We start from the raw sequence: 57671 nt of genomic DNA on the forward strand, positions 1-57671 counted from the left end.
CTGGCGGAGAAGGAGGGATTCGAACCCTCGATACGCTTTCACGTATGCCTGATTTCGAGTCAGGTACATTCAACCAGCTCTGCCACTTCTCCGTTCTTCGCAGCAATAGAATGGCTGGGTAGGGCGCTAGTCTACACCTGGCTGCCTCGCGGATTCAAGTGCTGGTTCAGTTCAAAGGCAAGTCGATTTGAACTACTAGCCCTGATGCCGGCGCTTGTTTATTGGTTAACGTCATATTGCCGCCATGTTTTTCTATGATCATGCGCGCAATGGATAAGCCTAAACCGGTGCCGCCAGTATGTCTGGAACGTGAATCTTCCAGCCTTCTGAAAGGTTCCAGCACATTATCTAACTCTTGTTCCGGAATGCCTGGGCCATCGTCCGAAATAACACACAGTACGCGTGACTCTTTCACCTGGATAGTGAGCGTTGGCGATTGGGCATAGTTGATGGCATTGCTCAGCAGGTTGTTCAGGCAGCGCGTAAGCAGGTGTGCCGAGCCCATGATGGTGATGGCTTGGTCTGGCAGGGTTTTGTGGATTGTATGCCCGGCTTCTTCAAAGTTATCGCATACCGCAGTGGCGAGTGCGGCGAGGTCCACTCGGTTTTTATCGATGTTTTCGCTGCATAGCCGCGCAAAATCGAGACCTTCCCGCACCATTTCCTGGGTCGCCGTCAGGTCATTGACCAGGCTTTGCTTGAGTTCAGGGTCTTTGACTTTCTCCAGGCGCAAGCGTAAACGGGTTAATGGTGTTTGCAGGTCATGCGCGATCGCGCCAAGGATAAAGCCACGTTCTTGCACATGCTTTAGGATACTCCGCTGCATTTCATTAAAGGCTTTGGCGGCATGACGCACTTCAGTCGAGCCCTGGTTTTCCGGTAAAGGCGGGTTTTCAATATTGCGCGCCAGTTGCAAGGCTGCGTTCGCCAGCTTGCGTAAAGGCTGCGTTGCGACAGAGGCGACTACCCAGATAATGCTGATCAGTCCCAACAGTGCCAATACAATCGCCAATGGGTTACGCTCAGGCGGATGCCCGGGAGGCGGCCTGTGGCCGCCATAGCGCAACTGGATTAATACCGGTGTGTGGTCTTGCAAATGCGTGTAGACCGCGAGGCAATAACCTTGCAGATGTGGCGGCGTTGGGCCGAAGTCTGGCGGAGGCGGCGCAGGCGGGCGGTTTCGTGAGCTACAGCGAGTCTGTGGGGTGATGCTGATGAAGTCCGCGATTTCCGGCACTAACAAAGCATGCAGGTTTTCCAACTCTGCAGGCAGCGCAGGCGCATCTTTGGGTGGTGTTGCGCCCAGCTTTAAGCTGCTGCCCATGCGTTTAAATACATCCTGGATCTGCGAGCGTTTTTCGGCGTCGGTAATTTCCAGGATGCGGATCATGCTTTCAATGCGATCAAAGGCAAACTGGTCGCGCAGGCGTGATTCGTTCACGCGTGAATCGCGTTGCCCAAGCATGCTGACCACGGTCGCTGTCAACAGGATACCAATGACGGTGATCAGGAAGATTCTGACTGACATGGCACCTAACAGTTTTTTTAACATACCCTCAGGCCTCTTATTTCAGGTAGCGCACATCGGCAGTGAGCAAATAACCTTCATTACGAAGTGTTTTGATCACGGTAGGATTTTTGCTATCCACTTCTATTTTTTGCCGGATCCTGCTGATCTGTAAGTCGATAGACCGATCGAATGGGCCTGCTTCGCGGCCATGCATTTCTTCCATTAATTGATCGCGGCTCAGCGGGCGGTTAGCGTGTAGCAGCATAAAGCGCAAAAACTTGAATTCTGCATTCGATAGTGCAATGCTGGTGTTGAATCTATCAATCAGCGTGCGGTTCTGGATATCCAGCGTCCATTCATTAAAAGCAATCTGGCGCAAGATGCCGTTATCGAGTTCTTCACTCTGTTTGCCTGCATTTTCTGCGACCATACGGCTACGTCTTATTACGCTGCGTATGCGTGAAAGCAATTCCAACGGTTCAAACGGTTTGGCAACGTAATCATCTGCACCCGTTTCCAGTCCCATGATGGTATCCAATGAACTGCTGCGGGCGGTGAGCATGATGATGGGGATGCTATGGTATTTAGGTGACTCACGCAGTTCACGGCACAACTCTATGCCATTGCGCTGCGGCATATTGATATCGAGGATGATGACATCTGGCACTTTTTGTTGCAGCACCTGCCACATTTGCGCATGATTGGCGGCTTGGTACGTGCTTAGCTGATTTTCCTGTAGAAAGTCGCAAAGCAGGTCGCGGATCGCGTCGTCATCATCTACCACCAGCACATGGATATCGTGGTTAGCTTCTGTCATCACTGGTTGTCTCTATAAGTTGAAGTCATTATTTGAGCATAAAACCGGCCATCAAGGCCGGTTTATATACATCACTTACGATTATGACTGTGGCTTGTCGTGGTGTGGTTTACCGTGAGGATGGTGATCGCCACGGTGAGGATGCGGGAACGCATTCTCATCAAACACTTTCTTCTGTGCGTCATTCAATTGTGCATAGAAAGTACGGATCGCTTTTGAGCGTTCAGCCTGGCGGGCATCACGTTCTTTATCCATAGCTTCCATTTTATCCAGGCGCTGAACTGTGTTCAATGTATCCAGGCCAGCTACATCAGGGCGTTCACCTTTGTCTTTAGGCTTGATTTGCGCCTGATAGTTATTCCAGGCATTCTCCTGCGCCGCGGTCAGTTGCAGCACGGTGTGCAATCTTTCCTGGTGCTTTTCAAAATGTTCTACACGGTGCTCCTGCCAATTCGTTTTGTCGAATTTACCTTTTCCGCAGGTAGGGCCATGGTCTGCAAAGGCAGTCACGGATATCAAAGCCAGGGTACTTGCGATAACCAATTGTTTTAATTTCATGATGTATCCTTTTCAATCATCATTGCGAAATTGCAATGTTGACATTAAAACACCCGAATGTATCGGGTGTTTGTCAGGAGCGGAGGGCTATGTATCGGAATGTATCGCAAGGCAATGCTTAAGAAGAGTGAGCGACAAGGTATGAGGAATGAGGAGCGCAGAGCCTGGACAACTGACGCAAGTATTGCGGCGCAGGCTAACCGTAAACCGTGTTAAGCGCAGCGGCCATAATCAATGCACATGATCACATGAGGACCGCGCAACGAAGTTGGTCGCTCGTACAGCCACTGATAACGTCATTCCCTTATGCGATGCCTTGGCTGGCAAGGTAGTCCTCATAATTACCGGTAAAGTCGACAATGCCATCCGCCTTGATTTCAATAATACGGGTAGCGATCGAACTGACGAATTCACGGTCATGGCTGACAAAGAACAGGGTACCTTTGTATTTATCCAGCGCGGTGTTCAGCGCTTCGATCGATTCCATATCCATATGGTTGGTGGGTTCATCCATCAGCAGCACATTGGTTTTTGCCAGCATCAGCTTGCCATATAACATGCGGCCTTTTTCACCACCGGACAGCACTTTGACTGACTTCTTGGTCGCTTCGGTCGGGAACAGCAAACGGCCCAGCATACTGCGCACCGTGTTGTCATCGTCACCTTGCTGGCGCTGTGCTGTCATCCATTCAAACAGGTCTTCACCTTTTTCGAACTCGTATTCATGGTCTTGCGCAAAATAACCGAGGTTGGCTTTTTCTGCCCATTTCACTTCACCGTGCTTAGGTTGCAAATCGCCAGCCAGGCAACGCAAGAAGGTGGTTTTACCGATGCCGTTCTCGCCAATAATGGCGACTTTCTCACCGGCTTCAAACATCATTTCAACGCCGTTGAATAAGGGTTTATCAAAGCCGTGGCTGAGTTTTTTCAGTTCTACCGCGTTGCGGTGCAGTTTTTCGCGCTCGTCATATTCAAAGCGGATAAACGGGTACTGGCGGCTGGAAGGCTTGAATTCCTCCACCTTGATTTTGTCGATCTGCTTGGCGCGGCTGGTCGCCTGTTTGGCTTTGGAGGCGTTGGCCGAGAAGCGGCGTACAAAGTCCTGCAAGTCAGCGATTTGCTGTTTGGCCTTGGCATTGTCTTTGGCCTGCTGGTTACGCGCGGCAATGCTGGCTTCCATATAGTCGTCATAGTTGCCAGGGTAAGAGGTGATCTTGCCGTAATCCATGTCACAGGTGTGCGTGCAGACCTGGTTCAGGAAGTGCCTGTCATGCGAAATAATGACCATGGTGCAGTCACGATTGTTGACGATATCTTCCAGCCAACGGATGGTGTTGATATCCAGGTTGTTGGTCGGTTCATCCAGCAGTAATACGTCCGGATTGGCAAATAGAGCCTGTACCAGCAGAACACGTAATTTCCAGCCTGGTGCAACGGCGCTCATTGGGCCGGTGTGCTGCTCGATAGGAATGCCTACGCCCAGCAACAATTCACCAGCACGTGCTTCAGCCGTGTAGCCGTCATACTCTGCAAACTCGCCTTCCAGTTCAGCGGCGCGCATGTAGTCATCTTCGGTGGCTTCGAGGTTGGCGTAGATCGCATCGCGCTCTTGCATGGCTTTCCACATTTGCTCGTGGCCCATCATGACTACATCCAGCACGCGCTGGTCTTCATAGGCGAACTGGTCCTGTTTCAGGAAGGCCATGCGCTCATTCGGGTCGAGGCTGATATTGCCACTGGAAGGTTCCAGGACGCCCGCCAGGATCTTCATAAAAGTGGATTTACCGCAACCGTTGGCGCCAATCAGGCCATAGCGGTTACCGTCACCGAATTTAACGGAAACGTTTTCAAACAGTGGCTTGGAACCAAACTGCATGGTGATATTGTTTGCAACTAACATGCAAGAACTCTCAAAAAATAGTTAATTAAATCGGTAATCAGGGCTGCGCGCTTGATTTAAAACGCACAAGATTATTCAAAACGGTTGTAAATCACGACTTCATCCATAGGTAATTGCCCACTGCGAGGCTTGGCAGCTTCCAGTGGTTTGCCAACCACGACGAACATCACTGGCACATGGTCTGCAGGCAGGTTGATCAGTTTGCCAACCGCGTCAAAGTCAAAGCCATCCATAGGGCAAGTGTCATAGCCCATTTCCTTGGCAGCCAGCATCAAGGTCATGGCTGCCATACCGCCGGAGCGCATGCCTTCATCCCGCTCCGCCTGAGCATGATCGGTGTAATAGTCATGAATAGCTTTGACCAGGTAGTCACTGGCCTGCTTGGGCGCATTCACCCAATAGCGTGCCGGGTCTTTTTCCCATGCTTTGAGATCAGCGGTCAATACGATCAGTAACGAGGCATCTGTGACTTGCGCCTGGTTCCAGCTCGCAGCGCGAATCTGGTGACGCAGCACCGGGTCAGTCACTACGACAAATCGCCAATGCTGGATATTAAAAGCGGTCGGTGAGAGCATGGCCAGCGACATCAGTTGCGCAATCTCAGCCTCTGTCATGCGGTGGCTGGGATCGTAACTTTTAACGGAGCGCCGTTCGTTTATGGCTTGTGAAACTTTCATGTGGTGTTCAATACTCAATATTTAAAATGTCTAATTGCAAAGCACCAGCCGGACGTTGCCAGGTGGTGCTGTCGCCAACTTTACGTCCCAGGAGTGCTTTAGCCAGCGGGGAGGCATAGCTGACTTTTTGCCGGGCGATATCGGCTTCGTCTTCACCTACAATCTTGAACTGCGACTGCATGCCTTCTTCATCTTCAACGGTCACCGTGGCGCCAAACAAGACAGTATGTCGAGGCTGTAGCGCTGGGTCTACCAGCTGGGCAGATTCCAGCCGGGCGAATAAATAACGTAAATCACGGTCAATCTCGGCCAGTTTTTGCTGCGCGTTTGGGTCTTCCTTGCGCGTTGCGTATTGCTGACGCTGGCTTTCCAGTGTTTTCACAGCGTGCTGTAATTGCTGCAGGCCATCCGGTGTCACGTAATTGGTATGCGGGCTGACCGGCCGCTCTGGCAGGTCGGTACCCGCTAATTCGAGATCATCTTCTTTAACGAATCCGCGACTCATGCAGTTAGTTGATGCCAGCTAGAAATAATTCAACCCCAGCGCAGCGCGCACCTCACTCATAGTCTGCGCCGCGACTTCGCGTGCTTGTTCGGTGCCTTCGCGTAATAATTGCAGAATATAGCCTTTGTCACCAGCTAGTTCGGTCCGGCGTGTACGGATAGGTTCCAGCATCTCCTGCAAGACTGCTTCCAGGCGTTTTTTAACGATGCTATCAGCCAGGCCGCCGCGTGTGTAATGCGCTTTGAGCTCCGCCACTGCTGCTTTATCGGTATCGAAAGCATCCAGGTAGGTGAATGCAATATTACCTTCGACATGACCAGGATCTTCGATTTTCAGATGTAACGGATCGGTATAGACCTTTTTAACGGCTTTACTGATTTCGTCGGCAGTCGCGCCCAGGTTAATCACATTGCCCAGGGATTTACTCATTTTGGCTTTGCCATCAATACCTGGCAAACGGCCCAGTTCCGGCACCAGGGCTTTAGTTTCCACCAGGATTTCCTGTTTGGTGCTCACGTTTTTATAAGTACGGTTAAAACGGCGCACGATCTCGTTGGTTTGCTCAATCATGGGTATCTGGTCTTCACCCACAGGCACCAGTGTCGCTTTGAACGCAGTAATGTCTGCCGCCTGGCTCACCGGATAGGTGAGGAAACCGGCGGGAATATCGCGCTCAAAGTCGCGCAGGCGGATCTCTTCTTTCACGGTCGGGTTTCTTTCCAGGCGTGCGACGGTGACCAGGTTCAGGTAGTAAAACGCCAGTTCAGTCAGTTCAGGTACTTGCGACTGGATGAAAATGGTCGATAGCTTGGGATCAATGCCGACCGCCAGATAATCCAGCGCGACTTCGACCACATTGCGATGCACTTTATCAATATCATCCATATTGTCGGTCAGCGCCTGCGCGTCGGCGAGCATCACATATTGTTTGTATTCGTGCTGGTATTTCACGCGGTTGCGCAAACTGCCGACAAAATGCCCCAGGTGTAACGGGCCGGTTGGGCGGTCGCCAGTGAGGATAATCGGTTTTGTGCTCATCGTCTTGTTCTCTGTTTAATGTGAGATCGAATCAATAGGGAAATTTATTCCCATTCAATGGTTGCCGGAGGTTTGCCGGAAATGTCGTAAACCACGCGGTTAATGCCACGCACTTCGTTAATAATCCGGTTGGAAACTTTACCCAGCAGGCTATAAGGCAATTCTGCCCAGTGGGCGGTCATGAAATCGCTGGTCACGACGGCGCGCAATGCCACCACATAATCATAAGTACGGCCATCACCCATCACACCAACCGATTTTACCGGCAGGAACACGGTAAATGCCTGGCTGGTCAGGTCATACCAGGATTTGCCGGATGTTTCGTCTATGGTGTTGCGTAATTCTTCAATGAAAATGGCATCGGCACGTTGCAGCAGCAAGGCATATTCGCTTTTCACTTCACCGAGGATACGTACCCCAAGGCCAGGGCCAGGGAAAGGGTGGCGATAAACCATATCGCGCGGCAAGCCCAAGGCGACACCCAGTTCACGCACTTCGTCCTTGAAAAGGTCTCGCAAAGGTTCCAGCAGTTTTAAACCTAATTGTTCCGGCAAACCGCCTACGTTATGGTGGCTCTTGATAGTGACGGCTTTTTTCGATTTCGCGCCGCCGGATTCAATCACATCTGGATAGATAGTACCTTGTGCCAGGAAAGTAGCACCTTTGTGTCCGGCGCCACTGGCCTTGAGTTTGGCTGCCTCGGCTTTAAACACTTCTACAAACTCGCCACCGATAATCTTGCGTTTGGCTTCCGGGTCGCTGACACCAGCCAGCTTGCCCATGAATTGCTCGCTGGCATCAACACGGATGACGTTGGCATGTAAACGACCGGCAAACATTTCCATGACCATATCGCCTTCATTCAGGCGTAACAGGCCGTGGTCAACAAATACACAGGTGAGCTGGTCGCCAATCGCGCGATGGATCAAAGCCGCAGCGACTGACGAGTCGACACCGCCGGACAATCCTAAAATGACTTCTTCATCACCGACCTGTGCCTTGATGCTGGCAACCGCTTCGGCAATGTAGTCGCCCATGATCCAGTCCGGTTTCGCGCCACAGATATCGAGCACAAAACGCTCAAGCATGGCCTGGCCCTGCTTGGTGTGGGTCACTTCGGGGTGGAATTGCACCGCGTAAAACTTGCGGTCTTCGTCAGCCATCGCGGCAATCGGTGTCGTTTCGTTGCTGGCGATCACTTTAAAGCCACCGGGTAATGCCGTGACTTTGTCGCCATGGCTCATCCACACATCAATCAGGCCATGGCCTTCATTATTGGTCGCATCCTGGATATCGCGGAACAGGGCAGAGTGGCCGCGCGCACGTACCTGCGCATAACCAAACTCACGCTTGTGACCAGCTTCCACCTTGCCACCCAGTTGTTGCGCCATGGTTTGCATGCCGTAGCAGATACCGAGTACGGGTATTCCGAGTTCAAAGGCGGCTTGTGGCGCTTTATCCGTTTCTTCTTCATAGACGCTGGCGTGGCTGCCACTTAAAATGATGCCATCAGCACCAAAGTTGCGGACAAATTCGTCCGACACATCACAGGGGTGAATTTCACAATAGACGTGGGCTTCGCGGACACGGCGGGCAATCAGCTGCGTCACTTGCGAACCGAAATCAAGAATCAGAATTTTTGAGTGCATAAATTTTCAGGTCACTAGAATGAACAAAAGCGCAGCGGTAAAAACTGCTGCGCTTTTGCGTTAAAACAAGCGTTAGTCAATACGATAGTTCGGTGCTTCTTTGGTGATTTGCACATCGTGTACATGCGACTCATGCATGCCGGCACTGGTGATTTGTACAAATTCGGCCTTACTGCGCATCTCTTCAATGGTGGAACATCCTACATAACCCATGGAAGCACGCAAGCCGCCCATTAACTGGTGTACAACAGCGACAACAGTCCCTTTGTATGGTACACGGCCCTCAATGCCTTCAGGCACCAGTTTGTCAGCATTTGCAGTATTGTCCTGGAAGTAACGGTCAGATGAACCTTTTTGCATGGCGCCAATGGAGCCCATGCCACGGTAAGATTTGTATGAGCGGCCCTGATATAACTCGACTTCGCCAGGGGCTTCTTCAGTGCCTGCAAACATGCCACCTAGCATCACGCTGTTAGCGCCCGCTGCGATTGCTTTTGAAATATCACCGGAGAAGCGGATGCCGCCATCGGCAATAAATGGCACACCGGATTTTTCCAGTGCCTTAGCTACATTGCTGATGGCCGTGATTTGCGGCACACCGACACCAGCCACGATGCGGGTAGTACAGATAGAGCCAGGGCCAATACCTACTTTGACACAATCTGCGCCGTGATCAACTAAAGCCAAGGCTGCATCGGCAGTGGCAATATTGCCACCAATAACCTGCAGGTTTGGATAACGGGTTTTTGCCCATTTGACGCGATCCAGCACGCCTTGTGAATGGCCATGTGCAGTATCTACAACGATGGCATCAACACCTGCTTCAACCAGTGCAGCAATGCGGTCATCAGTGCCGTCGCCGACACCGACCGCCGCGCCTACCAGCAAACGGCCTTTTTCATCCTTGCATGCGAGTGGGTGGTCAGAAGACTTTTGAATGTCTTTCACCGTGATCAGGCCTTTAAGCTCAAACTGCTCGCCAATCACCAACAAACGTTCCAGGCGATGCTTGTGCAGCAACCCCATGATCTCTTCACGGCTGGCACCTTCTCGCACAGTCACCAGGCGATCTTGCGGCGTCATGACGTTGCTGACCGCCTGGTCGAGATTGGTTTCAAAGCGCAGGTCGCGGTTGGTCACAATGCCAACCACTTTGCCATCTTGTAATACTGGTAAGCCGGAAATCTTGTGGTGCTTGGTCAGTTCCATGACCTCACGAACTGACATGGCCGGGTGAATCGTCACCGGGTCGATCACGACGCCGGATTCAAAGCGTTTAACGCGGGAGACGCGTGAAGCCTGCATCTCTATTGACATGTTTTTATGAATAATACCCATGCCGCCCAGCTGTGCCAATGCAATCGCCATGCGGGCTTCCGTCACGGTATCCATGGCGGCAGAAAGTAGCGGAATGTTAAGTGTGATGTTTTTTGTAAGTTTTGTACGCAGGCTTACATCGCGGGGCATCACAGTAGAATGGGCTGGAACGAGTAAAACATCGTCAAAGGTTAGAGCTTGTTGCAACAAACGCATGTGGAATCCTTATCTCCAAAATATAATTATACCGATTTCGTTTTGCCTTGACAAAGCGTTTTGCATTTTTGGCCCGGAAATCAAGGGTGTCTGGCATGGTTTATGCATAGCCATTTCGAATGGCAAGGATAAGTAGCGACTGGTGAGGCGGGAATTAAAAGTGAAATTTATGGAAGTGATGCGGAATATTGTATTGATAGCCTGCTTGTTGCATGTCCCCGCGCACGCGGAGATTTACAAGTGGCGCGATGCCAAAGGAGTCGTCAATTATTCCGATATGCCGCCGCCTGCAGGTAAGGAAGGCGCGCAAAAAATCAAAGCGGCTACCGTCACTAGTGAGTACCCGTTAACCCGCGCAGATGCTTATAAAGAGGATGCGCCGGCGGCAGATGCTGATCAACGTGCCACAGAGGGAAAAGGCAAGCAAAAGACACAAATGTCCGACGAAGCCGCGGCTGTCGCTAAAGCTGCAGAAACACGTATGAAAGCGCAAAACTGTGCTGCAGCAAGGTCGAATTATCGCAATTATGCGGTAGGTGGGCGCATGCAAACCGTGAATGAAGTTGGCGAAAAAGAGTATTTAAGCGATGAGCAAATTCGTGAAAACCTGGCACGGGCGCAGTTCGAAATTGACGAAAATTGTCCAGTTGAATAAGGATGTTTTCTAAAGCATCATTATTTTAGACGTTTTTGCTGACCACTTTTGGCAGCAAGGTCTCTATTTGTAGCGCTTTCTTTTTGTCACTGCTCTTAAGCGCCTTGCCTGTTTAGGGTCGGCAATCAAGGGGCGATAAACCTCTACGCGATCCAAAGGTTGCAATACGGCATCGAAGCTAACTACCTTGCCAAATACACCTATCCTGCAATTTTTCAATGATAGTTCTGGGTAATCCCGCAGAAGTCCCGAGTACTGAATGGCTTCTAGTGCAGTTGTCCCCGCTTTAACTTCAATGGAGATGATTACCTGTTGCTGTGGTAGCGCGTAAGCGACTTCCACGGTTATCAGTTCAGAAATCTTTTCGGACATGCTTATTATTTAGAATAAAGCTTGTTTGCCTGCTTCACAAAGCTATCGACAAAAGTGTTGGCTATGTGGCTGAAAACCGGTGCAATAATCCGTTCGATCAGGCCGTTGGCGAATACATATTCCAGCTTGAATTCGATCTTGCAGGCATCTTCACGCAGGGCAATAAAGTGCCAGTGGCCGGTGAGCTGCTTGAATGGGCCGTCGACCAGCGTGATATCCATCTGGTGCGGAAACTGTTTGTGGTTACGCGTGGTGAAATGCTGCACGATGCCGTGATAGCGAATGTGGATAGTGGCCTGCGTCACCTGGTCGGTGCGCTCGATCACATCACTGCCCCCACACCATGGCAAAAAGCTGGCGTAATCTTCAACAGCATCCACCAGCTGAAACATGGTTTCGCAGGAGTGCATGACTAATACGGTTTTTTCTACTTGAGCCATTATTAAATATAGCGCCGGAACGGAGTTTGGTTTTGGGTTAAAATGCTATTTTAAGTGATTTAAGCCAGCAAGCCAGCGTTATGACCATCGCGCAAAATAAAAAAGCATTTTTTGACTACTTTATCGAAGATAAGTACGAGGCCGGTGTGGTGCTCGAAGGCTGGGAAGTCAAAGCCATCCGCGATAACCGCATTAACCTCAAAGAGGCCTATGTGGTGATTATGCGTGGCGAAATTTACCTGATCGGCTGCCATGTGACACCGCTGGGTGCTGCTTCCACACACGTGCGCCCGGATGCTATCCGTACCCGTAAGTTGTTGTTGCATAATGAAGAAATCGGCAAGTTGATTGGTAAGGTCGAGCGCGCCGGTTACACCATTGTGCCTTTGGATATGCACTTCACGCGTGGCCGGGTGAAAGTGCAGATCGGCCTGGCTAAAGGCAAGAAGCAACATGACAAACGCGATGTCGAGCGCGAAAAAGACTGGAAGCGCGAGCAGAACCAGTTAATGAAAAATAAACAGCGTACTCGCGAATAGTATTTCTGTTGCTTGCTGAGTTTTAAGCTCAGGCAAGCAGTTGTTCCAATACCTGTGGCACCAATTCCGGCAAATCTTCTGCCATCAATCCCAAGCCAAATAACCTCGCAGCTTCACTATGGATCCAGGCAGCCGCCGCTGCTGCTTCCAGTGCGGGCATACCTTGCGCCAATAAGCTGGTAATCATCCCAGCCAGCACATCCCCCGCGCCTGCAGTAGCCAATGTCGGTGGTGCATTTTCGTTCACAATGACGCTGCCGTCTGGTGCTGCAATCACGGTGTTGGCGCCTTTAAGAAGTATCACCGCATTGGCCTGCTGACTTGCCTGAAGTACCTGGCTGATTCTTTCATTAAGGTCGCTGGCAGGAGTAATGCCAAATAAACGTTGAAACTCGCCTGCATGCGGCGTCAATACACAAACGGCAGTGATGGCTCTGCTTAGCTTATCAAGTTGTCGGGCAAATACAGTTAGCGCATCTGCATCAATCACAACCGGTTTCCCTGTGTGCAGCATTGTGAGTGTTGTCTGGCGTGTTTCTGTGCTGTTGCCTGCGCCTGGTCCGATCAGCAACGCACAGACTCTTGCATCCTGTATAAGGGCATGCAGGTCAGCGATGCTTGAATAGGGTTTCGCCATCACACTTAATAACTGGCCGGCGTAAATGCTGAATGCGTTTTCAGGTACCGCAATGGCGGTAATGCCTGCACCGCTGCGCGCTGCAGCGAGTGCCGCCAACCTGGCTGCACCCGTCACGGGATACCCGCCCTGGATCAATACATAACCGCGGCTATACTTATGGCTGTTGGCATCAGGTTGCGGTAATAAGGATTGCCACAGGGCAGGCGTGTTCGATTGATAGTCTGGCATGGCTGAATTGTATGCTTGAAGTGGCTGGTTGGCGAGTTGGTGCGAGATTTTATCCCTAACCTTCATTGTGGGCGAGGGGGCTTTACGGTAAAATGTTCTCCCGTCTGCAACAATCTCAAAGTACCTCATCCATGACCAAATATGTATTCGTAACCGGCGGTGTAGTTTCTTCTCTTGGAAAGGGTATCGCAGCGGCTAGTTTAGGCGCTATTCTCGAATCGCGTGGTATTAAAGTGACCATGCTCAAGCTTGACCCGTATATCAACGTTGACCCAGGCACCATGTCGCCATTCCAGCATGGTGAAGTGTTCGTCACCGATGATGGTGCAGAAACTGATTTAGACCTTGGGCATTACGAGCGCTTTATCAGCAGCAAGATGTCCAAACGCAACAACTTCACCACCGGCCAGATTTACGAAACCGTGATCAAAAAAGAGCGTCGCGGTGAATACCTGGGTAAAACCGTACAGGTTATTCCACATATTACCGACGAAATTAAATCACACATCAAACGTGGTGCTGAAGGTGCCGATGTGGCGATTGTGGAAGTTGGCGGCACGGTGGGTGATATTGAATCATTGCCTTTCCTGGAAGCCATTCGCCAGATGGGTTTCGAAGAGGGTAAGAACAATGCCTGTTATGTGCATTTGACTTTGTTGCCGTGGATTCCAACCGCAGGTGAGTTAAAAACCAAACCAACGCAGCACTCGGTAAAAGAATTACGCGAAATTGGTATCCAGCCGGATATTTTATTATGTCGCGCCGAACGTGAAATCCCGGAAGATGAAAAGCGCAAAATTGCCTTGTTCACAAACGTACCATATGAAGCAGTCATCAGCGCAATCGACAGTGACTCCATTTACAAAATCCCAGGCTTGCTGCATGACCAAATGATGGACGAAATCGTCTGTCATAAACTGAATATCCTGGCTAAAGCGGCCGATTTATCTGCCTGGCAAAAAATCAGCCATGCGGTGGCCAACCCTAAAGCGCAGGTGGATATTGCCTTTGTCGGCAAATATGTTGACCTGACCGAGTCTTATAAGTCTTTGACCGAAGCGTTGATTCACGCCGGTATTCACACTGAATCCAAAGTCAAGATCCACTATATCGACAGTGAAGATATCGAAAAATCAGGTACCGATAGCTTACATAATATGGACGCTATCCTCATTCCAGGTGGTTTTGGTGTGCGCGGGACTGAAGGCAAGATTGCCGCGATCCAGTATGCTCGCGAAAACAAAGTGCCTTATCTGGGTATCTGTCTGGGCATGCAACTGGCCGTGATCGAGTTTGCCCGCAATGTTGCTGGTTTAAAGGATGCTAACAGCACGGAATTCAACCCGTCTACCGAACATAAACTGATCGGCCTGATCGACGAATGGCAAGATGCGACCGGCAAGATTGAAAAACGCAACGAACATTCAGACCTGGGCGGCACCATGCGCTTAGGTGCGCAAAGCTCACCGATCGAGCCTGATACACTGGCCGCCAGCATTTACGGCAGCGAAGTGAACGAGCGCCACCGTCACCGTTATGAAGTAAACAACCATTATGTGGATCAGTTGAAAGCTGCTGGCCTGGTGGTTTCTGCACGTACACCTCGTGAAGAACTCTGTGAAATGATTGAGTTGCCGCAAACTGAACACCCATGGTTTGTTGCGTGCCAGTTCCACCCGGAATTCACTTCTAACCCAAGATACGGTCATCCTTTGTTTAAAGCCTATGTGCAAGCGGCACTGGCGCAAAAAAGCAGAGTTTAAATTTACAGCAAGGGATTATCATGAAGTTATGTGGTTTTGATGTAGGTATCGAGCATCCGCTATTTTTGATTGCGGGCCCATGTGTCATTGAATCCCGGCAAATGGCGATTGATACCGCTGGTCAATTGAAAGAGATTGCTGCGCGTGTCGGTGTCCCATTTATCTATAAATCTTCTTATGACAAAGCTAATCGCAGCTCCACCAAAACCTTTCGTGGTTTTGGCATGGAAGAGGGCCTGAGGATACTGGATGAAGTACGCGCCCAAATCGGCGTGCCTATCCTGACCGATGTGCATAGCGAGCAACAAGTGCCGCATGTGGCTGCAGTGGTAGATGTATTGCAAACGCCGGCGTTCCTCTGCCGCCAGACCGATTTTATTGTCGCCTGTGCCCAATCCGGCAAACCGGTGAATATCAAAAAAGGCCAGTTTTTAGCGCCTGGTGACATGAAGCAGGTCGTCAATAAAGCTAAAGAGGCTAACGGCGGTGTAGACAATATTATGGTCTGCGAACGAGGTGCTTCATTCGGCTACAACACCCTGATTTCGGATATGCGCGGCCTGGCAATCATGCGTGAAACCAATTGCCCGGTGGTATTCGACGCCACCCACTCGGTACAGCAGCCAGGTGGGCAGGGCGAGAAAAGCGGTGGTCAGCGTGAATTTGTGCCCGTATTGTCGCGTGCAGCGGTTGCCAGTGGCATTGCCGGTATTTTTATGGAAACTCATCCAGACCCAAGTAAAGCGCTATCAGATGGCCCGAATGCCTGGCCATTAGGCAAGATGGAGGATTTGCTACATCTGTTGGTTGATATGGATAAACTGGTTAAAAAAGCCGGTTTTGCTGAACATACCCTTTAGTGGATTTTGCCTGGAGCAAACTTTTTAAATTGATTTCGCAAGTTATTCGTAAAGTTTAAGTTAAAAACATAAGGAAAATAGAATGAGCGCAATTGTAGATATTATCGCCCGCGAGATTATGGATTCACGAGGCAACCCAACGGTTGAAGTGGATGTATTGCTGGAAAGTGGTGTCATTGGCCGTGCAGCCGTGCCTTCAGGCGCGTCTACCGGTACTAAAGAGGCCGTAGAGCTGCGGGATGGCGATAAAAGCCGCTATTTAGGCAAAGGTGTATTAACCGCGGTCGAAAACGTGAATACCGAAATCACCGAAGCGATTTTGGGCCTGGACGCTGAAGAGCAAAGCTTTATCGACAGAACGCTGATCGAGCTGGATGGCACAGAAAACAAAGACCGTCTGGGTGCCAATGCGATTCTAGGTGTTTCTATGGCCTGTGCGCGTGCTGCCGCTGAAGAAAGCGGTTTGCCACTGTATCGCTACCTGGGCGGTTCAGCTTTCATGCAATTGCCGACGCCAATGATGAACATCATCAATGGTGGTGCGCACGCTGACAACTCTGTCGATATTCAAGAATTTATGATTGTGCCGGCTGGCTTGCCAACCTTCCGTGAAGCGTTGCGCGCTGGCGCTGAAATTTTCCATGCCTTGAAGAAAACGCTGCATGACAAAGGTTTGGCAACCACTGTAGGTGACGAGGGTGGTTTTGCACCTAATCTCCCATCCAACGAATCTGCCTTGCAATTGATTATGGAATCGATTGAAGCAGCCGGTTACGAGCCAGGTAAAGATATCTACCTGGGCCTGGATTGCGCGAGTACCGAATTCTACAAGGATGGTAAATATCGTCTGGAATCAGAAGGTGCATCATTGAGTTCTTCGGAATTCAGTGATTACCTGGCTACCTTGGCTGGTAAATACCCAATCATCACCATTGAAGATGGGATGAGCGAATTTGACTGGGACGGCTGGGACCTGTTGACCAAACGCCTGGGTAAAACCACACAACTGGTCGGCGATGATTTGTTCGTGACTAACCCGAAAATCCTGCGTGAAGGCATCCAGAAAGGTGCAGCCAACTCTGTGCTGATCAAAGTGAACCAGATCGGTACCCTGACCGAGACTTTCCAGACGATCGAGATGGCGAAACGTGCTAACTATACAGCGGTAGTTTCACACCGTTCCGGTGAGACAGAGGATACGACGATTGCCGATATCTCTGTGGCGACCAACGCATTGCAAATCAAAACCGGCTCCCTGTGCCGTTCAGAGCGCGTAGCAAAATACAACCAATTGCTGCGTATTGAAGAAGAGTTGGGCGACGCGACTAGCTACGCTGGTTTGTCAGCGTTCTACCAGTTGTTCAAGTAATCTAGTCTGATCCCGCATCTAGGCCGATGTGCGCAAACTGACTGTGATCTTCATTGTCCTGATTGCCCTGCTGCAATATCCATTGTGGTTGGGCAAGGGCAGTTGGTCACGCGTCTGGCAATATTCGCAGCAGATTGAAGCACACGAAAAGCGTAATGACTATTACCGCCAGCGGAATGAAACCTTGCGCGCGGAAGTGCGTGATCTTAAACAAGGTCAATCGGCAGTTGAAGAGCGTGCCCGCAGCGAATTGGGAATGATCAAGCAGGATGAAGTGTTTTATCAGGTGATGCAACGCAAAAACACGAATCCTCCAGCGTCTAAAGGTGTCGTTACCAACGTGCCGTCTAAGGAATCCATCGTGAATCCTGGAACGCCGGATGTTCCAGCTGCAATACCAGAGCAATAGTAATCAGGTAGTAGGTGATAAAAAAATGGCGCTTCAAGCGCCATTTTTTTGGTGGAAATTTTAGTGTAGCGCAGGATTGTTCAAAATTTCTTTCTTTAGCTTTTCTGATAAATCGCTCGTTGCGCGACTACCGGCCAAGCCAAAATTAGCTTTAAATTCCGAAAACTCAGCATAGCCATTTCCATCTACTTTGATTGTCGTGACGGCTTTGCCTTTATTGTCAGCCACACTGCATGAAAGCTCTACTCTAAAATAAGTAGGCGGCCAAGTGAAAGAAGAGTCTGAACTCGATACAGTCGTAATCGTAGGTGTATAAATTAAATCGACCGCATTCTCTCTAATGGATTCAAGATCACTATCTGACTTAAGCACTATGACATCTTGATAGACGGATTTAAGTGCATCGCGTATCGCTTTTTCAGAATCTTTATACGGATAATAAGAAACTTTATCTCCACCGCCGCCCGCTGTAGTTATCTGCTTGTTTCTTTCAACATCGGACATCACATAAGCAACCTTTTTAGATTTGAGGTTGCTTTGAGTTCGCTCAGGCGTTTTATCAGGGTTAATCGAAATGGGATGAGCGCACGCGCCCAAAAATAAAGAGGTTAAGCTTATCGCTATAATTTTGTGAATATTTAATAGATGCATACAGTTTCCTTATTTCTTGATTGCGTTTAGAAATTCTGGGTCGTTGTATACATTCTTCAAAAATGACCTGACTAAATTTGGGTATTCTCGTTGACCAATGCCGACGGCAACTGCACCAGCAAATGAGGATTCAAACTGGGTTGTTGTGGAATATTCTTTATTCAGGGTAGTGCTACCATTTTTGGTGACAAGTAATTTGACAGCCAAAGTACCCGAGCCTTTGCTAATGCCCGAAATATCAATATCATTTTTAATCACAGTAGCATCAAGTTTCAAATTGGCGGCAGGGTCAAAAATACCAACTTCCTTCATGTCTGAACGAATAGCATTTTCTAAATATGTGGAGAATGCCCCCTCAACCGCTTTCATTGAACCACCTCTTAAGCTGATGTTATTAACAGCAGCCTTTGGGTCTTTAGGTTGAAAGCTTTCGACAGATAATTTGGCTAAATTCAATTTTTTCAGATTGTCGAGAGTTTCGTAATCTGGACTATAGCTAGGTGGTTGAAATGTAGCGCAACCAGGCAGGATAGACATAAGGATTGCTAGTATGAATAACTTTTCTTTTTTCATTATTATCTCGCTTATTTGAAGTTTTATAGCGAATTGATTCGCTCACGAATCTTAACCTAAATGTTTTTTAATGAATAACTAATTGAGTAGATATAAGGTGTGGGCCGTAATAAAAAATGGCGCTCAAGGCGCCATTTTTATGATTAAAATTTATTTATGGCAGCGCGTAAGGCAACTCAGCAAAAGTTAGCTCATATTCTTGCCAGAAAATGCTGCCGGCAGCTTTAGCTTCGAGCCTGCATTCTGCTAACACCCACCAACCGCCTTGTGGATTTGGGGCGACACGCACTATCTGGCCAGCTTCCTGTTGCTGGGCATCGTGCACTGCATCACCGGCATTTGGTGTGGCCGCAGTTGCAGGTAAAGTGGCTAATAATGTGCGGCGTTTCACTTTGCCAAGGTAATGGGTGCGCGCGACGATTTCCTGGCCTGTGTAACAACCTTTCTTAAAGTTGATGCCATTCAGCGCATCGAGATTGACCATTTGCGGTACGAATTGCTCGCGCGTGCTTGCATATACTTGCGGAATACCAGCCTGGATTTCCAGCGCATCCCACTGATTGGTACTGGTTGGGCTAAATGTGGCCGCAAGTGTTTTCCAAACCTGTTCTGCCTGGTCTGCATTCACCACTACTTGCGCGCGCTGTTTGCCATGACTATCCGGCAAACGGATTAATGTCCCTAATGTTGACTGGCCGGTTTGATGTGGGTGTAATGGCAGATGTTGAATATGGGCTGCCGAGTCAGTACTTGCCAGGCCTAAAAGCACAAATTGCTCACTGACATCTTCGACAACCACTTTGCTGCGCATGACAAACATGCGCAACCGTTTTACCAAGTCAGGAATCAATGCGCGCGGGCATTGCAGGTAAATGATTTCGTTGATGCTGAAAGCATAAAACAGTGCCAGCAAGCGGCCTTTTGCCGTACAGTAGCCGGTGAATTGGGCTGCCAGTTCCAGTTGCTTGATATCGTTAGTGAATTGACCTTGCAGGAAAGTCTGGGAATCTGCGCCGCTTACGGCAATCAGGCCATCTATGGAGAGGTCGAATAATTGGCCTGAAGCCGGAATCTCAGGCGCGACGAATGAAGCTTCACCTGATGCGTTAAACTGAGCGCCCTGTAAAATTAAGAATTGTTGCCAAGCTGCGCTGGACATAAATGACTTTCTGTTGAGAATGTAGGTGTTGTCACCAACACCTTTCACACAAACGTGATGAAAAAACCTATTCTACCAAGTGAAATTACGTTGCGCTTTCACCCCTCTAATTTTTTATGGGGGTGGTGGCTGGTATTTTCAACCGCGGTGCTGTTTTCTCTCTGGTTAAGCTTGTCGCCGCTATGGGCATTTTTTAGTACTTTAGTCTATGCGGCGGCTAGCTTCTGGCAATGGACGCAGCTTGTAGCTACCACTAGCAAATTTAGTGTGCAAAAGTTCAGTGTAGATGTGTTTGGGCAGATGACGATCACCAATACACTTGGGCAATGGTGGCGTATTGAGGTGTTGCCAGATAGCGTGGTGCACCATAGATGTATGGTGCTTCATCTTGCCTATGCAGAATTACAGTCAGAAGTCTCTGAAGAAAAATATAGCACTCAGCTTCAAGATTTGTGGCGATTGCTACGTCCCACACGCTTGCTGATATTGTTTGATCACGCAGATCCCAATTCCCAAAAAGCATTGCGTGTCTGGTTAAAGTGGGGCCTGAGCGCATAGTCTATTGAAAATGGTTGTCGTGTGCGACGGCATCACTGCGGCTGAACAATCTGGATTTAAGCTGTTTGCGATAAATGCCAGACTTTTGTTTAAGTTGACGTAAAGTCTCACGATGCAGACTGGTACCTAGCAAACAAATTCCTGCCAGCGTGGCGAGTAGCCAGCTGATCGAAAAGGGCACAACTTCATAGCGAGGGGATTTGTGTGACTGGATGTTTTGCAAAACATCGTAGGTATCATCGCCATTGATATATTGCGCGCCGATTTCCTGTGCCAGTTTTTGCAAATAAGCAGAGTCGCGTTTGGATATAAATCGATCATAGTCTGAGAGCGCGACACTGTCATCGCGACCACTGCTTTTGCTGGCTGTCACTTGTGCGATGTTCGGCTGCACGGCAAAGCTTTCATTCGACCAGTAGCCTATCATCTGGTTATCTTCCGTTAGTTTTGGGATGCCAGTTCCTTTTTCGCTGCCTATGCCTACAAAAAACCAGCCATCCCCGCCCTGGAAATCCCTTAGGTTGCGCGTGTTGAATGCATGCAGCAAGGGCGCTTCATCGCCGTCGGTAAAAAATACCGCTTTAGTGGCCTCTGGCATTTGGCGCAGCAGTTTTGCAGTGATGGCCAAGCTTTCACGTAGTTGACTGTTACCCGTCCAAGCCATGCGCCAATCCAGGTGGTCTATGGTTTCGTGCAAGGCAGAAAAATGCTGGCAGACATGCAAAGGTGTATACAGCGCGGCAACTGCATCCCCTGCAAATAAGCCTATGCTGACGCGGGTGTGGCAAGGCAGCTGGGCGACAATTTCGTGCATCATACGCTTGGTGTATTCCAGGCGGCTGACGGGGTGGTGATTGAGCATCATATCCACAGAATTCATGCTCTGTGTAATGTCTGCAATCAGGAAATAGGTATGTACATTGCGCTTGATCGGGATGCTAGGCACCAGAACTGCGCCTAGCAGGCATAGCAAAGCAATAGTGAGTAAAAGGGTGTCGCGATGGTGCAGCCAGATTCTTAGCCAATGATTGTTCATGGTGACTTCTCATGAGTGCCTGCATCACTGGCCTAGGATGACAGAGGTAAATCAGGCGTTAATGTTTATCGGGAGTGCTGATTAAACCTACCTTCGTCGCCATACGTTGTTTATCATAAAAATTTCCTTCTTAACTATCAAACATACACTGCGTCAAATTTCTTTGCTCTTGCCTGGTCTGGCTTAGAAGTCGTATTTAATCCAGGCTTTGCTACTGAAAATGGTTATCGTGCGCGACGGCCTCACTGCGCGCAAATAATCTGGATCTGATTTCATTGCGGTAGATTTTCAGGTTTTGCTTGATTTGCCTGAATGGATGGCGGCTGGCGTAAGTGCCTACGATACATAATCCGCCTAAAGTAGCGAGTAACCAGCCCAATGGCAAGGGTGCAATATCTCGTCGCGCCGGTTTTTGCGCTTTCATGGCCTGAATTACTGTGTAACTGTTATCGCCCTTGATGAATTTTGCACCTATCTCTTGCGTCAGGCTTTGCATATATTCAGCTGCCATTTTTGAAATGTAACGGTCATTTTCACCAGCCACGTTGTCATCGCGCACACCCAGGGTGCTTTCCGATATCTGCGCAATCCCCGGCTGCATGGCAAAGCTTTCGTTCGACCAGTAACCGATCACCTGGTTATCTTCGCTGAGTTTGGGGATAGCATCACCTTCTTCAGAACCGATACCGACAAATATCCAGTCGTCACCCCCCTGGAATTCTTCCAGGTTTTTGGTGTTGAAGGCGTGCAATTTCGGCGCTTCTTCACCATCGGTGAAGTAGACTACTTGTGCTGGCTCAGACAATCCACGTACCACTTTGGCAGTCACAAAGAGGCTTTCGCGCAGGCGGCTGTTTCCAGACCATGCCATGCGCCAGTCCAGGTGATCAATCGTATCTTGTATCGCGGCAAAATTTTTGCAGACTTCAATAGGCGAATACATGGCAGCGACCGAGTTACCGGCGAAAAGACCAATGCTGATCTTGGTACCGCACGGCAGTGAGCCAACCACTTCATGCATTATGTTTTGCATATAGGCCAGCCGTGTGACTTTTTGGCCGCGGATTGTCATATCCTTGGTATTCATGCTTTGCGAGATATCCGCAACCAGGAAGTATGTATAGATGTTGTGTCTGAACGGAATACTTGGGCGTAAAACCGCGCCCAATAGCAATAGCAGTGCAAGTCCCAACAGGACAGAGTCACGGTGTTTGATAAATCTTCTGAGCCAGATATTCATAATTTCAAACTTAAGTTAGTCGGCATGTAGTCATGCGCGCTATTAAGGCAGACCATTGGGAATGTTGCCCATGATCAAGCCCGGGTTATCAGACTCGCCCACACCCGGGGTTGGTTTTTCCGGCAGCAAACTCATCACGCGGTCGTAGTTGCGGCGGGTGCCCCAATGGCTGTTCTCTGCTTTGAGTGCACTTTTATAAGAAGTCATGGCTTGAGTCAGCAAGTATTCGACTTCATCACGCGTGTTGTTGTCGTTGCCGCCTGTTACCTGGATCGCTTTCAGGAAAAACATATTGCCGATGTTGTGCAAGATGGCTGCGCGTTGCACAGGCGTCGTGCCATCAATCAGCTTGGCAAACAGCAGCGTAGCTTCTTTATAGCGTTCATTTTTTGCCAGCCAGTAAGCCACCGCATATTTTGCTTCAAAACTTTGCTGATCGGTTTGCGGTGTTTTGGCAGTGGTAATGGCCTGATTGAATGCCTTGGCCTGTTGGATCCTTTGCCAGGTATAAGCCATCGTGCCTATCGCAGCCACGGCCACCACGATCAGGCCGATGACCAGTTTTTTTACGCTGAGCGCCATGTGTTGATCTCCAGATATTTAACTGCCAGCAGAATCGCAATCATGACGATGGCGATCCAGTAACACACATTGGTGTAATCATGGCCGGGGATTTTTTCCATATATTGAATCGGCTTTTTTTCTTTGCTGTTGATGTCGGCAATCGCCGCTTCCAGTGAGCGCGGGTCCGAAGCCTCATAGGCGCTGAAAGGCGTGCGTAAAGTCTGGAAGTATTGATACAGCAACACTTCAGTCGGCATATGGCCGTCGTAACCGCTTGCGGTGTATTTCGGGTCGAAGATAGTGATGCCGCCAGGCTGGCGCAGCACAATCCAGTATAGGCCGATATTGTAACGCTGCAGCCAGTCACGCAGTTTTTGCTGCACCATGTCGCTGACACGGCCGGCACCATCTGAGATCAGGATAATCGCGCGTGAGCCTGAATCAGGTACATCCTTAAATAACTCTACTGCACTAGTGAGGCCGCCACCGATATTAGTCTGGAACAAGGAGTTGCCAGCTGTTGCCTGCACGGCAGATAATACTGCCTCCCTGTTTTCAGTCAATGGCAATACGTACATGGCCGAGTTACTAAAGGTAATCACGCCCATCATGTCATTACGGCGGCCTTTAATAAAACCGGTGATGATACGGGCCGCTGCGACTGATTTGGTTTCGCCGATATGGCCGTCTTTATCGCCGACAAAAGCATCATCCATACTGGCACTGCGGTCTAACACTAAACCGATTTGAGCGCCTATGCCGGTGCGTAGTGCTTTTTGCTCAAGTGTATGCGGGCCAGCCAAACCTAAAATCACAAATAAAATGCTTAATGCAGCCAGGGCTTTCAACAGAAGGCCAATGATGCTAGACAGAGGATCTGGCGGTAACAAGCCTATCCAGGAATAATGTTTGCTATGTGAGCGTTCCAGTAACAGTGGCAGCAGTACCAGCGGTAATGCCCACAAAACCCAAGGATGAGTGAATGCCATAATGCTATTTCACCCTTGGTTTCAAGTCAGGATTCAAGTCTGGTTTCACATCTGGCGTCAGACCGCGTTCACAATCACGCATATGACGGCAAAATGTGCGCAGCCATTGCTTGGCAGGCATGCCGAGGTCTAGCGGTGTTTTCGGGTCAAAAAATACCTGGCGGGATAAATGAAAGAAACGCTCAATCTCAAGTTTAGCGGGCTGGTAGGCGGGTTTTTCCTGCAAAAACTGGTCTACATTATTACCAAATACACTATGTCCGGCGACTTTTTGAATGGCCTGGTGCACCACACCAATCGCCTGTTGCAAGCCTTCCTCATTTTCCGGCAGTTTGCCTACGCTACGATAAGCCTTGGCAAATGCACCTCCCATACGTGGTAGCCAGGTACGTGCGCCTAATATATATAACAAGCCAAGCAGGCTAAGCGCAAGCACAGCAGCGGCGATCTTCAGGGCCTGTTCTTCTTTTTTAGTATCTAGCGTGAAGGGCGGAATAAGCGGACTCATCTCGTTTTTGAGATTGACTTCACCGTATACAGATAATGGAGAAGTCCTGAAATTGAACGAAGGGAAGCGCAGCTGACGCAATTCCGTTTTGCCATTGTGACGCAGCTTGACGATTTCACCACGCAGGATAGCGGGACGTACTACGCGCCCGGATTTAAATACCTGGTAAACAAGGTGTATGGTATGCACACTACGGTCAGAAAAAGTTTCTTCTTCTACACTGATATTTGCCAGTTCAACACCGGAAACCTGGCCACGGTAGCGGTGTTCATAACCGACAATCGGCAATGATTCTTTAATCAGTTCATAAGGCTTCTTGACGGTCAGGATAATGGTACGTTCCAGTTTGTCACCTACTACATAACCAGCATCACGGGTAGGGTTGATTTCCTTCACCGTGATATATTTATTGTCTACATTCGGCAATGTGACATCGGCAATGGCTGGCAGAGCGGTGGTAGCCATTGCTGCCATAAGCAAGCAGGCGAATAAGGTTTTTTGCGCTTTCATCAATCGCTTTCCTCAGACAGTCACATATTGATGGAAGTAATCAGTGAGCATGTCTGCATCAAACTGGTCTTCCACAAAAAATGGCTGCATATCAAATTTCATAAACATATCTTCAATCGCCTGGCGACGCGCAGCAAAGGTATCCAGAATCCGCTGGCGATAAGAAGCCCGCAGGAAAAGCGTACGGCGTTCGCCGGTTTCCGGATCATTGATGCTGGTCACGCCAAATTCCGGCAGGTTTTTATATTCAGTACTGTTCCATAACACCACCGGCACAATGTGATGACGCAGCATCAGCAGCAATGCTTCTTCCAGCTGCTCAAGCGGCATGTGGAAGTCGGACACCAGGAAAATCAGCGAGCGTTCACGGGGTAATACTCTCGCGCTATCCAGCAATGCACCGGCACCTACTTCATTAGGTAAATGATTTTCCAGCCTGTCAGCCAATTCCAGCATGCTGTGCGGCCTGGCCGAGAGTGTACTCAACCATTCATCGCGTAATTCATCATCAAAGCCAACAAACGCTGCCGGATCACCATTACGGGTCGCTGATTGAGCGACTGAGCGTGTGATTTCAGCGGCAGTGGTCAATTTGGTATGTGGCACGCCGTACTGCATGGAACCGGATAAGTCACACATGACGAATACGGGCGTGGCGCTTTTCTGGTTAAAAATACGCACATACACCTGCTCCATCGGGTCGCGGATGGTCTGGCGGATATCAATCCGACGGGGGTCAGGGTAAGCAAGCAAAGTCGTATGCCCGCGAAACTCCATACCCATGCCACGCTGGTTGCTTTTATGACGACCAGGACGGCGGGAGCGTGAGCGCCAGCTGATGTGGTAACTGAATTCCTTGATGTAATCCATTAGGTTTAGCTCAAACCGGTATTAAGGCGCAGCGACGGCGTTGACAATACCGGAAAGCATTTCACGCGCGATTTCAGTGCGGCGCATTTCGTAAACCGGGCTGAACACCAGACGGTGCGCAATGGTTTCGTGAAAGACGGCGTGAATATCTTCCGGCACCACTGCATCACGGTTGTTCAACCAGGCATTTACGCGGGCGGCACGCAACAGCATACCCATACCGCGCGGGCTGGCGCCTGAAAGTACCAGGCGCTTCATGTCGACGTTAGATACTTTAATACCATAGGCCAATGGATCTTTAGTCGCCAGCCACAAATTCAATGCGTATTTGCGCAGGGCAGGGGTGGCGGAAATGTTTTCCTGGATGACTTTGGCAAAACTGTTCAACTGGTCAAATTTCAGGATGTCTTCTTCAACATTGCTGATCAGTTGGTCTACATCATGGAAGCGCGTATCAAAAATCAGCGATTCCATAATGTCGTGCGCAGGGGGCACCAAAATTGGAATTTCCATCATAAAGCGGTCACGCGCCGCAGACGGAATGTCGAATGTTTCTTCACGTTCTACCTGGTTACGGTCAGCGAATACCAGCATGTGCGGGAAGTAATGTTCTTTATTAAAAGCAGTCAGCGTGCGCTCAGCCATCACCCGCAGCATCAGCGAATGAACCTGAGGGCGGGCACGGTTAATCTCGTTAAAGAAGAAAATAGACAGGTTTTGCCCAGACATGAGTAACGGGCCTGGGCTAACGTGCGGTTTGCCATCTTCGCCAAGGTAAGTGTGGTAGACCAGGTCATTCGGCATCAAATCGATCGTGCCTTCAATACGCTGGTAGCCGCCACCGATACCGCGCGTAAAAGCACGTAACAAAGTAGTTTTACCAACACCGACATCACCTTCAAGCAATACATGGCCACGAGCAAAGACGGCTGTGGTGATCAACCGCACTGGACTTTCTTGACCCACCACCACTTTATTGACTTCTGATTCAAGTTTTAACGCGTGTGCTCGCCAATCGGCTAGTTGTTGATCATGCATTGCTGATTTTCCTGACGTAATATAATTTTTGAAAGGTAATTGTAACTAAATTGTAATTTCTTCACAGCCGTATATTGCGAATTATTATCCAAACGGTAATAAAACCGTCGTTTTGAATATGTAAAATTCCGTAACAATTTAGGGAATGTTACCTAGGTTTTATCTAAAAGTATACAGGTCTGTATATTTTCGGAATGACAAAAAGCTTTGACTAAACGCAATTTCCGGCGAAAATATTGTTTTATACTAATAAATCAAAATTACATGTCTAGGAAAAGTAGTTTCAGTAAAGAAGAATTATTGGCCTGTGGCCGGGGTGAGATGTTTGGCGAAGGGAATGCACAATTGCCTTTGCCGCCAATGCTAATGTTTGACCGGATTGTTAAAATATCTGATGATGGCGGCAAATATGGGCAGGGTGAAATTATTGCAGAGCTCGATATCAGCCCAGATTTATGGTTTTTTCAATGCCACTTCACTGGTGACCCGGTCATGCCTGGCTGCCTCGGCCTGGATGCCATGTGGCAATTGGTGGGATTTTTCCTGGGTTGGAAAGGTGGCTTGGGCCGCGGCCGCGCCTTGGGTTCAGGCGAGGTCAAATTCACCGGTCAGGTTTTGCCTAAGGCTAAACTGATCCGCTACCACATTGATTTAAAGCGTGTGATCATGCGTAAATTAGTGATGGGTATCGCAGATGCACGTATGGAAGTAGATGGCCGCGAGATTTATAATGCCAGTGACCTGCGTGTTGGTTTGTTTACCACCACGGATAATTTCTAGAAGTCCTTACCGTTTTTGAAGGAGGCGCAATGCGTCGCGTAGTGATTACAGGATTTGGTATCGTATCAAGTCTTGGTAATAACAAACAGGAAGTGCTGGACAGCCTGAAAGCAGGCCGTTCAGGGATTACCTATCAACCCGAATATGCTGAGCGTGGTTTGCGTTCGCATGTGGCTGGTTCTATCAAAAATCTGGATATTGAAGCGCTGATTGACCGTAAGTTATTGCGCTTTATGGCGAAGGGGCATGCTTATGCCTGGCTTGCCATGCAGGAAGCAATTGCTGATGCCAACCTGCCTGAAGACCTGGTTTCCAATGTGCGTACTGGCCTGATTGTAGGCGCGGGGGGCACATCTACCGAGAGTATGCTGGAAGGCACGAATACGCTGGAAGAAAAAGGCATACGCAGGGTTGGCCCTTATATGGTGACCAAAACCATGAGCAGCGGTATTGTTGCCTGCCTGGCAACTGGTGCAAAGATCAAAGGTGTGAATTACGGTATCAGTTCAGCTTGTTCAACCAGTGCACACTGTATTGGTGCTGGAGTTGAGCAGATCCAGCTTGGCAAGCAGGATATTGTGTTTGCCGGTGGTGGCGAAGAAGAGCATTGGACCATGAGCTACCTGTTCGACGCGATGGGTGCGCTATCCAGCAAATATAACGAAACACCTGATAAAGCGTCGCGTACTTATGATGCTGATCGCGACGGATTCGTGATTTCCGGCGGTGGCGGCATTGTGGTGCTTGAAGAGTATGAACATGCCAAAGCGCGTGGTGCCAAGATTTACGCCGAGGTCGTTGGTTACGGCGCTACTTCAGATGGCTACGATATGGTCGCACCGAGTGGTGAAGGCGCAGTGCGCTGTATGCAGCAGGCTTTGCAGGGCTTGGATATCAACGAGATTGATTATATTAATACGCATGGTACCAGTACCCCTGTGGGCGACACTAAGGAGCTGGAAGCCATCCGGACAGTATTTGGCGAAAGCAAAACGGCGATCGCATCCACCAAGTCACTATCTGGTCATGCATTAGGGGCCGCTGGGGTGAATGAAGCTATCTATACATTGTTGATGATGCAACATGGCTTTATTGCCGCTTCTGCCAATATCGATAATCTGGACCCGGCCGCCGAAGGTCTCAACATCGTGCGTGAGCCTATCACATCCACCAAAATCGAAACCGCTTTATCAAACAGCTTTGGTTTCGGGGGCACTAACGCTACTTTAACCCTGTCTACCAAAAATCTTTAAAATAAAAAAGTGTGTTTCTGAGACCAGAAACACACTTAATTTTTTAAATTCCGATACTTAGCGCTGATGATTTTGTGTCCGAGACTTCACATGCTGGAGATGGCTTGCCTTCGTGATATTTAACAGCCGCTACTGTCGATAATCACAGATAATGCCGATGGGTTTGGTGCCGCGGAAGTGATGCTGTATTCAAGCTTGCAATGGTTTTCATCTCGCGCGCCATCCAGGAAATAGGTGGCATGACGGATATCTGAAAGCTCGGCCTGGATGCTAAATTTTCCGGTATCTATCAATTCATTTAGTCCTGCGCCATTAGGATCCCAGCCGACCGGGTACCTGCCGGTAAATAAAATGGTGTTGCCATTGATGATGGTAGAAGTGGCGTGGCCTTGATCAATGTCGCATTGTGGATCAGCAATACAAATCCCTTTCGCCATGGTGGCTACCGACAGCACCGTGGCTTTAAATGATTGCAGAGCGGCAAGTCTTGCCTGTGAGCCGGTTTGCGAGATGTGGGCATAAGCGGTCACTGCCAACGCTGATAAAATCAGCATAACAATCACCAGCTCGACCAGTGTAAATCCCTGTTGCGCGAGAGTGCCTAATTGAGAATAAGAATTCTTCTTCATGGTAAAGCTATCTTACAATAGCAGGTATGGATAATTGTCAATTTTTGACCAATGTTGCATGTGTTAAATAAGGCTTACAAATGCGTCTTTTAAAAGTTATTTTTTCAGGAATGTTAGGGCTGCTTTTATTGAGCCAGTGTGCAACATTGATCGGCGAGCGCACTGTTAGGATGAGTGCTGGCCAGATCCAGCAGAAACTGAATCATAAGCTGGAAAAACCTTTTACTGTCATGCGTGTATTCCATGTCCAGTTGTCTAATGCACTGGTGACGCTGGATCCGGCCTCCAACAGAATACATACCACCATGGATGCCAGGATCGCCAGTGATTTGTTGGCGAATACTGCCACAGGCAAGGCAAGCTTATCAGGACTGCTCAAGTATGATGCATCACGCAATGCGGTGATTCTTGACCAGCCCGCAGTTGATGCAATTCAATTGGATGGCGCTAATAGCCAGTGGAATGGGTTGGTACAACAGCTAGCCAAAGAGATCGGGGCTAAGTGGGTTAATCAGGTGGTGCTATACGAGGTAAAGCCGGAGGAACTGACATATGGTGGAACGCATTACCAGCCAACCGATTTGCGCATGACGGCAGACGAAGTGCAGGTGACGTTGAAGCCGCAATAATTGCGTTAATCTGTCACCAGATGTTTTTCCAGTAGCAGGGCAGCGACCACTTTCCGGCCTTCAGCCGTCAGTATATTGAAAGTGCGGCAGGCAGCCGCTGTCGTCATGCATTCCACAGCGATATTTTGTGACAGGAATAGCTGTGTATGTTTAGGATGTATGAAGCGATGCTTGTCACCCGTGCCCAATAACACCACTTCGGGCTGGAACTTCATGATCGCAGCCAATGTTTGCGCGTCGAGTGATTCCCATCCGCCTTTAAACCAGTCGGTACTAAGCGCATCTCCACTGACGATCACGCTTTGCTCATAAGGCTGTCGATTGATGGTGATTGCTTGGCTGTCTACGCCGTTAATCTGGTATTGCTGGTCACTGCTGTGCAAGTGTAATTTCATGCTTATGTGTTCATCTCTCACATTCAAAAATAAAACAGAAATCGTACCTGGCCAGACCGTCATCTCATCGCGTCGTTCATTGATGAAGCGGGGCTTTGCAGGTAGAATGAAAGCTTTATTTTAAGAGCTTAACACACGCTAAATGTGTTTGTTAACAGAGTATGCAGCCAGTCAATAAATCAAACAAATTAAGCAATGTCTGCTATGACATCCGCGGCCCGGTTTTGCAGCGCGCCCGCCAGATGGAAGAAGATGGTCAACGCATCATCAAGCTGAATATCGGTAATCCGATGCCTTTCGGCTTTAATGCGCCAGAAGAAATCGTGCAGGACGTGATACATAATATGGATCAGGCCTCTGGCTATACTGACTCCAAAGGCCTGTTTTCAGCGCGTAAAGCCATTATGCATTACACCCAGCAAAAGAATATTGAAGGGGTGACCATAGACGACATCATCATTGGTAATGGCGTGTCTGAGCTGATTGTCATGGCCATGCAAGGCCTGCTGAATAATGGCGACCAGGTATTGATCCCGATGCCGGACTATCCATTGTGGACGGCGGCAGTGAATCTGGCTGGCGGTATTGCGCGTCACTATATCTGTGACGAGAAGTCAGGCTGGTTGCCAGACCTGAAAGATATCGAAAATAAAATCACGGCCAATACCAAAGGGATTGTCATCATTAACCCGAATAACCCGACGGGTGCCTTGTACCCGAAAGAGATTCTGGAAGGTATTATCGAGATCGCGCGTCATCACGGCCTGGTTATTTTTGCCGATGAGATTTATGACAAGGTATTGTATGACGGCAATACGCATACATCGATCGCATCGCTGGCAGATGATGTGTTGTTCGTCACCTTTAACGGATTATCAAAAAATTACCGTGCCTGTGGCTATCGTTCGGGCTGGATGATTATTTCCGGTGACAAAAAACCGGCCAAAGATTATATCGAAGGCCTGAATATGCTGGCCTCCATGCGTTTGTGCGCGAATGTGCCCGGGCAATTAGCGATCCAGACAGCATTGGGCGGTTATCAAAGTATTAATGACCTGGTCGCCCCGAGTGGCCGCTTGTGCAAGCAACGCGACCTGGCCTATGACATGCTGACTGCCTTACCTGGCGTCACCTGTGTCAAACCGCAGGCCGCCATGTACTTGTTTCCAAGGTTGGACCCAAAGATTTACCCGATCCAGGATGATCAGCAATTTATCCTGGATTTATTGCTGGAAGAAAAAGTACTACTGGTACAAGGGACCGGCTTTAACTGGCCGTCACCTGACCATTTCAGGGTGGTGTTTTTGCCCAATGTGGATGACCTGACAGAAGCGATGACACGTATTGGTCGCTATCTGGATGGATATCGTAAAAAACATACCAAATAGCACGTGCAAATACGTGTCAATGATTCATTCAGAGGTTTGCTAAGTTATAGAATGTGGATATGAAAGAACTTAAAGTCGGTAAAGAATTAAAAGTAGGATTATTGGGCATAGGCACTGTCGGCGGCGGTACTTATACCGTGCTGACACGTAATCAGTCAGATATAGCGCGCCGCATTGGCGGCAATATTCGTATTGTGCAGGTGGCGGACCGTAATCTGGAACTCGCTAAACAAGTGACTGGTGGCCAGGTGGCAGTCACCGATGATGCATTTGCGGTAGTCAATAATCCTGAAGTGGATGTCGTAGTTGAGCTGATCGGTGGGTATACCATTGCCAAAGAGCTGGTGCTGAAAGCCATTGCCAATGGCAAGCACGTAGTGACTGCGAACAAGGCTTTGCTTGCTGTACACGGTAACGAGATTTTCAAGGCCGCCGCAGAGCAGGGCGTGATTGTAGCCTTTGAAGCGGCAGTGGCTGGCGGTATCCCTATCATTAAATCCTTGCGCGAAGGCTTGAGTGCCAACAAGATTGAATGGGTGGCGGGGATTATTAATGGTACAACCAACTTCATCCTGACCGAAATGCGCGATAAGGGCCTGGCCTTTACTGATGTGTTGAAAGAAGCCCAGCGTCTGGGCTATGCGGAAGCCGACCCGACCTTCGATGTGGAAGGCATTGATGCTGCGCATAAACTGACCATCATGGCCAGCATTGCATTTGGTACGCCGATGCAGTTTGAACAGGCCTACACCGAAGGCATCACCAAACTCACTACCCAGGATATCCAGTATGCTGAAGAGTTAGGGTATCGCGTTAAATTGCTGGGCATCAGCAAAAAAACCGAAGCGGGCATTGAGCTGCGGGTGCATCCGACCCTGATTCCTGAAAAACGCCTGATTGCCAACGTGGATGGTGCCATGAACGCTGTAGTCGTCAAAGGGGATGCCGTAGGGCCAACCTTGTATTACGGAGCAGGCGCCGGTGCTGAGCCTACCGCCAGTGCCGTAGTGGCTGACCTGGTGGATATCGCCCGTTTACATGGGACTAGCGCTGAGCAGCGCGTGGCGTTCCTGGGTTATCAACTGGATCAGCAGCTAGCTTTGCCGGTGTTGCCGATTGCCGAAGTACACTCAGGCTATTATTTGCGCTTGCGTGCTTCAGACAAGCCGGGCGTAATGGCGGATGTGACCAAAATCCTGGCAGATCTGAATATCTCAATTGATGCCATGCTGCAAAAAGAGCCGCAGGAAGGCGAAGCTGAGGCCGATATCATTATCCTCACGCACATTACGCAGGAAAAAAACATGGATGCCGCAATTGCCAGCATCGAGACTTTGCCTGCCATCGCCGGGTCTCTGACCAAAATCCGTCTGGAAACATTGTCGCGCTAACTTGGGTTCAATCGACTGGTTCAATCGATCGTTCTGTCGAATGATTGCACCGGTTTAATACATTAGGCTAATTGCAATGAAATATATCAGTACCCGTGGGCAATCACCCGCGTTGAGTTTTAGTGAAATTCTGTTGGGTGGTTTAGCACCGGATGGCGGCTTGTACTTGCCTGAGCAATACCCGCAATTCAGCGACAGCGATTTAACGTCCATGCGCGGTATGAATTACCGTGAACTCGCATTTGCTATTTTATCTCGACTGGTGGATAACAACGATATTCCGCACGCCGACCTGAAAGCCATTATCGATAAAACTTATCGCGCCGAGGTGTATGGTTACACCCGTGCCGGGCAATCCGCTGAAGACATCACGCCTACCATCAAGCTGGAAGAAAATCTTTATTTATTAAGTCTTTCCAATGGCCCAACGCTGGCTTTTAAAGACATGGCCATGCAGTTGCTGGGTAACCTGTTTGAATATGTGTTGGCTAAAACCGGGCAAACCACCAATATCCTCGGAGCGACTTCAGGAGATACTGGCTCTGCCGCTGAATACGCCATGCGTGGCAAAAAAGGCGTGCGCGTTTTTATGCTGTCTCCTTACCAGAAAATGAGCCGGTTCCAGACTGCGCAAATGTTCAGTCTGCAAGATGACAATATCTTTAATATTGCCGTCAAAGGTGTGTTCGATGATGCACAGGATATCGTCAAAGCCGTGTCGAACGACCACAATTTCAAAGCCAAATATAAAATCGGTGCTGTAAACTCCATCAACTGGGGCCGCATTGCCGCGCAAATTGTCTATTACTTCAAAGGCTACCTGGCAGTGACTGCCAGCAACAGCCAAAAAGTCAGCTTCACCGTGCCTAGCGGTAACTTTGGAAACGTCTGTGCCGGCCATATCGCGCGCATGATGGGCTTGCCGATAGATAAACTCATAGTAGCAACCAATGAGAACGACGTTCTTGATGAGTTCTTCAAAACCGGAGTATATGCACCTCGCGGTGCGGTGAATACCTACCAAACCTCCAGCCCATCCATGGATATCAGCAAGGCTTCCAATTTTGAGCGCTTTGTTTATGACCTGGTAGGGCAGGATAGTGCCAGAGTGCGGGAGTTATGGACTGCCGTTGATCATGGCGGCAAGTTTGATTTGAATGCAGATGGTTACTTTGATAAGGTGAGTGATTTCGGTTTCGTATCTGGTAGTAGCAACCATGTGAACCGCTTGCAAACCATACGCACGACCAAACATAAATACGGCGTGACCATTGATACGCATACTGCAGATGGTTTAAAAGTCGCATTGGAAAAACGCGATCCTGATGTACCCATGCTGGTGCTAGAAACTGCGCTGGCCGCTAAGTTTGAAGATGCGATCGTAGAAGCGCTGGGTGAAAAGCCGGAACGTCCGGCAAGCCTGGATGGCCTGGAAGCGCTGCCGCAGAAGTCCACTGTATTGGACGCCAATGCAGATGCCATCAAAAGCTTTATTGTTGCCAATACTTAACTATCCCAACTTGACGGAGTCCTCGTATGCAACAGTACCATGACCTGCTAAACCACGTGCTCGTACACGGGCACCAAAAGACGGACCGTACCGGCACTGGTACGATTTCGGTATTTGGTTACCAGATGCGTTTCAACCTGGCTGAGGGTTTCCCGTTACTGACCACCAAAAAAGTCCATTTGAAATCCATTATTCATGAGCTGTTATGGTTTTTAAAAGGCAGTACCAATATTGCCTACTTGAAAGAGAACGGCGTAAAGATTTGGGATGAATGGGCGGATGCTGAAGGAAATCTAGGCCCGGTGTATGGCTATCAATGGCGCAACTGGCCGAAACCTGATGGCTCTCATATTGACCAGATCACACAGGTCGTAAACCAGATCAAGAAAACGCCAGACTCACGTCGCTTGATCGTGTCTGCCTGGAATGTGGCCGATGTTGACCAAATGAAATTGCCGCCATGTCACGCCTTTTTCCAGTTTTATGTCGCCGATGGCAAATTGAGCTGCCAGTTGTATCAGCGCAGCGCAGATATTTTCCTCGGAGTGCCCTTCAATATTGCTTCTTATGCTTTGCTGACCATGATGGTGGCACAAGTCTGTGATCTTGAGTTAGGAGATTTTGTGCATACGCTTGGCGATGCGCATATTTATAACAACCATTTTGAGCAGGTGAAAGAGCAGCTCTCCCGTTCGCCACGCGCATTGCCCATCATGCGTATTAACCCTGATGTGAAAGATATTTTTGCCTTCCGTTTTGAAGACTTTACGCTGGAAGGCTATGATCCTCACCCAGCTATCAAGGCGCCAGTCGCTGTATAGTCCAGTGAATAAAAAATATCAAAAATGGCTATTTTTAGCCATTTTGTTAACAGGATGTAATATTTTCAACAACTAATAATGTTTTTGATATCCTTTTTCGCGTTATGAATCGTAATGGGAGAGTCCCTAGCTCAAGCATTGCACCCTCATCATGACTTTAAACACGGAGATCAAAAATGCAAAAAGTGTCAATTATTACTGCCGCGTTGTGCGGTCTACTGTCTGGTCAGGCGTTTGCTGACCACGAAACCATCAAACCTAAAGCCTACGACAGCCTTGGCAAATGCGTCAAAGCAGCTTTATCCAAGCACGATGGCAAAATCGTTAAGCTGGAAGCCAAATCAGAGCGCAAGCAATTGGTGTATGAGTTTGACGTGCAATCTAATGACGGCAAAGCTTGGGATATCGAATGCAATGCTAAAACAGGCAAAGTCACTGAAGTAGAAGAAGAAGTGACTGCGGATGATGAAAGATTCAAAGCGTTGGCTAAAGTATCTGAAGAAGATGCAAAAGCAACTGCTTTGGCTGCACACCCAGGCAAAGTGGTAGAAACAGAGTATGAGCTTGAGCCAGATGGTAAAGCTTCATACGAGTTCGACATTCTTGAAGCTGACAACGAAGAAGTTAAAGTTGAAGTGGATGCGACGACTGGCAAAATCGTAGAAACCAGTTACGAAGTTTACCAAATCGGCCAAGAGTAAAAATGATGTAATGACCTGATCTTTTATTCAGGCGTTCAAGATGTTCAAAAAGGCACCGCATTTGCGGTGCCTTTTTTGCATGAGATCAATATGCAAGTTAGGGAGTGTCTACCCCGATATGGGCAAATTTGCAGTTGCCCGTATCGGTCCTAGTGATAGTTCACTCCCTGAGTGTATACAGCATTTTGTGTGCCAGTAAGCGTCGTACAATTAAAGCTATGATTGGAAAAACGTTTTTTTCTGTCAATGGGAGTTTTTCCTGCATTTATGGTGGTTGATTACAGCCAATTGGTTGTATTCGTTTAATTAAACTTCTTTTAGGAGTTTAGTGTCAGGACTTTGCAGGAAGCGATAAATCCCTGTCAGCAGCTTTTTATATTCCCCGCGTTTGATCAGCTCACTTTGCGCTAACATATTCAACAGTGAGGATTGCTGGTGTTGTTCATTCAAAGCGCCAAGAAACTCGCTGGAAAGACTTTCATTACTAGCCACATAGCTCAAGTTAAACGTATCGCAAAAATTGCCGTACAAGCTTCCCAGCAGCAGGCTTCTAGCATATTTGCTCGCTAAGGGTGGTGGGCTTTCCTGGCTTAACGGAAAACTACTGCGTTGGTCATCAATAAGTAACAGGTGGTAGTCAGACAGTTTTTGTGCAAGTAGCGTTTGCTTGGCAGCATCACTTTCACTGCTAAAAAGTGCCGAGCTATTGCACCAGACCGCTGCGACAGGATAATTGATGCAGTATTTCTCTATTTGCTCACTAAAGTTGATAGCCTGGTTACCTGTAGTTTCGCGAAGTTGAATGACTGTAATGCCTTGTTTTTGCAGGCTCTTGATCATTTCATCGCTTGTATGATGATCTGCCAGCAACATGCCATCTTCAGGCCTTATGCTATGTATGACTGCATTTTGCAGCGCTAACCAGCCGCCGCAAGCAATGTGGTCAGGGGATACCAGAAACCGTCTTTCGTGCGCCAAGAGATTGGCTAACATATGCTTAAGGTTAAACAAGCCGGTGGCATCATAGTCATGCACTTGCAGTTTGTGCATATGCAAAGCTGCACGGCGGATATGGTGCAAACTGGTTTTCTGGATCAGGTGTTGAATACTGTTGGAGTAAGGGTCCACCTGCTGACGCTGCAAGGGGATGTATGTCTCTGATTCATGTGAAGCTGAGGGAGAGAATTCAGAAACGAAAGTGCCGCGTTTGGGTTGTGTGTAGATCAGGCCTAAGGCAGATAACTCTTCATAAACGCGGGAAACGGTTTTTCGGTTGATTCCCAAGCGTTGCGCAATGTCACGTGAGCTTGGTAGGGCGCTGCCACTGAGCCAGGAGCCGCCTTCGATCATCGTGCGGAAATGTCCGATGAGTTGCTGATGGATTGACGAAGAGGAGTCTTTATCCAATACCAGAGAGTAATGCCAGGGTCTGAGCACAGTCAGTGTTTACCTTAAATTTATCAAGTAAAAAAGCACCACTTTTTTATAGTGAAAGTGCCGCAGTTACCTGAAGGTCACACTAGGACATGTCCCTCAATAACACAATGATACAAAAAAAAACCAATTCAACAAAGTTTTCAGAAAAATTCCCTGTCTGGCCCATGAATAAAACCCTGAACTGGCTGGCTGTTATCCCAGGCTATCTATATTACAGTTACAACCGCTTAATAAAGTGATACATCTGTTACAAGATGGTTAAAAGCTCTGGAAGCCTAGTCCGGTTGCAAACTTAAAGCATTCCGCAATGTTTAAACCTTTCTTTAATATTGCTACATGTGATTTATCTTCGGAGATATAACTAATGATGAAAATCAAAACTGCTTTCGGCATTGCTGCTAGCGTAGCACTTGCCTTGCCAGCCATGGCATTCGCCGCTGCTGACCAAGAAGCCGCTATGAAAGACCCAAACAACTGGGCACATCCACGCGGTCAACATAATAACCAAGGTTACAGTGCCCTGTCACAAGTTAACAAAGGCAACATCAAGAACCTTAAAATGGCTTGGACATTTGCGACAGGTGTAAACCGTGGTCACGAAGGTTCACCAGTGGTTGTGGGCAATATGATGTACCTGGTATCTGCATTCCCTAACAATGTTTACGCATTGGATTTGAACGATAACCAAAAAATCGTTTGGTCCTATTTCCCGAAACAAGACCCTAGCGTTCAAGCAGTTCTGTGCTGTGACAACGTGACACGTGGCTTGGGTTTCGGCGACGGTAAAATCTTCCTGCAACAGAATGACGGTATGCTGGTTGCTTTAGATGCTAAAGACGGCAAAAAAATCTGGGAAGTTAAAAACACAGATCCAAAAGTAGGTGCGACTAACACTAACGCGCCACACGTGATTAAAGATAAAGTATTGACCGGTTGTTCAGGTGCCGAATTCGGTGTACGTTGCTTTATCCAGGCTTACAACATCAAAGATGGCTCTACTGCATGGAAAGCCTACTCAACAGGCCCGGACAGCGAAACATTGCATGACGCAAACACTAACAAAGACAACCCTTTGTACAACGCATTGTCAGTATACCAAGACGTAAACGGCGGTAACAGAGAAGGTGGTTCTTTCAAACGTCTGACTGCTGAACAAATCAAAGGTGGCGAAAAAGAATTGGGTACACGTACCTGGTTGAAACCACAAGCGATCAAAGATGGCTGGCAGCATGGTGGCGGTTCCGTATGGGGCTGGTGGCCATATGATGCTAAAACAAACCTGGTTTACTACGGTGCTGGTAACCCATCTGTTTGGAACCCGGACGTACGTCCAGGCGACAACAAATGGTCTATGACAGTGACTGCACGTGATCTGGACACTGGCGTGGCCAAATGGGCGATGCAAATGACTCCACACGATGAGTGGGACTACGATGGCGTAAACGAAGTCATCTTGTTCGACAAAGGTGGCAAAACATACGCATGGCACCATGACCGTAACGGTTTCGCATACACATGGAATGCAAACACTGGTTCCCTGATTGCTGCGGAAAAAGTACACCCATTCGTTAACTGGGCTGCAGACGTAGACCTGAAAACAGGTGTACCAAGCAAAGATGGACGTTATTCAACTCACCAGGACTACAATGCTAAAGGCATCTGCCCGGCTGCTTTGGGTACTAAAGACCAACAACCAGCGGCTTACTCACCAAAAACTGGTTTGATGTACTCTCCACTGAACCACGTATGTATGACATATGAGCCAGTTGAGTCTAAATACGTTGCTGGTCAACCATGGGTTGGTGCAACATTGACCATGTTTGCTGGTCCTGACGGCGTGATGGGTGGCTTTGCTGCTTATGATCCGATGACCAACAAAAAAGTCTGGTACAACAAAGAGAAGTTCTCCGCATGGAGTGGTGCTCTGACAACGGCAACTGACCTGGTGTTCTACGGTACTTTGGATCGCTGGTTCAAAGCGGTTGATGCCAAATCCGGTAAAGAGTTGTGGAAATTCCAGGTGGGTTCAGGTGCGATTGGTAATGCATTCACCTACGGTAACAAAGGCAAACAATACGTTGGTATCTTCTCCGGTATCGGTGGCTGGGCTGGCGTGGCGATGAACCTGGGTATGACAAGTGACACCGACGCACTGGGTGCTGCTGGTGGTTACAAAGAGTTGACCAAGTACAACGCTGCTCCTGGCGGCGGTGCACTGAATGTATTCTCACTGTAATTTGAGATTGATCTTAAAGTTACTTTAGAAATACGTTGACTTAGAAACACCCTGCTTCGGCGGGGTGTTTTGCTTTGTGAGAAGGCAACAATAGAATTAAGCTGTGCGGTGAGACTTGAGTATGCGCTGGAAATGTAACCAGCCATAACGTCATTGGCCTGAAGATAAGGAGGCTAGGCGCTTAGCCGTAGATATGCACAGCGTTTTCCGCGCGTATCTGCTGAAATATCTGGTGGCGTGCCGGGGCAATTTCACCTTTGGCAACGGCTTCCAGGATCATGCATCCAGGCTCGTGCGTATGGGTGCAGTTATTGAATTTGCAGTGACCAATATGCGGCCTGAATTCAACGAACGCGTATTCAAGCGCGATGCTATCAATATGATATAAGCCGAATTCTTGCAGGCCGGGGGAGTCTATGATGGCGCTGTCACTATCCAGGTGATAAAGATGCGTGGCCGTTGTGGTGTGTTTGCCGCTATCCAGCGTGGTACTGATTTCCTGTGTCTTGCTACGTACTTCAGGTAACAAACTGTTGATGATGGTCGATTTGCCCATGCCCGATTGCCCGACCAGTATACTGGTATGTCCGGCGAGGATTGGTCGTAACGCATCTACCGATTCTTTGGCGTTGAGGGGTAACGAGATATAGCCCAGCTGCGCATATTGGGCTAGCTTTTCCACCGCATCCGGGTTAGGTAAGTCACTCTTGTTCAGGATGATGACTGCGCGTATGCCAGCGGCTTCCGCTGCAACCAGGCAACGGTTCAACAAGTCCTCGTAAAAGCTGGGCTGGGTTGCTAGCACAATCAGTATTTGTGTGACATTGGCGGCCAGGATTTTGCTTTTGAAGGCATTGCTGCGATAGAGCAGGGTATCCCGCTCGGCCGTCTTCTCTATCACGCCTTCTTTATTGGAGGTCAGTTTGACTGAGACACGGTCACCGGCGGCATTGTCAACTTTCTTGCCACGTGTCACACAACTGAGTTTGCGACCATCAGCCAATTCAACGTTATAGCGCTTGCCGAAGGCAGCGACAATCAATCCTTCTTCCAGCATATTAGAAATGATAGTAAGCCTGATTGAGATACTGCACCACCTGTTGCTCATCGTCATCGAACCACTTGAGATTGAGCATGGTGTTGCAGTTGGTGACCTGAGCTTTCAGGCCATTGAAGGAACGTACTTTCCGGTATTCCCTGGTATAAATCCCGCTGCCATCCCCGCCAAAGCTACTGGCATGGCAGGAGATGCAATGCGTTTTCACCAGTTTTTCGCCTGCCAGCAGATCAGCTTTGCTAGCCGCTTGTACATTTGTGACTAGCAATGTTAAGAAAACAGTGATGGCGAGTGATTTCATGCGTAAGTTTGCAATTTGGCAATACGCAAACTGGCAGGCGGATGCGAATCGTAGAATGCCGAGTGTAATGGGTCTGGCGTCAGCGTGGACGCATTATCACGGTAAAGTTTGACCAACGCATCAATCAGGTACTGTGGACGTGACTGCTGCGAGGCATATTGATCCGCTTCGAATTCGTTAATACGTGAATAGGACGCCAGCAGAGGGCGCAGGATAAACATAAACACCGGGCTAACTAGCATAAACAGCAATAAAGCCATATGGTTGCTGGCCTGTGCCACGCCCAGGCCATGATAGAACCAGTCCTGTTTCATCAGGAAACCCAGTAGTGCCAGGCCGAGCAGGCTGAGGCCGAACATCATGACGATGCGCTTGATCACGTGTTTATGCTTGAAATGACCCAGCTCGTGGGCCAGCACCGCTTCGATTTCATCGGCGTTGAGTTTCTCAAGCAGGGTGTCAAAAAACACCACGCGCTTGTTTTTACCAAAGCCGGTGAAGTAGGCATTACCATGGCCTGAGCGGGTAGAGCCATCCATGACAAACAAACCCTGGCTGGCAAAGCCGCATTTTTGCATCAGTGCTTCAATGCGCGCTTTCAGGCTCTGGTCTTCCATAGGCGTGAATTTATTGAATAGCGGCGCAATCCAGATCGGGTACACTGCCAGCATAAACAGGTTGAATGCACTCCAGATGAGCCATAGATACAGCCACCACCAGTCGCCAGCGCCTTGCATCAGCCAAAGCGCAACGAATAACAGCGGGCCACCTAACAGAAGACCTACGATCGAGTGTTTAATTAAATCCCCAAAAAACATGGCGCGGGACATTTTGTTAAAGCCAAATTTTTCATCCACCCTGAAAGTCTGGATATAATCAAAAGGCAAGGTCGCCGCACTGGAAATTAACAGGGCAGAGCAAATCACTAAAGCGCCACGAATAATCTCATGTTCAGGTATCCACTGTAACCAAAGCTGATCCAGCGTTTGTAAAATACCTCCTAAAGTTAAGGCTAGCAAAACAACTGATTCTATGACCGTTTCACTCAGGCGCAATTTCACTTTTGCGGATGTGTAATCAGCCGCGCGCTGATGCGCTTCCAGGCTGATGCTTTCACTAAAGGCGGCAGGCACTTGCTGGCGGTGTTGCTGGATGTGACGAATATGGCGAAAACCCAGCCACACGCGGACACCGAGGCTGATGACAATGACAGCAACAAAAATTTGGGTAAAGAGTTCAGGCATAACGGTCACGGATTCTTAGAGTAATTGGTAGCTATTTTGATGGATTTATATCCACCTTGTTCACTGAACTGAATATAATGTCCCATTTTAATGGAAATCATGACATGAGGCACACAATTGGCGACTAATCAGGACAATTTAATCTGGCTGGACATGGAAATGAGTGGGTTGCTACCGGATACGGATCGTATCCTTGAGCTGGCGGCCGTTGTGACGGATGCGCAACTCAATGTGATTGCAGAATCTCCTGTACTGGTCATTCACCAGTCTGATGCCGTCCTTGATGGTATGGACGCCTGGAATAAAGGCACACACGGCCGCAGTGGCTTGATTGATAAAGTAAAAGCCTCTACGCTGGATGAAGAAGCCGCAACTGATGCCATGCTGTCTTTTCTTAAAGAGCATGTGCCTGCGAGCAAATCGCCTATGTGTGGTAATTCCATCTGTCAGGATAGACGTTTTATGGCGCGCTACATGCCACGCCTTGAGCAATTCTTTCATTATCGTAATTTGGACGTGAGTGTGTTTAAAGAATTATCACGTCGTTGGCGCCCGGATATTTACTCAGGCTTTAAAAAAGCCAGCCGCCACGAAGCCCTGGCCGATATTTATGAGTCGATTGATGAGCTTAAGTATTACCGCGAGCATTTTCTTATCATGACTCCACCGGCCAAGCCAGAATAAAAGGCAAAAAAAAGACGCTTACTTGAGCGTCTTGAGGGAGGAGAAGTTAGCTTTGGAGAAGCTTGATTAGTAATAAGCATCTTCTGTGCCAGCTCTCCTCCCTTTTTATATGGTTTAAAGTGGAAGGTTACTTTTTCATTTTAAAACAGTGGCTTGGTAAAGATTTGAATAGTTTTTAGCTCTGGTTTCCCAGCTAACATCTTGCAACATGGCCTGTTTTTGTAGCTGTTGCCACTGACTAGAATTGGCAAATGCTTTCATTGCATGACGTAATGTGACCAAAAGTGTCCAGGGATTATTTTGCGGCATCACAAATCCTGTCATGTTTACGGGCACCACTTTTTCCTTAATTTCGCCTCCATGTACTGAGTCTGCTAGTCCACCTGTCTTGGCAACCAGGGGAATAGTGCCATAGCGCAACCCGTACATCTGGTTTAGCCCGCAGGGCTCAAAACGGGATGGCATCACGAAAATATCTGTGCCAGCCATGATGCGATGAGAAAGCGGTTCGTTGTAACCGATGGTGACCGACACTTGCCCCGGATATTGCTGCATGAGCGCTTGATATTGCTGTTCCAGAACCGGTTCTCCGCTCCCCAGCACCGCTAGCTGGCATCCGCTTTCCAGCAGTTGATGGGCAATGGTGACCAGCATATCCAGACCTTTCTGGTGTGTCAGCCGGCTGACCACACCAAGTAAAGGCACATTTGCATCCTGTGCTAATCCCAGTTCAGTTTGCAACGCATGTTTAACCTCTTTTTTACAGCGCAATTTATCAACATGGTAGTGCACTGGTAGGTAAGCATCTGTCGCGGGATTCCAGACCTGAGTGTCAATACCATTCAAAATGCCAGTCAAATCTGCTGCGCGATGCTGGAGTAAACCTTGAAAGCCGAAACCAAACTGCTCGGTTTGAATTTCTTGGGCATAGGTGGGGCTGACTGTGGTCAAGGCATCGGCGTAATAAAGACCTGCCTTCATGAAAGATATCTGGCCATAAAACTCATAGCCATCGGTTTTGAAATCCTGTTCATCCAGAGTGAGACGAAAGCGCCAGTCTGCATGAAAATTACCCTGGAATGCCAAATTATGGATGCTGAAAACAGACTTGGCTTGACTGCCCATTTGGCGTAAATAGTAAGGTGTCAGGCCGGTTTGCCAGTCATTGCAATGGACGACGTCCGGTTGCCATACCTGTAGCGCATTCGGAATTGCCAGCAAAGCAGTTACTTTGGAAAGTACGCCAAAACGCAAAGCATTATCCTGCCACTCACCATAGACCGGATGATGGTATGGCCCACCTTCACGATCATACAGTTGCGGATAATCAATCAACAGGAGCGGAATCTGCGTACCCGGCAGCTTGGTCTGGTAAATATCACAGCTGATATCATGAAAAACCTGCAGCGAGCCAAGCAAATGCGGTGATTCGCAGGTTGCCAACATGCCACGGTAGGCGGGTAGTACAATCTGAATATCCAGGCCGGTGGCAAATAATGCTGTTGGTAAAGCACCGCTGACGTCTGCCAAGCCTCCTGTTTTGATAAGTGGGAAAATTTCTGAAGTAGCAAATAATAAACGCAAGGGACTCTCTTTAAATCAAACAGAATGAGGTGGATAGGCACTATCACTAGCGAGTTATGATACATTGCCTGAATTGGTTTTAGAAGGAAATTGAAATGAAATCTTGGCTTGCAGTGGCGATAGGAGCAAGTGTTGGTGCCTGGATCAGGTGGGGGTTGACGGCCAGTTTAAATGGAGTAGGGGTGATCCCCTTGGGGACTTTTCTAGCCAATGCCGCAGGTGGCTTATTGATGGGCGTTGCACTGGGCATATTACAAAGTATGCCAAGTTTATCGCCAGAGTGGCGATTGCTAATGACTACCGGTTTCCTGGGCGGATTAACGACCTTTTCGACCTTTTCTGCAGAGGCTTTCACACTCATGCAAAAACAGCATTATGGTCTGGCGATGCTACACATAAGCAGCCATGTCATAGTATCGATTGTGCTCACCATGATCGGCTACTGGTGTGTGCTGCGCCTGCAATAAGTAAGCACACAAAAGACCAACCAGAACAGTAGCGTGTAAAGTCGCCCATAAAAAAAGAGAGCCACTGGCTCTCTTTTTTTGTGCCGGCATAACTCCAGCATTAGCGATCAAGACTACTCTTTTTTCTGCGTTTCTACCATCACCATCTGATTGGCTTCGCCAGTCGCGGCCTCATCTTTTTTCCACTTTGCAGCGGTACGAGGTTTTTTAGGTTTAGCAGAGGCATCTGCAGTTTTAGACTCTGCTGCTTTGCTTTCACCAGAATTGGTCTCTACCAGTTGAATGCCAGAGTCCGCATTCGAAGCGTTAGCTTCTTTGGCAGCGGCCGGTTTGCGCTTGCGTGCGGCCGGTTTCTTCTGTGCATCTGGTTTTTCATCTGCAGTGTCTTTGCTTGTTTTGCTTGTCGCTGCAGTTTCAACCAACTCAATGGCTGGCGAAGCGCTGGAAGCTGCTACATCTGAAGCTTTACCACGCGTTTTGTTACCGGCTTTTCCACCACGGGAACGATTGCGGGCAGGCTTTTCTGCGTTAGCTTCGTCAGTCACTGCTTTTTCATCTGTTTTCACTTCGGCCATTGCATTAGCTGGTGTAGTCGTTTCTACAGTTTCAGCAATATTAGTTTTTGCCGCTGGCTTGATGTCAGCTGCAGGCGCACTAGTTTCACTGTTGACTACCGGTGCTTGTACAGCAGGTGCTTGAGTTGCTGCGCCTGGTAGCGTATCGATCTGCTGGCTATTGTTGCTTAAGTTTTCTGCATTTTCGCTGTTGGCAGATTCATCACGAGGGCGACGGTCGCGGCGACCATGACGGTTACGACGATTACCACGTTCGCTACGCTCTTTATTGTCACCTGGTTGCGCAGTCAATGCTGCCTGGGTAGAGTCAGTTTTGACCACTTCTTGCGCAGGTTGACGTTGCTGCCTGTCTTTATTATTTCTTTCTTGTGGATTATTTCTTTCCTGTTGCGGACGATCCTGTCTGGATTTGCTGGCAGCATCCTGCTCTTTTGCCGGGCGCTCACCACGTTCTTGTTGTGGGCGTTCACGTTGACGGTCACGGTCACGACGGTTGCGATTTTTATTACGGTCGCGGCCATTATCTTTGGTTTCCCTAGCTGGTATGGTGACTTCTGCCACAGGCTCTTTTTCTTCAAGACCTAACCAGGATTTGATCACACCGAAGAATGATTTTTTAGCAACTGCCGCTACGTAAACAGGTTTCTCTTCCACAATCGGTGCAGAAGTAGCAGGCGTGATACCTTTCACCAATGCTTCAACCTTGCCCGGCGCAGCCGCTTGCTCCAGGCGGTGCTGGTAATCTGACTCGGTTGGCAGGTCTACCATCTTGTAGCTGGCTTGATTGGTTTCTTCATTCACATCGTCAAGGCGGATACGCACAATATTGTAGTTCGGCGTTTCCATATGGATGTTAGGAATGAGGATAACTTCAACACCGGTACGCTGTTCGATTTTATGAATATCGGCACGCTTTTCATTGAGCAGGAAAGTCGCAGCTTCAACAGGCAGTTGTACCTGGATAATCGCGCTATTGTCCTTCATCGCCTCTTCCTGCGTGATGCGCAGAATATGCAATGCAGTTGATTCGATACCGCGGATATGGCCTGTACCGTTGCAACGTGGACAGGTCATATGGTTAGTTTCCCCCAGGCTAGGACGCAGGCGCTGGCGTGAAAGCTCTAATAAACCAAAGCGTGAGATCTTGCCCATTTGCACACGGGCGCGGTCATAGTGCAAAGCATCGCGCAAGGCATTTTCCACGTCGCGCTGGTTACGCTGGTTCTCCATGTCGATAAAGTCGATGACCACCAAACCACCCAGGTCGCGCAGGCGCATCTGGCGAGCCACTTCTTCAGCAGCTTCAAGGTTGGTATTGAACGCAGTTTGCTCAATATCAGTACCTTTGATTGAGCGGCCGGAGTTGACATCGATGGATACCAATGCCTCAGTGTGATCGATGACGATCGCACCACCGGAAGGCAAACGCACTTCACGTGAGAATGCAGATTCAATCTGGTGTTCGATCTGGAAGCGGGAGAATAACGGAATTTCATCCTGGTACAGTTTGACGCGGGTGACATTGCCCGGCATCACGTGATTCATGAACTGTAACGCTTGCTCGTGCACATCAGCCGTATCAATCAGGATTTCGCCGATGTCGGCACTGAAGTAATCACGGATAGCGCGGATGACCAAGCTGCTTTCCTGGTAAATCAGGTAGGCACCAGGCTGGAAGTTGGAAGCATCTTCAATCGCCTGCCACAATTGTGTCAGGTAGTTCAGGTCCCATTGCAGCTCTTCAGCCGTACGGCCGATTCCGGCGGTACGTGCAATAATGCTCATGCCGTTAGGCACTTCCAGTTGCGCCATAGTGTCGCGCAATTCATTGCGGTCTTCGCCCTCAATGCGGCGGGAAACACCGCCTCCGCGCGGGTTATTCGGCATCAGTACCAGGTAACGGCCAGCCAGCGAAATAAATGTCGTTAAGGCGGCGCCTTTACTGCCACGCTCATCTTTGTCGACCTGGACAATGACTTCCTGGCCTTCCTTCATCACATCCTGGATACGGGCGCGACCTTCAGGTTTATCCTGGAAATAATTGCGGGAGATTTCCTTGAAAGGCAAAAAGCCGTGCCTGTCTGTACCATAATCGACAAAGGCGGCTTCGAGAGAGGGTTCAATACGGGTGATGACCCCTTTGTAGATATTGCTTTTACGCTGTTCTTTGCCAGCGTGTTCAATATCCAGGTCTATCAGTTTTTGTCCATCGACAATAGCAACGCGCAATTCTTCTGATTGCGTTGCGTTAAATAACATTCTTTTCATGCAGTGCTCCTAAACCGAAGCTGCAGAATACGAATGAGTACAGGGCGAGCCAGGGTTGTGAATCAACCACCTGAATTTAACGTGGGATAAGTGCAAAGGCTATTGCAATGCGGAGAAGCAATGCAGGCATCAATGTGCACAATATTCAAGTATGTCAATGAACCACAAGGGCAATCATATTGATACTCAATAATCTGACAGAGTCTAGCTTGATGAAAGGTTTGGCAGGTGTTGGATTGTTATCCACCTGTATGATCCAACACTATTTATCTACTAAAATAAAACCCTATGCAGAGTCTAAATTCGTTAAAATTCGGGTTTGGCAAACGCCGGGCTCATATCATTAATTATTCTGCTTGAGCTTCGCGTTTCGTATTTCTATTAATTATCGCTACTTGATGGCGAGCGGTATTCACCAAAATTTTTTGATTCTGAATTTACATGCGAAGCCATTTAAATGGCTGCTGTAATGATGGTTATTTCGATGTCGGCATGATAAAAAATTGTCGACGAAACCGTAAAAAACGCAGACCCAGAATGCCGACAGTATATCTATAAGTCCTGATAAAGCAAAGCAACACCTGCATATGACCTCGAATTCACAGCTACCGCCATTACCAGCGCCTCCTGCAAGCGCCGAAAGGCCTTTCATCAGCCATCAGGATAAACCGGCCAGTGACCGGGTAACGCAATTGTTAGTGGATGAAAGCTCTGAAACTCAACGCGTGGATAACTATCTTGCCAAAGTGCTCAAAGGCGTTCCCAAAAGTCATATCTATCGTATCTTGCGTAGCGGGGAAGTCCGCGTCAATAAAAAACGTGTCACTGCCGAATATCGTTTGCAACTGGGTGATGAGGTCAGGGTGCCCCCTATCCGCATTGCAGAGGCTGCGCCTAAGCCTGGCCTGCCTACAGTGAAACCCAAGCTTGCAGATATGGTCATTTATGAAGATGACGCCATGCTGGCGTTGAATAAACCTGCCGGAATAGCGGTTCATGGCGGCAGTGGTATCAGCCTCGGTGTGATCGAACAATTACGTCTGGAAAGGCCACAAGCCAAATTTCTCGAATTGGTACACAGGCTGGACAGAGAAACTTCCGGTGTATTGATGATCGCTAAAAAGCGCTCCGCCTTGACTGCCTTGCATGAAGCCATGCGCCAGCACAAAATGGATAAGCGCTATGTCATGATGGTGCAAGGACAATGGCAGGAAGCGAAAAAGAAAGTCACGCTGGATTTGCAAAAATATGTCACTGAAAGTGGTGAGCGGCGCGTGCATGTGGTTGACCAGCCTTTACTGAACACTGAACCAGGTGGACGGAAATCACTCAAATCCAGTGGTGTGATTGCCAAACAGCACGCAGCTAAAGGCAGGTTTGAGGTAGAAACACAAACTTCTGAAACCTGGTTTTATCTACAAGAGTCACTTGGGCAATACAGCTTGCTACAAGCGAAACTGATTACCGGACGCACGCATCAATTACGCGTGCAATTGTCTCATCTGGGCTTTCCGATTCTCGGCGATGATAAATATGGTGATTTCGCGTTGAACAAGCAACTAAGTAAACAGCGGTTGAAGCGCATGTATTTACACTCCAGCGAAACGCGTATCGCGCATCCCTTAACCGGAGAGCCGTTACACCTCGTGGCACCATTGCCGGCTGAACTGGAAAATTTCTTGCAACATCAGCGTCAACTGAATGTTGAATAATGTTTTTTTGATCTAAATACCAAGGTGACACGTGAAGCAGTTTGATTTAATTGTTTGGGATTGGGATGGCACCATAGCGGACTCGACCGGCATGATTACGCAGGCACTGATTAAAGCTGCTGCAGAGGCAGGTTTGCCTGAGCTTAGTGAAGAGCGGGCGCGTAGCATCATAGGTCTGGGTTTGCGTGAATCGATCGAAGTACTTTTTGGCGATATCCCCAACTTTCAGGCCCAAGCCCTGGTTACTCATTACAACCAGCATTACTACGCAGCTGAAAATACCATCCTGCTGTTTTCCGGTATTGCAGAAACGATTGCCGGCATTGCCAGGAAAGGCTGCAAGCAGGCGGTCGCTACCGGTAAAGGCCGGCGCGGATTGAATACTGCTTTGCAACAATCTGGCCTGGTGAAATATTTTAGTGCAACCAAAACCGTCGATGAATGTTTTTCGAAACCCCATCCGCAAATGCTGGATGAGCTGATGGATGAACTGGTGGTCATGCCTGAGCGCACATTGATGATAGGCGACTCGCAATATGATATGCAAATGGGTAAAAACGCCGGTGTCATCACAGCAGCCGTGACTTATGGCTCGCAAACAGCCACGCATTTACAGCAGTATTCCCCTAATCATATGTTTCATGATGTGACAACATTGGGCGAATGGTTGTTGGAATCAACATGAGTGCCGCTCTATTGACCTTTAACAGTGACGATCTGTTGGAAAAAGGGGATGGGTTGCGCTTTGCCATTCCGGTATTAGGGCCGCATGCCACCGGGTTTGTGGTGCGTTTTCAGGGTAAGCCCTATGCTTATGTCAATCGTTGCGCGCATGTGCCAGTAGAATTGGACTGGGAGCAAGGGAAATTTTTCAATATGACACAAGAGTGGTTGATTTGCGCGACCCATGGCGCCATGTATGCTCCTCAGAGCGGTCGCTGTATTGTGGGGCCATGTCAGGGTAAATCGCTGTCGCCTATCCCTGTCAGTGAGCAGGATGGCGTCGTGACCGTACACCTGGATCAGTTCTAGCTGGGTTTTTACAACATCTTTTTAGCGCATGATGACTAAAATAGTGGCAAACTGATTAAAATTGTTAAAGTGACTAAAATTTATTATCGAAAGTCGAGTTATGCAAGAAGAGAACCAGCAGTCGCCAGATCTGAATAATCACCAGCCTTCACAAGCGGCCGCGATTTCCAGTCTGGAAAAAATAGCATTAGCCGGCTTGCAAGAGCAAAAAGTATCAAGACGCTGGTCTGTTTTATTCAAGTCTTTAACCTTTATCTACCTGTTTTTCCTGTTGCTGATGTTATTGGGCTGGGTAGGAACCAACAAGAATTCTTCATTGGCACATACCGCCTTGATCGACATCAATGGTGTGATCGAAGCTGGTGGCCAGGTGAATGCCGATGCTGTCATCAGCAGCCTGAAAGATGCCTATGAGCATAAAGGCACCAAAGGCATCATCTTGCGTATCAACAGCCCGGGTGGCAGCCCGGTACAAGCCGGCATTATTAATGATGAAATTCATCGCCAGCGCAAATTGCACCCTGAAGTGCCTGTTTATGCGGTCGTTGAAGATATCTGCGCCTCAGGAGGTTATTACATCGCCGTCGCAGCCGATAAAATCTTTGTTGATAAGGCCAGTATTGTCGGCTCAATCGGCGTTTTGATGGATGGCTATGGATTCACCGAGTTAATGAAAAAAGTCGGCGTAGAGCGCCGCTTGATGACTGCCGGTGAAAATAAAGGCATGCTGGATCCATTCTCACCGGTGAACCCAAAACAACAAGCATTTGCACAGAGCATGCTGGATCAAATCCACCAGCAGTTTATTAAAGTGGTGCGTGAAGGCCGTGGTAACCGCCTGAAAGAAAACGAACAAACTTTCAGTGGTTTGTTCTGGAACGGTGAAGAAAGTATCAAGCTTGGCTTGGCAGATGCTGAAGGTAGTGCGGATTATGTGGCGCGTGAAGTGGTCAAGGAATCTGAAATCGTAGATTTCACTTACCAGGAAACCGTGGTTGACCGTTTTGCCAAAAAACTGGGTGCAAGTATGGGGCAGGAGTTAGGCACAAAAGCGAAAGCATGGTTGCCAACGCTACGTTAACGAGATAAATGAATAAATAAAAAGGGACAGCAATGTCCCTTTTTATTTTATTTGAATGCCCGTAAGCATTTATTTTTTGGTCTTATTCTTTTCGTTACGTTGCTTGAGTTTGGCGCGGAGTTCGTTTTTACGACGACGCATAGTCACAAGACCTTCCCCTTGTTTTCGCTCGTCTTCCTTGTCAAACGGGTTATCACCCTTGTGATATTGCACTCTTAATGGCGTCCCGACCAGTTGGAAGGCTTTGCGGAAAATGCCTTCCAGATAACGCGTATAGCTATCCTTGATGCCATCAATATGGTTGCCGTGCACGACGACGATCGGCGGGTTGCTACCACCTTGGTGAGCATAACGTAATTTTGGGCGGATACCACGGGTAATCGGTGGTTGATGTTGCGTAGTGGCTTCTCCCAATACGCGTGTTAATTGCGGTGTTGCCAGTTTGGCCATCGCAGCTTTGAAGGCGACATCGACTGAGCTTAACAACTCATTCAGGCCTTTTTTACGCAAGGCGGAAATGTAGTGGAATTTGGCGAAGTCCAGGAATTGCAGTTTACGGTCAATCTCGCGCTTGATCCACTCGCGTTCATCGTCTTGTAAGCCGTCCCATTTGTTGATGGCTACTACTAACGCACGACCAGAATCCAGGATATAAGCAGCCACGTGCGCATCTTGTTCGGTGATACCTTCTTTGGCATCGACTACCAGAATGGCGACATTGGCATCTTCAATCGCCTGCATGGTTTTCACGACAGAGAATTTCTCTACCGCTTCAAATACTTTGCCGCGTTTGCGTACACCTGCGGTATCAATAATGATGTAATTTTTGCCGTCTTTTTCGAGTTCGATTTCGATTGAATCGCGCGTAGTACCTGGTTCATCAAATGCAATTACCCGGTCTTCACCGAGCAGGGCATTCACCAGGGTGGATTTACCCACATTCGGGCGACCCACGATGGCGATTCTAGGCGTATCCGGGTTGATAGGCGCAGACTCTTCTTCGATCTTGTCCGCAATGGTTTCAAGTGCGATCTCTATCAAGTCACGCACACCTTCGCCATGCGCTGACGAAATAGATAATGGTTCGCCGATGCCAAGCTCATGAAAGTCTGCGCTGACGACAGCTTTGCGCATCCCTTCGGTTTTATTCACGGCTAGCAATACCGGACGTTGAGCCCTGCGTAAAGTCTGCGCAATGGTAAATTCTTGCGGCGTAAGCCCGGCACGTGCATCCACCAGGAAAATAATCACATCAGCTTCATCAATGGCTAGCAGTGTCTGCTTGGCCATTTCTTTCAGAATGCCGCTATCAGCAGTCGGTTCAAAGCCACCGGTATCAATCACCAGATACGGCTGGCTTGCGCCCATGCCACGGCCATAGTGACGGTCACGTGTTAGTCCAGGCAGGTCAGCAACCAGCGCATCACGGGACCGGGTCAGACGGTTAAATAAGGTGGATTTGCCGACGTTTGGTCGGCCAACTAGAACAATGGTGGGTAACATTATTTGTATGTGACGGCATAAATGTGCCCATCACGTGATTGTGCCAGAAACTGGTTATTCGTTCCTGCAACCAGTGACATGATTGGTTTGGAGCCAAGCTGAATGCGGCCTACAAAGCTGCCATCGTCCTGACTTAATAAATGTATATAGCCTTCAAGATCACCTACGGCAACCACACTACTCAATGGTAATGGAACTGTCAGGAGGCGGTAGCCAAGATTACCCTGGCGCCAGAAGGTTTTACCATTGCTGTTATCCAAAGAGTAAACAGACCCGATGGTATGGCTTAAATAAATTTTGCTGTTATCCACGCTCAGGCCAACATAGCTGGAGATATCACGGCTCCATGCAACCTGCCCGCGTTGTCGATCAACGCCAGCTACTTTACCTTGGTAGGCAACCACGTAAACGAAAGCACCATCCACAAACGGCAGGCTGGTAATATCGGCGATACGCTCGATTTCAGTCACGCCTTTAGGCTGGGCAACGGTGGCTTCCCACAACAGTTTGCCATTGTCGGCCCGAATGGCAACCAGTTTGCCACCAGGAAAGCCTGCATAGATAGCACCGCCATCCACTACGATCCCAGCCTGGTTTTTAAGTGATAGCGAAGGGGTCGCGCGTTCATATACCCATTTACGACGGCCATCAGCGGCATCTATACCGTAAATATGATGATCACTGGTACGCACAATGACAGTACCGTCGTAATAACGCGGTTGTCCTTGAATCTCGCTGCTCAGGATGGCACTCCATAGCTTTTTGCCATTCATGTTCAACGCATATAAATGTCCCTTATTGGTGCCAGCCAATACCAGCCCGCCACCAATGCCAGCACTGCTGCTGATCGCCTCATCCAGCTCGGTGCGCCATAAGATTTTGCCATTGTCAGCAGCGAGTTGCATGACGCTGCCTTCAGCATTGACGGCATAAATCATGTTATCAGCCAGCACTGGCGCGTACGTATAACGACCAGGCTCGCCCACGTCGGTCGACCATGCTACGCGCGTTTCGTAAGAGCTCTTGATCTCTTCAAGTTCCACTGGCGGATTAGCCGGCTCAGCCCCGAAGATACTTTCGCTCAAATTAGTTTTCACATCATTGAACGCGGTACACCCGCTAAGGCCGCTGCCAAGCAACAACAAAGCAGACAGCGTGAATACATTCAGCGTGGTTGATTTTTTCATGCGCAGGGCAGGGAGGTGAGGCAAACGTTGCATGTTAACCCAATGCGTCCAGTTTTTGCTGAGTCAGGTAAAACAGTTTACCTTCAGGATCCAGGCCTTTGAGCGCTTGCAGATAAGCTTCTTTTGCTTCTTTTTCTTGTTTTTTGGCAATGTAGATATCGCCAAGCATGGTGTTTTTCAGTCCATCAAACCCTTTGTCATTGATGGCTTCCAAGGTTTTCTTGGCATCATCGAAAGCATTAAGTTCGATTTGCAGACCTGCGATTTCAATGGCAGCCATTTCTCTGATCGCAGGTTCTTTGGCTTCAGCCAGCGCCCAGTGCAATTGTTTCTCGGCGGCTTCATTTTGTTTCGCTTGATGCAAGGCGCGTGCTGCAAATAAAGCGGCTCTGCCGGCATAAGGTGTCATGCTGAAATCGTTTTGTAATGCCTGTGCATCTTTGGAGATTTGCTCGGCTTTTTTATCATCCACGTCCAGCAATGAAGTGCTCACCAGTGTTTGATAGGCTGTGGAGGCGGCCGTGGCTTTGCTGTTCATCCAGGATTGATAGCCTTGCCAGGCGGCATAGGCAACAATAGCGACCAATACCAGGCGGATCGCCATCTTGCCGTTTTTGTTCCACCAAACTCTGAACTCGTCGAGTTGTTCTTGTTCTTCCAAATCGTACGCCATGATATTTTCCTGCTTGTTTTTTGTGTGAGTGATTATGCGGTTGCTACACGCAAGCCCTGACCGGGAATTGCGCTAAGTAATTGTTGTGTATAAATTTGCTGGGGTGCATTATAAATGTTTTCTACGCTTCCTTGCTCAATTACTTTGCCTTTTTGCATGACCAGCACTTCGTCTGCAATGTGTCTGACCACTCTTAAATCGTGCGTAATAAAGAGGTAACTCAGCCCCATTTCATGTTGCAATTGTTTTAATAGCAACAGAATTTGTGCCTGCACAGAGACGTCAAGTGCTGAAACCGGCTCATCACAAACCACCAGCTTGGGTTGCAGAATCAATGCACGTGCGATGCCTATGCGTTGCCGCTGACCACCGGAGAACTGATGTGGATACTTTTGCGCATCTTCAGCTTTCAATCCAACCTTTTCCAGCATTTTGATGACTTCGTCTCGCTGCTGGCTGGCATTGCCGATGCGGTGGATTATCAGGCCTTCACCGATAATGTCGCCTATCCGCATTCTGGGATTCAATGAGGCAAACGGATCCTGAAAGATCATTTGAATATCGCGGCGGGCAATACGCAAGGCAGATTTACCCAATGCCAGGAAGTCTACGCCATCAAACACAACCTGGCCGCTATCCAGCGGTAATAGGCGTAATACGCCACGTGCCAAGGTGGACTTTCCACTGCCAGATTCACCGACAATCGCGAGCGTCGTTCCGCGTTTCAATTGCAGGCTGACATCATCTAGTGCGCGAATGCTGTGATTGCCCAAACCCAGTACGCCTGTACGATGGGTATAGGTTTTTACCAGATGATGTGCTTGCAGGATCAAATCGGACATATGCACTCCGTCAGGCAGGGGTTAACCAGTCATAGGTCATCGGCTGTAACGTTTTTTTACCTTCAGCATCTGGTACGCAGGCTAATAACGCTTTAGTGTATTGATGTTGCGGGCTATGCAGCACTTGCGCAACCTTGCCCACTTCGACAATTTCACCTCTGAACATCACAATCACTTCATCTGCAATATCCGCTACTACACCAAAATCGTGCGTGATAAACAGCATGGCCATCTGCATACGGTCTTTAAGTGCTTTCAACAAACCCAACACCTGCGCCTGCACGGTGACATCCAGCGCGGTGGTCGGCTCATCTGCAATCAGCAAAGCCGGCTCACAAGCAATGCTCATGGCGATCATCACACGCTGGCGCTGACCACCTGAAAGCTCATCTGGATAGCTATTCGCGCGTGTCGGATCAATGCCTACCTGTTGCAATAAATCGGCGACTTTTTGTTTAAGTGCAGCGCCTTTGAGCCCTAAATGGGTTTGCAATGGTTCACCGATTTGAAAGCCTACGGTCAGCACAGGATTCAACGAGGTCATGGGTTCTTGAAAAATCATGCCTATTTGCCGGCCGCGTATGCTTTGCATGGTTTTTTCGTCCAAGGCTGTGATGTCCTGATCCAGGAATAAAACTCGCCCCCGCATACGCAATTGCGGAGACAGTAATTTCATCACACTCAACGCGGTAAGGCTTTTTCCGCTGCCTGACTCACCTACAATGCAGGTGGTTTTTCCACGTTGTAATGATAGGGAGACGTTATGCACCAGTTTTCGTTCCGGCGCATGGGCAGGATAAATACTTAACTGATCAATGCGTAGAATTTCGTTCATGGTAGACAATAAAATACGCAGAGTATTTTGCTGGACGCCGACAATGATTCCGGTGAAACAGATGCATAAGAGTGTGTTTTTTCAGCCATCCGATCTCCTTGTTGCAGCTTATGCTGCCTCTACGATACCCGGGACTTGCTCAATATTCACCCGGGTTTGTTCGCCCTGGCCCAACATCGGTTTTAAGCTGATTTGATTAGTTGCTGCTTCATCATCGCCAAAAATGGCAGCGAAGCGTGCGCCGCTACGATCTGCTTTCTTCATCTGCGACTTAAAGCTGCCGCCGCCAGCATGCAGG

Annotated in this window: 58 protein-coding genes and 1 tRNA gene (1 of these 59 running past the window's edge); 22 read left to right on the forward strand and 37 right to left on the reverse strand. The window is 48.7% G+C overall.

Features of this window, described 5'->3' with window-relative positions; translation table 11 throughout:
- Position 1 precedes the first annotated feature (1 nt).
- From VK958_RS08865 to guaB, 10 genes are all read right to left on the reverse strand, one after another.
- A tRNA-Ser gene (locus VK958_RS08865) sits at positions 2-92 on the reverse strand.
- Positions 93-166: 74 nt separating this feature from the next.
- Complete coding sequence (locus VK958_RS08870; RefSeq protein ID WP_325240828.1) at positions 167-1552, reverse strand: ATP-binding protein; 1386 nt, start codon at positions 1550-1552, stop codon at positions 167-169.
- Between the two features lie 13 nt (positions 1553-1565).
- Positions 1566-2327 carry a response regulator transcription factor gene (locus VK958_RS08875; RefSeq protein WP_325240829.1) on the reverse strand — a complete coding sequence of 254 codons (762 nt, stop codon included), beginning with the start codon at positions 2325-2327 and terminating at the stop codon, positions 1566-1568.
- A gap of 81 nt (positions 2328-2408) precedes the next feature.
- The gene (locus tag VK958_RS08880) at positions 2409-2885 is read right to left on the reverse strand and encodes a Spy/CpxP family protein refolding chaperone (RefSeq protein ID WP_325240830.1); all 477 of its coding nucleotides are present in this window, start codon (positions 2883-2885) and stop codon (positions 2409-2411) included.
- A 304-nt stretch (positions 2886-3189) separates the two neighbouring features.
- Entirely contained in the window at positions 3190-4785 is a 1596-nt protein-coding gene (locus VK958_RS08885) for an ABC-F family ATPase (protein ID WP_325240831.1), read from the reverse strand.
- A gap of 71 nt (positions 4786-4856) precedes the next feature.
- Positions 4857-5462 carry a nitroreductase family protein gene (locus VK958_RS08890; protein WP_325240832.1) on the reverse strand — a complete coding sequence of 202 codons (606 nt, stop codon included), beginning with the start codon at positions 5460-5462 and terminating at the stop codon, positions 4857-4859.
- 7 nt (positions 5463-5469) lie between these two features.
- Positions 5470-5967, reverse strand: a complete 498-nt coding sequence (locus tag VK958_RS08895) for a GreA/GreB family elongation factor (protein WP_325240833.1) — start codon at positions 5965-5967, stop codon at positions 5470-5472.
- An 18-nt stretch (positions 5968-5985) separates the two neighbouring features.
- Positions 5986-7005 carry a tryptophan--tRNA ligase gene (trpS, locus tag VK958_RS08900; RefSeq protein ID WP_325240834.1) on the reverse strand — a complete coding sequence of 340 codons (1020 nt, stop codon included), beginning with the start codon at positions 7003-7005 and terminating at the stop codon, positions 5986-5988.
- Positions 7006-7049: 44 nt separating this feature from the next.
- On the reverse strand, positions 7050-8654 hold the full coding sequence (gene guaA / locus VK958_RS08905; protein WP_325240835.1) for a glutamine-hydrolyzing GMP synthase: 1605 nt from the start codon (positions 8652-8654) through the stop codon (positions 7050-7052).
- A 72-nt stretch (positions 8655-8726) separates the two neighbouring features.
- The gene (gene guaB / locus VK958_RS08910) at positions 8727-10187 is read right to left on the reverse strand and encodes an IMP dehydrogenase (RefSeq protein WP_325240836.1); all 1461 of its coding nucleotides are present in this window, start codon (positions 10185-10187) and stop codon (positions 8727-8729) included.
- Positions 10188-10356: 169 nt separating this feature from the next.
- Between guaB and VK958_RS08915 the strand changes: the two genes are divergently transcribed.
- Positions 10357-10842 (forward strand): DUF4124 domain-containing protein, encoded by a 486-nt coding sequence (locus VK958_RS08915; protein WP_325240962.1) that lies wholly within the window; start codon positions 10357-10359, stop codon positions 10840-10842.
- A 63-nt stretch (positions 10843-10905) separates the two neighbouring features.
- Here the strand turns inward: VK958_RS08915 and VK958_RS08920 are convergent, their stop codons facing one another.
- Both VK958_RS08920 and VK958_RS08925 read right to left on the reverse strand, forming a co-directional pair.
- Positions 10906-11214: an RnfH family protein gene (locus tag VK958_RS08920; protein WP_325240837.1), complete on the reverse strand. Its 309-nt coding sequence runs from the start codon at positions 11212-11214 to the stop codon at positions 10906-10908.
- A gap of 5 nt (positions 11215-11219) precedes the next feature.
- Positions 11220-11654: a type II toxin-antitoxin system RatA family toxin gene (locus tag VK958_RS08925; RefSeq protein ID WP_325240838.1), complete on the reverse strand. Its 435-nt coding sequence runs from the start codon at positions 11652-11654 to the stop codon at positions 11220-11222.
- A 47-nt stretch (positions 11655-11701) separates the two neighbouring features.
- Here VK958_RS08925 and smpB point away from each other — a divergent pair, with 47 nt between their 5' ends.
- On the forward strand, positions 11702-12193 hold the full coding sequence (gene smpB, locus VK958_RS08930) for an SsrA-binding protein SmpB (RefSeq protein WP_325240963.1): 492 nt from the start codon (positions 11702-11704) through the stop codon (positions 12191-12193).
- A gap of 28 nt (positions 12194-12221) precedes the next feature.
- Here the strand turns inward: smpB and VK958_RS08935 are convergent, their stop codons facing one another.
- Complete coding sequence (locus tag VK958_RS08935) at positions 12222-13061, reverse strand: NAD(P)H-hydrate dehydratase (RefSeq protein WP_325240839.1); 840 nt, start codon at positions 13059-13061, stop codon at positions 12222-12224.
- Positions 13062-13192: 131 nt separating this feature from the next.
- On the opposite strand from VK958_RS08935, the gene VK958_RS08940 reads away from it, so the two are divergent.
- The 4 genes from VK958_RS08940 (at position 13193) to ftsB (ending at position 17462) form a co-directional block, all read left to right on the forward strand.
- Positions 13193-14824, forward strand: coding sequence for a CTP synthase (locus VK958_RS08940; RefSeq protein ID WP_325240840.1), 1632 nt, complete (start codon positions 13193-13195; stop codon positions 14822-14824).
- A 20-nt stretch (positions 14825-14844) separates the two neighbouring features.
- Positions 14845-15684 carry a 3-deoxy-8-phosphooctulonate synthase gene (gene kdsA, locus VK958_RS08945; protein ID WP_325240841.1) on the forward strand — a complete coding sequence of 280 codons (840 nt, stop codon included), beginning with the start codon at positions 14845-14847 and terminating at the stop codon, positions 15682-15684.
- 82 nt (positions 15685-15766) lie between these two features.
- Positions 15767-17053 carry a phosphopyruvate hydratase gene (gene eno / locus VK958_RS08950; RefSeq protein WP_325240842.1) on the forward strand — a complete coding sequence of 429 codons (1287 nt, stop codon included), beginning with the start codon at positions 15767-15769 and terminating at the stop codon, positions 17051-17053.
- Between the two features lie 28 nt (positions 17054-17081).
- The gene (gene ftsB / locus VK958_RS08955) at positions 17082-17462 is read left to right on the forward strand and encodes a cell division protein FtsB (RefSeq protein WP_325240843.1); all 381 of its coding nucleotides are present in this window, start codon (positions 17082-17084) and stop codon (positions 17460-17462) included.
- Between the two features lie 60 nt (positions 17463-17522).
- Here ftsB and VK958_RS08960 read toward each other — a convergent pair whose 3' ends face one another.
- From VK958_RS08960 to ygfZ, 3 genes are all read right to left on the reverse strand, one after another.
- Entirely contained in the window at positions 17523-18113 is a 591-nt protein-coding gene (locus VK958_RS08960) for a hypothetical protein (protein ID WP_325240844.1), read from the reverse strand.
- Positions 18114-18122: 9 nt separating this feature from the next.
- The gene (locus VK958_RS08965; RefSeq protein ID WP_325240845.1) at positions 18123-18686 is read right to left on the reverse strand and encodes a YajG family lipoprotein; all 564 of its coding nucleotides are present in this window, start codon (positions 18684-18686) and stop codon (positions 18123-18125) included.
- Between the two features lie 154 nt (positions 18687-18840).
- On the reverse strand, positions 18841-19845 hold the full coding sequence (gene ygfZ, locus VK958_RS08970; protein WP_325240846.1) for a CAF17-like 4Fe-4S cluster assembly/insertion protein YgfZ: 1005 nt from the start codon (positions 19843-19845) through the stop codon (positions 18841-18843).
- A gap of 57 nt (positions 19846-19902) precedes the next feature.
- On the opposite strand from ygfZ, the gene VK958_RS08975 reads away from it, so the two are divergent.
- Entirely contained in the window at positions 19903-20403 is a 501-nt protein-coding gene (locus tag VK958_RS08975; RefSeq protein WP_325240847.1) for a hypothetical protein, read from the forward strand.
- Between the two features lies 1 nt (position 20404).
- Here the strand turns inward: VK958_RS08975 and VK958_RS08980 are convergent, their stop codons facing one another.
- From VK958_RS08980 to VK958_RS09010, 7 genes are all read right to left on the reverse strand, one after another.
- Positions 20405-21439 carry a vWA domain-containing protein gene (locus tag VK958_RS08980; RefSeq protein WP_325240848.1) on the reverse strand — a complete coding sequence of 345 codons (1035 nt, stop codon included), beginning with the start codon at positions 21437-21439 and terminating at the stop codon, positions 20405-20407.
- A gap of 211 nt (positions 21440-21650) precedes the next feature.
- Complete coding sequence (locus VK958_RS08985; protein WP_325240849.1) at positions 21651-22679, reverse strand: VWA domain-containing protein; 1029 nt, start codon at positions 22677-22679, stop codon at positions 21651-21653.
- Positions 22680-22721: 42 nt separating this feature from the next.
- A complete protein-coding gene (locus VK958_RS08990; protein WP_325240850.1) occupies positions 22722-23261 on the reverse strand; it encodes a hypothetical protein in 540 nt (179 codons plus the stop codon).
- Positions 23246-24232, reverse strand: a complete 987-nt coding sequence (locus VK958_RS08995) for a vWA domain-containing protein (RefSeq protein WP_325240851.1) — start codon at positions 24230-24232, stop codon at positions 23246-23248. The genes VK958_RS08990 and VK958_RS08995 overlap by 16 nt, the downstream gene beginning before the upstream one ends.
- Positions 24233-24236: 4 nt before the next feature.
- Positions 24237-25250, reverse strand: a complete 1014-nt coding sequence (locus VK958_RS09000; RefSeq protein WP_325240852.1) for a hypothetical protein — start codon at positions 25248-25250, stop codon at positions 24237-24239.
- A 12-nt stretch (positions 25251-25262) separates the two neighbouring features.
- Positions 25263-26120, reverse strand: a complete 858-nt coding sequence (locus VK958_RS09005) for a DUF58 domain-containing protein (RefSeq protein WP_325240853.1) — start codon at positions 26118-26120, stop codon at positions 25263-25265.
- Positions 26121-26141: 21 nt separating this feature from the next.
- Positions 26142-27158 (reverse strand): AAA family ATPase, encoded by a 1017-nt coding sequence (locus VK958_RS09010; RefSeq protein WP_325240854.1) that lies wholly within the window; start codon positions 27156-27158, stop codon positions 26142-26144.
- Between the two features lie 264 nt (positions 27159-27422).
- On the opposite strand from VK958_RS09010, the gene fabA reads away from it, so the two are divergent.
- Both fabA and fabB read left to right on the forward strand, forming a co-directional pair.
- On the forward strand, positions 27423-27938 hold the full coding sequence (gene fabA, locus VK958_RS09015) for a 3-hydroxyacyl-[acyl-carrier-protein] dehydratase FabA (RefSeq protein WP_325240855.1): 516 nt from the start codon (positions 27423-27425) through the stop codon (positions 27936-27938).
- 29 nt (positions 27939-27967) lie between these two features.
- Positions 27968-29191, forward strand: a complete 1224-nt coding sequence (fabB, locus tag VK958_RS09020; RefSeq protein ID WP_325240856.1) for a beta-ketoacyl-ACP synthase I — start codon at positions 27968-27970, stop codon at positions 29189-29191.
- A 119-nt stretch (positions 29192-29310) separates the two neighbouring features.
- Here fabB and VK958_RS09025 read toward each other — a convergent pair whose 3' ends face one another.
- Positions 29311-29820, reverse strand: a complete 510-nt coding sequence (locus tag VK958_RS09025; protein WP_325240857.1) for a type II secretion system protein — start codon at positions 29818-29820, stop codon at positions 29311-29313.
- An 80-nt stretch (positions 29821-29900) separates the two neighbouring features.
- Between VK958_RS09025 and VK958_RS09030 the strand changes: the two genes are divergently transcribed.
- On the forward strand, positions 29901-30449 hold the full coding sequence (locus VK958_RS09030) for a DUF1439 domain-containing protein (RefSeq protein WP_325240858.1): 549 nt from the start codon (positions 29901-29903) through the stop codon (positions 30447-30449).
- Positions 30450-30454: 5 nt separating this feature from the next.
- Here the strand turns inward: VK958_RS09030 and VK958_RS09035 are convergent, their stop codons facing one another.
- A complete protein-coding gene (locus VK958_RS09035; protein WP_325240859.1) occupies positions 30455-30844 on the reverse strand; it encodes an Mth938-like domain-containing protein in 390 nt (129 codons plus the stop codon).
- Positions 30845-31005: 161 nt separating this feature from the next.
- On the opposite strand from VK958_RS09035, the gene VK958_RS09040 reads away from it, so the two are divergent.
- From VK958_RS09040 to VK958_RS09060, 5 genes are all read left to right on the forward strand, one after another.
- On the forward strand, positions 31006-32232 hold the full coding sequence (locus VK958_RS09040; RefSeq protein WP_325240860.1) for a pyridoxal phosphate-dependent aminotransferase: 1227 nt from the start codon (positions 31006-31008) through the stop codon (positions 32230-32232).
- 59 nt (positions 32233-32291) lie between these two features.
- Entirely contained in the window at positions 32292-33623 is a 1332-nt protein-coding gene (locus tag VK958_RS09045; protein ID WP_325240861.1) for a homoserine dehydrogenase, read from the forward strand.
- Positions 33624-33699: 76 nt separating this feature from the next.
- Positions 33700-35133, forward strand: coding sequence for a threonine synthase (gene thrC / locus VK958_RS09050; protein WP_325240862.1), 1434 nt, complete (start codon positions 33700-33702; stop codon positions 35131-35133).
- Between the two features lie 26 nt (positions 35134-35159).
- Positions 35160-35954 carry a thymidylate synthase gene (locus tag VK958_RS09055; RefSeq protein WP_325240863.1) on the forward strand — a complete coding sequence of 265 codons (795 nt, stop codon included), beginning with the start codon at positions 35160-35162 and terminating at the stop codon, positions 35952-35954.
- A 176-nt stretch (positions 35955-36130) separates the two neighbouring features.
- Positions 36131-36655, forward strand: a complete 525-nt coding sequence (locus VK958_RS09060) for a PepSY domain-containing protein (protein ID WP_325240864.1) — start codon at positions 36131-36133, stop codon at positions 36653-36655.
- Positions 36656-36961: 306 nt separating this feature from the next.
- Here the strand turns inward: VK958_RS09060 and VK958_RS09065 are convergent, their stop codons facing one another.
- On the reverse strand, positions 36962-38092 hold the full coding sequence (locus VK958_RS09065; protein ID WP_325240865.1) for a GntR family transcriptional regulator: 1131 nt from the start codon (positions 38090-38092) through the stop codon (positions 36962-36964).
- A gap of 364 nt (positions 38093-38456) precedes the next feature.
- Here VK958_RS09065 and VK958_RS09070 point away from each other — a divergent pair, with 364 nt between their 5' ends.
- Positions 38457-40328, forward strand: a complete 1872-nt coding sequence (locus VK958_RS09070) for a PQQ-dependent dehydrogenase, methanol/ethanol family (RefSeq protein ID WP_325240866.1) — start codon at positions 38457-38459, stop codon at positions 40326-40328.
- Positions 40329-40509: 181 nt separating this feature from the next.
- Here the strand turns inward: VK958_RS09070 and rsgA are convergent, their stop codons facing one another.
- From rsgA to VK958_RS09085, 3 genes are read right to left on the reverse strand one after another with little or no spacing between them, the layout of a single operon-like run.
- On the reverse strand, positions 40510-41385 hold the full coding sequence (gene rsgA, locus VK958_RS09075; RefSeq protein WP_325240867.1) for a ribosome small subunit-dependent GTPase A: 876 nt from the start codon (positions 41383-41385) through the stop codon (positions 40510-40512).
- A 1-nt stretch (position 41386) separates the two neighbouring features.
- Positions 41387-41686: a cytochrome c family protein gene (locus VK958_RS09080; protein ID WP_325240868.1), complete on the reverse strand. Its 300-nt coding sequence runs from the start codon at positions 41684-41686 to the stop codon at positions 41387-41389.
- The gene (locus tag VK958_RS09085; RefSeq protein WP_325240869.1) at positions 41683-42930 is read right to left on the reverse strand and encodes a M48 family metallopeptidase; all 1248 of its coding nucleotides are present in this window, start codon (positions 42928-42930) and stop codon (positions 41683-41685) included. The genes VK958_RS09080 and VK958_RS09085 overlap by 4 nt, the downstream gene beginning before the upstream one ends.
- A 117-nt stretch (positions 42931-43047) precedes the next feature.
- Here VK958_RS09085 and orn point away from each other — a divergent pair, with 117 nt between their 5' ends.
- On the forward strand, positions 43048-43614 hold the full coding sequence (gene orn / locus VK958_RS09090; protein WP_325240870.1) for an oligoribonuclease: 567 nt from the start codon (positions 43048-43050) through the stop codon (positions 43612-43614).
- Positions 43615-43749: 135 nt separating this feature from the next.
- On the opposite strand, the gene glgA is transcribed toward orn, so the two are convergent.
- Positions 43750-45198: a glycogen synthase GlgA gene (gene glgA, locus VK958_RS09095; protein WP_325240871.1), complete on the reverse strand. Its 1449-nt coding sequence runs from the start codon at positions 45196-45198 to the stop codon at positions 43750-43752.
- A 95-nt stretch (positions 45199-45293) separates the two neighbouring features.
- Between glgA and crcB the strand changes: the two genes are divergently transcribed.
- Positions 45294-45665 carry a fluoride efflux transporter CrcB gene (crcB, locus tag VK958_RS09100; protein ID WP_325240872.1) on the forward strand — a complete coding sequence of 124 codons (372 nt, stop codon included), beginning with the start codon at positions 45294-45296 and terminating at the stop codon, positions 45663-45665.
- A gap of 113 nt (positions 45666-45778) precedes the next feature.
- Here crcB and VK958_RS09105 read toward each other — a convergent pair whose 3' ends face one another.
- Positions 45779-48508: an Rne/Rng family ribonuclease gene (locus VK958_RS09105; protein ID WP_325240873.1), complete on the reverse strand. Its 2730-nt coding sequence runs from the start codon at positions 48506-48508 to the stop codon at positions 45779-45781.
- 587 nt (positions 48509-49095) lie between these two features.
- On the opposite strand from VK958_RS09105, the gene VK958_RS09110 reads away from it, so the two are divergent.
- The 4 genes from VK958_RS09110 (at position 49096) to VK958_RS09125 (ending at position 52333) form a co-directional block, all read left to right on the forward strand.
- Complete coding sequence (locus VK958_RS09110) at positions 49096-50220, forward strand: pseudouridine synthase (RefSeq protein ID WP_325240874.1); 1125 nt, start codon at positions 49096-49098, stop codon at positions 50218-50220.
- Positions 50221-50251: 31 nt separating this feature from the next.
- The gene (locus VK958_RS09115; RefSeq protein WP_325240875.1) at positions 50252-50905 is read left to right on the forward strand and encodes an HAD family hydrolase; all 654 of its coding nucleotides are present in this window, start codon (positions 50252-50254) and stop codon (positions 50903-50905) included.
- Positions 50902-51252, forward strand: a complete 351-nt coding sequence (locus VK958_RS09120; RefSeq protein ID WP_325240876.1) for a Rieske (2Fe-2S) protein — start codon at positions 50902-50904, stop codon at positions 51250-51252. The genes VK958_RS09115 and VK958_RS09120 overlap by 4 nt, the downstream gene beginning before the upstream one ends.
- A 100-nt stretch (positions 51253-51352) precedes the next feature.
- Positions 51353-52333: a S49 family peptidase gene (locus tag VK958_RS09125; protein ID WP_325240877.1), complete on the forward strand. Its 981-nt coding sequence runs from the start codon at positions 51353-51355 to the stop codon at positions 52331-52333.
- A gap of 69 nt (positions 52334-52402) precedes the next feature.
- Here the strand turns inward: VK958_RS09125 and der are convergent, their stop codons facing one another.
- The 6 genes from der to hisS form a co-directional block, all read right to left on the reverse strand.
- Entirely contained in the window at positions 52403-53836 is a 1434-nt protein-coding gene (der, locus tag VK958_RS09130; protein WP_325240878.1) for a ribosome biogenesis GTPase Der, read from the reverse strand.
- Positions 53836-55056 carry an outer membrane protein assembly factor BamB gene (gene bamB, locus VK958_RS09135; protein WP_325240879.1) on the reverse strand — a complete coding sequence of 407 codons (1221 nt, stop codon included), beginning with the start codon at positions 55054-55056 and terminating at the stop codon, positions 53836-53838. Before bamB ends, der begins: the two co-directional genes overlap by 1 nt.
- Position 55057: 1 nt before the next feature.
- Entirely contained in the window at positions 55058-55696 is a 639-nt protein-coding gene (locus tag VK958_RS09140; RefSeq protein ID WP_325240880.1) for a YfgM family protein, read from the reverse strand.
- Positions 55697-55728: 32 nt separating this feature from the next.
- Positions 55729-56538: an ATP-binding cassette domain-containing protein gene (locus VK958_RS09145; RefSeq protein WP_325240881.1), complete on the reverse strand. Its 810-nt coding sequence runs from the start codon at positions 56536-56538 to the stop codon at positions 55729-55731.
- A gap of 10 nt (positions 56539-56548) precedes the next feature.
- Positions 56549-57373, reverse strand: coding sequence for an ABC transporter ATP-binding protein (locus VK958_RS09150; protein ID WP_325240882.1), 825 nt, complete (start codon positions 57371-57373; stop codon positions 56549-56551).
- 108 nt (positions 57374-57481) lie between these two features.
- Positions 57482-57671, reverse strand: partial view of a histidine--tRNA ligase gene (gene hisS, locus VK958_RS09155; protein ID WP_325240883.1) — the final stretch only. Its footprint extends 1070 nt past the window's final position; only the last 190 of its 1260 coding nucleotides appear in the window; its start codon lies off the right edge, out of view; its stop codon occupies positions 57482-57484.

Source organism: Methylophilus sp. (assembly GCF_035460085.1).
Lineage (GTDB): Bacteria > Pseudomonadota > Gammaproteobacteria > Burkholderiales > Methylophilaceae > Methylophilus.

Bases quoted from the DNA above. Each gene is read 5' to 3' on its own strand.
- VK958_RS08870 (WP_325240828.1), bottom strand. From the start codon at position 1,552: ATGTTAAAAAAACTGTTAGGTGCCATGTCAGTCAGAATCTTCCTGATC.
- VK958_RS08875 (WP_325240829.1), bottom strand. From the start codon at position 2,327: ATGACAGAAGCTAACCACGATATCCATGTGCTGGTGGTAGATGATGAC.
- VK958_RS08880 (WP_325240830.1), bottom strand. From the start codon at position 2,885: ATGAAATTAAAACAATTGGTTATCGCAAGTACCCTGGCTTTGATATCC.
- VK958_RS08885 (WP_325240831.1), bottom strand. From the start codon at position 4,785: ATGTTAGTTGCAAACAATATCACCATGCAGTTTGGTTCCAAGCCACTG.
- VK958_RS08890 (WP_325240832.1), bottom strand. From the start codon at position 5,462: ATGAAAGTTTCACAAGCCATAAACGAACGGCGCTCCGTTAAAAGTTAC.
- VK958_RS08895 (WP_325240833.1), bottom strand. From the start codon at position 5,967: ATGAGTCGCGGATTCGTTAAAGAAGATGATCTCGAATTAGCGGGTACC.
- trpS (WP_325240834.1), bottom strand. From the start codon at position 7,005: ATGAGCACAAAACCGATTATCCTCACTGGCGACCGCCCAACCGGCCCG.
- guaA (WP_325240835.1), bottom strand. From the start codon at position 8,654: ATGCACTCAAAAATTCTGATTCTTGATTTCGGTTCGCAAGTGACGCAG.
- guaB (WP_325240836.1), bottom strand. From the start codon at position 10,187: ATGCGTTTGTTGCAACAAGCTCTAACCTTTGACGATGTTTTACTCGTT.
- VK958_RS08915 (WP_325240962.1), top strand. From the start codon at position 10,357: ATGGAAGTGATGCGGAATATTGTATTGATAGCCTGCTTGTTGCATGTC.
- VK958_RS08920 (WP_325240837.1), bottom strand. From the start codon at position 11,214: ATGTCCGAAAAGATTTCTGAACTGATAACCGTGGAAGTCGCTTACGCG.
- VK958_RS08925 (WP_325240838.1), bottom strand. From the start codon at position 11,654: ATGGCTCAAGTAGAAAAAACCGTATTAGTCATGCACTCCTGCGAAACC.
- VK958_RS08935 (WP_325240839.1), bottom strand. From the start codon at position 13,061: ATGCCAGACTATCAATCGAACACGCCTGCCCTGTGGCAATCCTTATTA.
- VK958_RS08940 (WP_325240840.1), top strand. From the start codon at position 13,193: ATGACCAAATATGTATTCGTAACCGGCGGTGTAGTTTCTTCTCTTGGA.
- kdsA (WP_325240841.1), top strand. From the start codon at position 14,845: ATGAAGTTATGTGGTTTTGATGTAGGTATCGAGCATCCGCTATTTTTG.
- eno (WP_325240842.1), top strand. From the start codon at position 15,767: ATGAGCGCAATTGTAGATATTATCGCCCGCGAGATTATGGATTCACGA.
- VK958_RS08960 (WP_325240844.1), bottom strand. From the start codon at position 18,113: ATGCATCTATTAAATATTCACAAAATTATAGCGATAAGCTTAACCTCT.
- VK958_RS08965 (WP_325240845.1), bottom strand. From the start codon at position 18,686: ATGAAAAAAGAAAAGTTATTCATACTAGCAATCCTTATGTCTATCCTG.
- ygfZ (WP_325240846.1), bottom strand. From the start codon at position 19,845: ATGTCCAGCGCAGCTTGGCAACAATTCTTAATTTTACAGGGCGCTCAG.
- VK958_RS08975 (WP_325240847.1), top strand. From the start codon at position 19,903: ATGAAAAAACCTATTCTACCAAGTGAAATTACGTTGCGCTTTCACCCC.
- VK958_RS08980 (WP_325240848.1), bottom strand. From the start codon at position 21,439: ATGAACAATCATTGGCTAAGAATCTGGCTGCACCATCGCGACACCCTT.
- VK958_RS08985 (WP_325240849.1), bottom strand. From the start codon at position 22,679: ATGAATATCTGGCTCAGAAGATTTATCAAACACCGTGACTCTGTCCTG.
- VK958_RS08990 (WP_325240850.1), bottom strand. From the start codon at position 23,261: ATGGCGCTCAGCGTAAAAAAACTGGTCATCGGCCTGATCGTGGTGGCC.
- VK958_RS08995 (WP_325240851.1), bottom strand. From the start codon at position 24,232: ATGGCATTCACTCATCCTTGGGTTTTGTGGGCATTACCGCTGGTACTG.
- VK958_RS09000 (WP_325240852.1), bottom strand. From the start codon at position 25,250: ATGAAAGCGCAAAAAACCTTATTCGCCTGCTTGCTTATGGCAGCAATG.
- VK958_RS09005 (WP_325240853.1), bottom strand. From the start codon at position 26,120: ATGGATTACATCAAGGAATTCAGTTACCACATCAGCTGGCGCTCACGC.
- VK958_RS09010 (WP_325240854.1), bottom strand. From the start codon at position 27,158: ATGCATGATCAACAACTAGCCGATTGGCGAGCACACGCGTTAAAACTT.
- fabA (WP_325240855.1), top strand. From the start codon at position 27,423: ATGTCTAGGAAAAGTAGTTTCAGTAAAGAAGAATTATTGGCCTGTGGC.
- fabB (WP_325240856.1), top strand. From the start codon at position 27,968: ATGCGTCGCGTAGTGATTACAGGATTTGGTATCGTATCAAGTCTTGGT.
- VK958_RS09025 (WP_325240857.1), bottom strand. From the start codon at position 29,820: ATGAAGAAGAATTCTTATTCTCAATTAGGCACTCTCGCGCAACAGGGA.
- VK958_RS09030 (WP_325240858.1), top strand. From the start codon at position 29,901: ATGCGTCTTTTAAAAGTTATTTTTTCAGGAATGTTAGGGCTGCTTTTA.
- VK958_RS09035 (WP_325240859.1), bottom strand. From the start codon at position 30,844: ATGAAATTACACTTGCACAGCAGTGACCAGCAATACCAGATTAACGGC.
- VK958_RS09040 (WP_325240860.1), top strand. From the start codon at position 31,006: ATGCAGCCAGTCAATAAATCAAACAAATTAAGCAATGTCTGCTATGAC.
- VK958_RS09045 (WP_325240861.1), top strand. From the start codon at position 32,292: ATGAAAGAACTTAAAGTCGGTAAAGAATTAAAAGTAGGATTATTGGGC.
- thrC (WP_325240862.1), top strand. From the start codon at position 33,700: ATGAAATATATCAGTACCCGTGGGCAATCACCCGCGTTGAGTTTTAGT.
- VK958_RS09055 (WP_325240863.1), top strand. From the start codon at position 35,160: ATGCAACAGTACCATGACCTGCTAAACCACGTGCTCGTACACGGGCAC.
- VK958_RS09060 (WP_325240864.1), top strand. From the start codon at position 36,131: ATGCAAAAAGTGTCAATTATTACTGCCGCGTTGTGCGGTCTACTGTCT.
- VK958_RS09070 (WP_325240866.1), top strand. From the start codon at position 38,457: ATGATGAAAATCAAAACTGCTTTCGGCATTGCTGCTAGCGTAGCACTT.
- rsgA (WP_325240867.1), bottom strand. From the start codon at position 41,385: ATGCTGGAAGAAGGATTGATTGTCGCTGCCTTCGGCAAGCGCTATAAC.
- VK958_RS09080 (WP_325240868.1), bottom strand. From the start codon at position 41,686: ATGAAATCACTCGCCATCACTGTTTTCTTAACATTGCTAGTCACAAAT.
- VK958_RS09085 (WP_325240869.1), bottom strand. From the start codon at position 42,930: ATGCCTGAACTCTTTACCCAAATTTTTGTTGCTGTCATTGTCATCAGC.
- crcB (WP_325240872.1), top strand. From the start codon at position 45,294: ATGAAATCTTGGCTTGCAGTGGCGATAGGAGCAAGTGTTGGTGCCTGG.
- VK958_RS09105 (WP_325240873.1), bottom strand. From the start codon at position 48,508: ATGAAAAGAATGTTATTTAACGCAACGCAATCAGAAGAATTGCGCGTT.
- VK958_RS09110 (WP_325240874.1), top strand. From the start codon at position 49,096: ATGACCTCGAATTCACAGCTACCGCCATTACCAGCGCCTCCTGCAAGC.
- VK958_RS09120 (WP_325240876.1), top strand. From the start codon at position 50,902: ATGAGTGCCGCTCTATTGACCTTTAACAGTGACGATCTGTTGGAAAAA.
- VK958_RS09125 (WP_325240877.1), top strand. From the start codon at position 51,353: ATGCAAGAAGAGAACCAGCAGTCGCCAGATCTGAATAATCACCAGCCT.
- der (WP_325240878.1), bottom strand. From the start codon at position 53,836: ATGTTACCCACCATTGTTCTAGTTGGCCGACCAAACGTCGGCAAATCC.
- bamB (WP_325240879.1), bottom strand. From the start codon at position 55,056: ATGCAACGTTTGCCTCACCTCCCTGCCCTGCGCATGAAAAAATCAACC.
- VK958_RS09140 (WP_325240880.1), bottom strand. From the start codon at position 55,696: ATGGCGTACGATTTGGAAGAACAAGAACAACTCGACGAGTTCAGAGTT.
- VK958_RS09145 (WP_325240881.1), bottom strand. From the start codon at position 56,538: ATGTCCGATTTGATCCTGCAAGCACATCATCTGGTAAAAACCTATACC.
- VK958_RS09150 (WP_325240882.1), bottom strand. From the start codon at position 57,373: ATGAACGAAATTCTACGCATTGATCAGTTAAGTATTTATCCTGCCCAT.